We start from the raw sequence: 55,478 nt of genomic DNA on the forward strand, positions 1-55,478 counted from the left end.
CGCCGACCGCGATGCTGGCGGTGACGCTGCGCGAGGCCGTATCGATCAGCCGAACCGCGGCGACATACCAGTCCGCGACATAGACGGTCTTGCCGTCGGGCGCCACGGCAATGCCGAGCGGCCCGCCGCCGACCTCGACGCGGCCAGCGACCTGGCGCGCGGCGGCGTCCACCACCGTCACGGCCTTGGCATCGGGGCTCGTCACATAGGCAAAGCGTCCGTCCACGCTGACGGCGACGCCGGCCGGCTTGCCGCCGATCGGGATGGTCGCAACGCTGCGCGCGGTCGCAAGGTCTACGACCATCAGATCGTCGCTGAGCTGGTTGGTGACGAACGCCTCCTCGGCGACCGCGCCGCGGGAAGCGGCAAGCCAGAGGCTGGCGGCGAGCGCCGCCAGGACCGGGATACGCACGATCAGCTGCCGCTCTCGATCTTTTTCTTCAGCGCTTCGAGGCCGGTCTTGTAGAGCCCGCTCACCGCAGTCTTGGCGGCTTCGTCGCTCAGCTCCGGTGGCGGATCGTTGTTGGGATAGCCGCGATAGAATGCGCCGGCCCATTCCAGCTTGGACTTGCCATCGGGAGCCGGCGACACGCTGAGAGTCGAAGAATAATTGGTCACCGGCAGCACCTTCACGTCGACTTTGGTGATGCGGTACGAATAACTCATCATGTCGGGCTCGTACTTGTAGAGCTCCTCATCGACGGTTGCCCCGCCGGTCAGCGTCAGCTGGCGCGTTGCGCCGATCTCGTTGCCCCTCTCGCCCGTGGTCTTGGTCACAGGCGGCAGCCAGCTCATGTCCTGGAAGTTGCGGATTGCGGCCCAGACCTTGTCCTGCGGCGCGTTGATCTCGATGGATTCGCGCACCTTCTGCCGCGTCGGCCCATGGGCCCAGACCGGCTCAAAAGCTGCCGTCAGAGCCATCCCCGCCACCGCCAGCGCCGCCACCCCGGCGAGCGCCGTTCCGCTTCTCATCCTCATACCGTTTCCTCACTCCTGATCCTGCGCGACTTGGAACGCGCGCTGAGATCATCGTAACGCATTTTTGGACCGTGGGGAGACCAGTTCGTGGTGCGGCTGTGGCGGGGCTTCTCCGTTCACACCATCTGTTGCGGTGCCCGACGGGCAAAACACGCCAAAGCCGTAAAACCACTGCGCAGGGAAGGCCGGATGTTTGGCTTCACCTGTATGCCGCTGTGCAGCTTCTCGTAGCGCAGTTTTCGCACAGTGGACCGTGGGTGCCCGGCCGGCACCCGGCCTTCCCCATAGGCGTTAAGTTTGTTCTTGAGTGTTGGAATCACACGTGATTCCAAGGCGGGATGGCAGACGAATCGCTTCTGAACGAGGACTGGACGAGAGTGGTTACGCAGCTCGGCGGGGCTGCGCAGCTTGAAATAAGTGCGCGCCAGACGAAGGCTTTCGTGCGGCGGCGCCAAATTCCAGATGCGGTGGCGTTACTTCGGCTGATGCTGGCCTATTGTCTGGGTGAAAGAGGGTTGAGATCGACGGCCGCGTGGGCCGCTTCTGTTGGCCTTGCCGACCTCAGCAGCGTGGCGTTGTTCTATCGCCTGCGTCAATGTGGCGATTGGTTTGCAGTGCTGGTGGAGGGCTTGCTCGCTGCGGCAGCCCCGAAAGCGAGCCGAGGCCGCCTGATCCGCATTATCGATGCGACGACAGTGCCTCAGGCAGGACCGGCTGCGCGCAGGAACAGTGAGCTTTGGCGCGTTCATAGTGCATTCGATCTGCCATATGAGCGCTTTGGTCACTTCGAGCTGACAGATCAGCAAGAAGGCGAAACGTTTGACCGGATACCGGTGGTCAAGAACGAGATCCGCATTGCTGACCGCGCTTATCTACAACCTGACCGCATCGCCGCTGTGCGCGACGCCGGGGCAGACGTTTTGATCCGAGCGGGCTGGAAGAACGCACGTTGGCTTGATGCCAAAGGCCTTCCGTTCGATCTGATGGCCCAATTGCGTGCGGCGAAGGCGCACGGACTGATCGATCGGAGGATTTGGATCAAACGCAAGGACGGTGCGCCTCTGGCTATGCGTCTGGTCGCAGTCAAGAAGCCCGCCGGTGCAGTCGCGGCTTCGCGCCGTAAGGCCCGGCGCGACGCACAAGACGAAAACCGCGTCATCTCCAAAGAAACTCTGGAAGCCGCGGATTGGGTCATTCTGGTCACGTCGCTCGCGCGGGACGAGTTCTCCACCAAGGATGTACTCGCGCTCTATCGACTGCGATGGCGCATCGAACTTGGCTTCAAGCGACTGAAGAGTCTGATTGGTCTCAAGACGCCACCTGGAACCGATCCGCGCTCCGCCAAGCCCTACTTGCTGGCACACCTCTTGATCATCCTGCTGCTCGAGCCGCTTGCCCGCGACTTCGAGGACTCTCCCCGCTGGACGCAGGCCGCCTGACGGCACCTGGCGCTTGGCGTGTTTTGCAACAACTCGTTGCATCCTTGCTACAAGCGATCATTCCACAACCAACCATCCGTTGCTTTCGCCGCAGAAAGCGAGCGCTTGGGCGGCACCTGCGCGAGCCTCCTCGAAAACGTCCGTATCAATCGATGCTCGCGCTACCTTAACGCCTATGCGGCCTTCCCTGCGCCCTCGGCACTTTCGAGGGCGGCAGCTGAAGCAAAGCTCGGGCACGATGTGCCGCGAGAACGGGGAACCGCGTGTGCGATTTAGATTCGAGTATGAAGATGAATTGCACTCTCGTGGCCGGACGCAGCGCAGCGCATCCGCAGCGATGCGCTGCAGAGCCGGGACCCATCTCTTCGGCGTCGTACCGTGTCGCCATTTGGGTCCTGGCTCTGCGCCACAACGCTCGCGCGTTGCGGCTTGTCCGGGACACGACAGGTGAGCGCGGTGTGGCCCTCCACTCCGCCATTGCAAGCGTAGCGAAGCGATCCAGACTGCCGCCGTGGAAAAGATTCTGGATTGCTTCGCTTTGCTCGCAATGACGAGGAAGTGCCCTTGCCTACTCTCCCAGCGTCGCCTCCACGAACCCGCGCGGATCATCGCAGAACTCCCGCATCACCCGGTAATGATCCGTCTGCTCCAAAGTAACCGGCTCAAGGCCGTATTTCCCGAGCCGCAACAGTTGCGCGTTGGGATAGGCCATCAGCAGCGGAGCGTGGGTCGCCATGATCACCTGGCAATTGCCGGAGAGATCCATGCGATGCAGCAGCTTGAGGAAGTCCATCTGCCGTGCCGGCGACAGCGCGGATTCCGGCTCGTCGAAGATGTAAATGCCCTGCTTCTGGCAGCGCTCCTCGAAGAACACCAGAAAACCTTCGCCGTGGGAAAAGGAGAGATAGTCGGGCGCTTCCTGAACGCTCGCACCAAACACGCCTTCCATGGCGTGCGCAGCATCCACCGCCGAGCGGTCCAGATAGCGCGCGATGGAGAAGAACGTCTCGGCACGAAAGAACCAGCCGTCGGTCACCTTTGGCACCCAGGCAGCCCGCAACGCAGAGGACAGTTCATCGCCGCTGATCTCGATGCCGCCGCCGTCGACTTCCTGAAAACCCTTGCGGCCGCCGGTGCTGGCAAAGCCGGCCAGTCCCGCGATGCCCTCGAGAATGGTCGATTTGCCGCTCCCGTTCTCGCCGACGATGATCGTGACCGCGGCGTCGAAGCTCTGGTCGAACTCATCCCTGAACACAGGAAGACAGAACGGATAAGCCTCCCAGTCCTCGACGCGCGAGCGATCGAGCCAGACGCGCCTGAGATAAGGCGCACGCAACGTGGTCTGACGGCGTCGTGTCCGGCTCATGCTCCTGCCCCCTCTCTACTCAAAACCGTAATGGAACATAACAGGAACATCAATCGCACGGAAGCGGCATCTGCGGAAGACAGCAAGCTCCGGTCGAACCTTAACCCAAGGCCTCCAGCACAAGCTCCATCGTCATCAGCACGGGATTGTCGCCCCGGACGAGACGGCCCTCCGCGATACCGCCGGTGTAGTCGATCAGGGCAACATCGACTGCCGCCTCGACCGTGTGAGACGGAACGGACTCGATCGCGCCACACGTTATTGCCAGCTCCGTGGCGAATGGCTCCGTCACGCCACCGTGGGTAAACCGCGCGCCGATGGTCGAGCCGACGCCACCGTGGATCTTTGCGCGGGCAATGCCGTGCGCGTGACAGAACGCTTCGAGACAGCCGGCAAGATCCTGGTTCGGACGGAGCCGCAGCGCAAAGGCGCGGCTCGTCGTTCGCGCGCCGGTGCTTGCAGCCGCAACCGGCCCGAACAGCTTGAAGTTGGTCTCCGGATCCGGCTCGGCGACGAACATCGCACCATCGATGCCGAAAGCCTCGACCTCGAACGGCTCGGCGACGACAGTCTCATCCGGCATCATGTGGCCGCCCCTGGTCCTGCCGTCCGCCTCGGTCCACAGTCCATGGCAATGAAAGAACGGCGCGCCGTCGCGCGTGCCGAGCGTCATGCTGCCGAGCCTCAAGCGCGTCACGCCGTTGGGCCGGTAGGTGTCGCTGTAGAACGCCGCGTTCTCGCCGGTCTTCGACAGTGCCGGCATGACATAGGCGAACGGTCCGAGTGCGCCGCGGCGAAAATTCAGCACGCCGCCGGCAAAACCCTCCGCGGCAAAGCCGCGCCGCGCGGCTTCCAGCAGCGGCAGACCCGCCTGAAGCGTGAAGGAAAAGGCGCGCCCCCTCGTCTCCACCCACTGAATACGTTCGGGAGGCGGCGCTCCAGGCTGCTTGATCCTTCGCATCTCGTCTGCTCAGCCCGCCTGCTTCTTATCCAGATCGAGCAACCCGCGCGCCTCGAGCTCATCGCGCACCATCCGCTTCGGCACCTTGCCGTAGCCGGATTTCGGCAAGGCCTCCCAGAAGAAGAAGCGCTTCGGCATCTTGTAGCGCGGCACCTTCGGCGACAGGAACGCCGCCATCTCCGCCTCGCTCACCGGCTTTGCGCCTTCGCGCGCCACGCAAACGGCAACGCCGACCTCGCCCCAGGTCGCGTCCGGCACGCCGAGCACCGCAACCTCGCCGATCGCGGGGTGCGTCAATATCTTCTCCTCGATCTCGCGCGGATAGATGTTGGAGCCGCCGGAGATATACATGTCGGAGGCGCGCCCGGTGATGTAGACGAAGCCCTCCTCATCCATGTGGCCGAGATCGCCGGTACGGAACCAGCCGTTGCGGAACGCCTTCGCATTGGCTTCCGGATTGTCGTAATAGCCGGCGAACACGGCCGGCCCGATCACGCAGATCTCGCCGCTCTGATTGGCTTTGAGCTCGCGGCCCTCGTCGTCCTGGATCGAGACCTGCATACCGGTGCGCTCGAAACCGCAGGTGCCGATCTTCGTATGCGGGCCATCCTCGAGATCATGCAGCGCGGCCGGCAGCACGGTGATGTTGCCGGTGACCTCGCCAAGGCCGAAATACTGCACGATCACCTTGCCCAGCTTCTTCAGCGCCGCCTTCTGATCCTCCCGATACATCGGCGCGCCGGCATAGATGACATGGCGCAGCGAGGAGTGATCGTATTTGTCGGCGGCGGGATGCTCGACCATCATCTTCAGGATGGTCGGCACCGTGAAGAGATTGCTGACGCGATGCGCCTCGATCAGGCGGAACGCCTCGTTGATGTCGAATTTCTCGGTCGGCAGCAGCACGGTGCGCGCGCCCCGTGCGGTCTGCATCAGCTGATGCACGCCGGCACCATGCGACAAGGGCGCCACCACCAGCGAGGCATCCTGCTCGGTCGTACCGGGCGTCAGATCGGCGAGATGATTGGTGACGACGAAACCCATCTGGCCGTGGGTCAGCACCGCCGCCTTGGAGCGGCCGGTGGTGCCGGAGGTGAAGAAGAACCAGCAGGGATCGTCGTGCTCGACGGCGACATTCTCCACGGTCGCTCCGGTATGCGAGGCGATGGCGTCAGCCACCGAGCGCTCGCCGAACGCGGCCTTGCCGTCGATGCTCCAGGTGAATTCCAGCGCGCCGTCCTTCACCGCCGCAGCGTGCTCGGGGAAATCGACATGGCACAGGAACGCCTTGGCGCCGGAGGCCTGCGCGAGATAGCTGACCTCATCCGGCATCAGACGGAAATTGGTGGGGACCCAGACCGCACCGAGCCGGAACGCGGCGAACATGGAAACGAACATCTCCTCGCCATTCTTGGAATGGACGAGGATACGGTCGCCCTTCGCAATGCCGCGCGCGGCGAGCGCCGCGGCCAGCGCCGAGACCTGCGCATCGATCTGGCGCCAGGTCCAGGACCTGTCGCCCCAGACGAAGCCGGGGCGCGCTCCATGCCGCCGCGCATTCTGGGTCAGCATATAGGCGAGATTCATGACGCGGCGGGACATGCGCAGGGGCTGCATCGGGCTTCCTCTTCGACTGGCGGCACGCGAGCCGCCCGTTCATTGCAGCCCATTTATCGCCAACGCCAGCGCCCCTGCAAGGCCAGCTGCCGCGGACCAGCCCTATGGCTGCTCGAACGCAAAGGACGTCGCCGTGATGGCCTTCGTCTTCCAGCAGGCTTGCGGACCAAATCCGCCGCAGAAGCTGCCATGCAGATCGAAGCGGACGGTGCGCGCCGCGCCGCGCTTCACAGGCGGGACCATGATCTTGTAGCCGCGGACATAGCCGTCAAACACCTCGCGCACGCTGCCATCCGGCAGCATCACCAGGATCTTCATGACGCAGCCGCCGGTTCCGCAAAAGGTCGTTTGGCGATCGCCGCATTTGGTGTCCTGGAAATCCACGATGTAGTCCTCGCGTCCATCGCCGGTCAGATCGATCTTGCGCACGGTGTTTCGCGCGAAGGTTCGCAGCCGCAATCGCAACCGTTCAGGGAATTTTAAACATGATCGGCGCAACCTTCGTCCGTCTCCGCGTACAGAGTGCCGCATCATGGTCAAAGCGCCCGCCCTCCTCCTGTTGTCGCTGGCGCTCGCCGGGTGTGCTATGGCGCCACAGACTCATCTGGCTTCCGATCCTGCCTTCAAGCCTGCGCGCTATGCCTGGGATGGCGCCGGTGAGGATCCCAATCGGCCGCACGCTGCCTCGCAGCCAACGCGGGCCGCTGCCCGTTCGGAGCGCAGCAGATCGCAAGTCGGGCTTCAGTCCTCTTCCAAGGAGTGGTGGCAGGCGCAGGACGCCACAGAGGCCGAACAGGACGCCAGGGTCAACCGCTCCCTGGTCATCTGCCAGGGCTGCCTCCGCCCGCAGCCTCAGGCCGAAGATTCCAGGCTGGCCAGAGCGACCGATTGAACCGAACGGCTTCAGATCGGAAACCACCGACCGGACCGTGCGTTACGACTTCGTGCGCGAGGCTGGCAGCTATGCAGGGGCGACGATATGAGCGACGTCATCAACAACAAAGCCCATCACCGTTATGAGCTCGAGGTGGACGGTCATCTTGCGACCGAGCACTACAAGCTCAACGGCAATGTCATCACATTCGAACATACCGACGTGCCGAAGGAGCTCGGAGGCAAAGGTGTCGGTTCGAAGCTGGTGCAAGGCGCACTCGATCAGGTCCGCGCCGACGGATTGAAGCTGATCCCACAATGCCCGTTCGTGAAGGCGTGGATCGACAAGCACCCGGACTATGCGGATCTCGTGACGCGATGAATGCACAGGCCCGCCGTCAGTAGCCGGCGGGCCTGCCGATATCTACGGCCTATTGTCCATGCTTGAGCATATCCTGGTCGGTCAGATCCCAGTCCTGCCACAGCTGGAGTATGCCGAGCAGCACCACCACCGCACCGAGGCTCGTGTGATAGATGCGGAGAAAGCCCTCACCGGAATAGCCGAGCGCATAAGGCGAGGCGATGAGCCAAAGTCCGACCAGGATCGTCGTCACCTCTTGCCAGCGCTGCAACGCGACATATTCGAGCTGGCTGAGGCCAAACACGACCAGACCGACCGCGACCGCGTTCAGGATGACCATCTCATGTCCGGTCATCGGTTGATCCTGGATGGGAAACCATGGCGAAGCCACGATGACCGCCCCAAGCAGCATCCCGCACCAGTCTTCCCATGTTCGATGAGTATCAAAGAAACCAGAGTCCGACATCGTACCCTCCTACACAAGAGGCATACGTCTGCGGCTGGCGATCATGACACTCCGAATGTCTAGCGACCCTGCCGGCCGCATTCGGGCGTATGTCCTCCGCAGGACGTGGGAACCGAGGTCCGGCTTGCAAGAGCGGTACCGAGGATTATTTGCGCTCGCCGCACCATGCTCGCAAAGCGCGATATCCATACTGCACTGCGGTCGCGGCAGTGCGCGTTTGCATATACCTCCTCTGCGCCAATCTCCCTTGATCTCACTTGGCAAGGATGGCGTCGGCCTCCTAGATCAGGAGACAATCGGCATTTCGGAGGATCCCGCATGGCGGCTTCGGTACGCGACAACAAGGACAGGAGCCGCTTCGAGCTCGATGTCGGCAGCGACATCGCCTTCGCCAACTACCGGCTGACGCCGTCGGCCGTGATCATTACCCACACCGAGACGCCGCGCGCGCTGCGCGGCCGCGGCATCGGCTCCGAGCTGGTCAGGGGCGCGCTGGACCTGATCCGGCGCGACGGCAGGAAGGTGATCGCCGGCTGCGGCTTCGTCGTCGACTATCTCGACAGGCATCCGGAGGATGCGGATCTGATCGCCTGAAAGCGAAGGGGGTCCGCGAGATGGCAGCCCCTTTTTCGCGACCCAGGCGGATCAGTGCTTGATCTCCGGCGGCAGCTTGCCGCCATTGGCGGCGAGCTTGGACATTACCTGCTTGTGCAGCCAGACGTTCATGCTGGCCGAGTCGTTCATATCGCCGCTGTAGCCCAGCTCCTTGGCGAGATCCTTGCGCGCAGCGAGGCTGGAATCGATGTCGAGCGCCTTCATGAGGTCGACGATCGAGGTACGCCATTCCAGCTTCTCGCCCTTATGCGCGGCCGCTGCCTTGTCGACGATCGCCGCCACGTCGACCGCGGCCATGGGCGCTGTGGCCGGCGCCGAAGCGCCCGGCGTCCCTGCGGGCGCGCTGGGCGAAGCCGCGCCACCGGCGGGGGCGGCGGAGACCGGCTGGCTGCCGAAGATCGCGCTCATGATTTTCCCGAAAATGCTCATGTCTGCTCCCCGAAAAGGAATCCGTTGGAAGGGCCTTGAGTGGCACTTATAGACGAAGTTACTGCGTCGCGCCCGCGAAGCTCCGCGAACGACCAGCAGCATCAGCTTATCTGCGGCGAAATGACGACAGAATGACATCGTCGTGGTTGCGCCGCGGCATTGAATTTCACCCGAGCGCGAGGGACAGGACTCGGACTTGGGAGTATGGTTGTCGTTCAGCTCGCGATGTCATCCGGAGTTCGCATCTGGTCGGGATTGCGAGATTTCAGAGAATGGCGGCCGCTTGCGCCGTTTGCTGGCGCCGGGCTCGGCTGCCTGGCAAGGGAGCTAGCGACCATGGCCACACTCTACCAAGGCAATGTCCCCACGATGGCCCAGCGCTCGGATGCGGCTGGGCCAGTGATCCGAACCATCAAATTGTCCGATCTGCACGACGCGCTCAGGCGCGGTTGGGAAGACTTCAAGGCCGTTCCGAGCCACGCCATTATCCTCTGCGTGATCTACCCGGTGCTTGGCCTCGTGCTCGCCCGCGTGGTGATGGGCTATTCGGTGCTGCCGCTGTTGTTTCCGCTGGCTGCCGGCTTCGCGCTGATCGGGCCCTTCGCGGCGCTCGGACTCTACGAGCTCTCAAGCCGGCGCGAGCGCTATGAACCGGCCAGCGCCTGGGATGCCATGGAGGTACCGCGTTCGCCCTCGTTCGGTGCGATGCTCGGCCTCGGTACGGTGCTGCTCGCCCTGTTTGTCACTTGGGTTGCGACCGCGCAGGCGATCTATGTCGCGGCGTTCGGGTACGAGGGCGTCACCGGTTTCTCGGATTTCGCGACGCGCGTGCTGACGACGCAGCAAGGCTGGTGGCTGATCGTGGTCGGCTGCGGCACCGGCTTCCTGTTCGCGCTCGCCGCGCTTTGCATCAGCGTGGTGTCGTTTCCCTTGATGCTCGACCGTCATGCCGGCGCGTTCGAGTCGATGGTGACTTCGCTGCGCGTTGTCGGAAGAAACCCGGTACCGATGGCGGCCTGGGGCCTGGTCGTGGCGGTGCTGCTCGCGCTCGGCACGATACCGGCCTTCCTCGGCCTCGCCGTGGTGATCCCCCTGCTCGGGCACGCCACGTGGCACCTCTACCGCAAGGTGATCGTGTCGGAGCCTGGGGCACGTCCGGTGCCGCCCCCGCCGCATCGTCCGCGCAAGCCGGCCGCCGACTTCCCGGCCAACCTCTTCCCTTGGCGAAACCGGACCGACGCCTAACGACATCGTGACATGCGATCCTGCCTCGGCTCGGGCAGGATCGCGCCCTGTCGCGCGCCTTGCTTTGGCCGCGGTTCCGGCCGAGATTGCGCCCCGCCGGTCAGATCGCTCCACGGAATTCATTTACCCGAATGCCCCCGACGATTTCTCGTCTCGCTCTCGCAGCCTTCGCCCTCTCCGTTTCAATCCTGTCCGCCCAGCCAGCGCTCGCCGCGGTTGCCTGCGGCTCGGGCAATTTCGACGCCTGGCTTGCGGATTTCAAAACCGACGCTGCGGCGAAAGGCATCTCGCAGCAGGCCATCGCTACGGGGCTTGCCGGCGTGACGCTCGATCAGAGCGTGCTCAACCGCGACCGCTCGCAAAAGGTCTTCAGCCAGACCTTCGAGGAGTTTTCCGGCCGCATGGTGCCGCCACGCGTGCAGCGCGGCTCCAACATGATGAAGCAATACGGATCCGTGCTGTCGCGCATCGAGCAGGCCTACGGCGTGCCCGGCGAGGTCTTGGTTGCGATCTGGGGTCTGGAGACCGATTTCGGCGTCAACACCGGCAAGTTCGCAACGATCCGCTCGCTGGCAACGCTTGCCTATGACTGCCGTCGCTCGGAGCAGTTTCGCGCCGAGCTGATGGATGCGCTGCGCATCATCCAGCGCGGCGATCTTGCACCTGCCGACATGAAAGGCGCCTGGGCCGGCGAGCTCGGCCAAACCCAGTTCATGCCGTCGTCCTGGATGAAATACGCCGTCGATTTCGACGGCAATGGCAAGCGTGATCTCCTGCATAACGCGCCTGACGTGCTCGCCTCCACCGCCAATTATCTCGCAAGCTATGGCTGGCAGCGAGGCAAGGATTGGCAGCCAGGCAGTCCGAATTTTGCGGTGCTACAGCAGTGGAACAAGAGCGAGGTCTATTCCAAGACCGTCGCCTATTTCGCAACCCAGCTCGCTCACGCCCCCTGATGCCTCGGACAAGATGAGTAAGGCCGATCGCACGGCGACCGGCCTTCTCTCGGTGCCTTGGCTTCCGGACGTCCCTATTTGCCCGTGGTCGCCTGCATCGCCTTGTTCAGATGCGCGCCGCATGCGGCCATTTTGCCGTTGAGCAGCGCGTCCTGCGCCGCCGCGATTTCCTTCTGGGCGACGAACTTGCTGTCGCCGTCGGCCATGTTCTCGATCGCAGTCTCCGTCTTCTCCAGATTGGCCCCGCTGCAACCGCCCATGGCGTGCTTGGCGGCGTGGGACGGCGCGACCGCGAATGCGGCGGCAGCAATTGCGATAACCCCGAGTAACTTCTTCATGATGTTACTTTCCTTCTCTTGTTCTTGGGCCAGAACCAGCGACATTGCCGGAATCTGCAAGAATGACTTTCCTCTGCTTGCGGCAACTTGCCGCAATAAATTCCCCGCGAGAATTGCGTGATGTTGCGAGCCGCGCAGAGCCGCATGCGAAACTTCTGATTCTCATTACAACTTCGTAATCGGAGCACTCGCTTGACGTGTGCACCGCATCAAAGGGGCGGTCAGTCTCAGTCCGAAGAGGCCAGCGCATCCCCTTGGCTCGCAGTTCCAGGCTCGCCATTAATCTAGCCATTTCGGACTCCACCTCAGAAACAATAGAATCTTTGTTCATTTCATGAGTTCATGCGATTCGCGCATGAGAAACTTGGGCTTACAAGCTGACCCATCGTGTTGCAGATCAAGAGGGAGCAACTTATCTCAAGGTTTTTCGGAGCCGAGATGTCCGAAATAAGCAATTGATTTACATGCATTATATTGCAACGCACGACATGATCCGCCGAACTCATGAGCGACACTGCCGAGAGGTTAATCATTTCTTGCCGACGCTATGCACCTAGCGCCTAGCTGCATCGCAACATCGGAACTTTCGCAGTGCACCACACTCACCTATATTCATTTCAACGATGAGGCCTAAAGGCAAAGGCTGAATCGAACTACAGGAGACTACCAATGCTGCTCTCGCTCATCCGCATGATCCAGGCCTTCCGGGACTATCAGCGCAATGTTGCCGAGCTGTCCCAACTCAGCGATCGCGAACTGGCCGATATCGGCCTCGATCGCTCGGACATCCCGCGCGTTGCCGCCGGTCAGTATCAGGGCTGATACCGTTCAGCCCTCCACCGGACGGACCGATAGCGCCCGCCTTGTGCGGGCGTTGTCGTATCTGGTGGCAGAAAACTCGATCTCGGCGATTCCACTCTCCGCCGAAAAGCGCTACCTGTCCGCCCATGACAGGACCTCATTCCAGTAGTGTGCACGTGATCGGCGCGGGCCTTGCCGGCTCCGAATCCGCCTGGCAGGTCGCCAAAGCCGGTGTGCCCGTAGTGCTGCACGAGATGCGGCCGGACCGCATGACCGAGGCGCACCGCACCGACGGACTCGCCGAACTCGTCTGCTCCAATTCGTTCCGCTCGGACGATGCCGCCAACAACGCTGTCGGCTTGCTTCATGCGGAGATGCGCCGGCTCGACTCGTTGATCATGCGCGCGGCGGACGCCAACCAGGTGCCCGCCGGCGGCGCGCTTGCGGTCGATCGCGACGGCTTCTCGGCGGCCGTGACCGAGGCACTGAATGACCATCCCCTGATCGAGATCGCACGTGGCGAGGTCGCTGGCATGCCGCCGGCCGACTGGAGCAACGTGATCGTTGCAACCGGTCCCCTCACCTCCGCGCCGCTGGCTGACGCCATCCGCGAATTGACCGACGAGAATGCGTTGGCCTTCTTCGATGCGATCGCACCGATCGTTCATCGCGAGTCCATCGATATGTCAGTGGCCTGGTTCCAGTCGCGCTACGACAAGGTCGGCCCCGGCGGCAACGGCGCCGACTACATCAACTGCCCGATGACCAAGGAGCAGTATGACGGCTTCGTCGCCGCGCTGATCGCCGGCGAGAAGACCGAGTTCAAGGAATGGGAAACCAATACCCCCTATTTCGACGGCTGCCTGCCGATCGAGGTGATGGCGGAGCGCGGCCCCGAGACGCTGCGCCACGGTCCCATGAAGCCGGTCGGCCTCACCAATCCGCACGATCCCACGACGAAACCCTACGCGGTCGTGCAGCTGCGCCAGGACAACAAGCTCGGCACGCTCTACAACATCGTCGGCTTCCAGACGAAGCTGAAATACGGCGAGCAGCAGCGCATCTTCCGCACCATTCCCGGACTGGAGAAGGCGGAGTTCGCCCGTCTCGGCGGCCTGCATCGCAACACCTTCCTGAATTCGCCAAAGCTGCTCGATGGCCAGTTGCGCCTGCGCGCGCAGCCGCGGCTGCGCTTCGCCGGGCAGATGACGGGCTGCGAGGGCTATGTGGAGTCCGCCAGCGTCGGCTTGATCGCCGGTCTCTACGCAGCAGCGGACGCGCGCGGTGAGACGCTTGTCAGTCCGCCGGCTACGACGGCGCTCGGATCGCTGCTCGGCCACATCACCGGCGGCCATATCGAGACCATCGAGCCGGGCACGCGCTCGTTCCAGCCGATGAACATCAATTTCGGCCTGTTCCCGCCGCTCGCGACGGTGCCGGCGAAGAAGCCCGACGGCACGCGGCTGCGCGGCAGCGAGAAGACGGTGGCCAAGAAGCAGGCGCTGAGCGCACGAGCGCTCGCCGACCTCGATCGCTGGATCGCCGACCACCTGCGCATTGCCGCCGCCGCGTGAGCTTTCGATGAGCCTCCCCAAAGACGACGCCGCAGTGCTGTCGCCGCGCTGGACCGAAGGTGTGCTGCTCAAGCGCGACGTGTTCTCGACCGTCGAGCGCGGCCGCTTCCGCAGCGAAAGCGGCGAGATCGACGCGGTGCTGCGCCGGCTCGATGAGGTGCCATGGTGGTCGTTCCTGTTGGCACGCCATCTGTTCGCCCGCGAGAAGCATGCGCTGCTGCGCGCCAAAGGCCTCAACGCCGGTCCCGAGCTGCTGTGGGCCGGGCGCCGCGCTCTGGTGCGCGGCTTCGTCGACGGCGTCGCACTGCATCTGGCCAAGCCGCATGGCGATCTCGCCTATTTCCGCTCGGCCAAAGCCGTGCTGCGCCGGCTGCGCCGCGCCGGCATCTGCCACAACGATCTCGCCAAGGAGCAGAACTGGCTGGTCGGCCGCGACGGCAGGGCCTATGTGACCGACTTCCAGCTTGCAGCTTGCTTTAACCGCCGCGGCCGGCTCTATCGCATCCTCGCCTATGAAGACCTGCGGCATCTGCTCAAGCACAAGCGCTCCTACGCGCCGGAGGCGCTGACGCCGCGGGAGCGAAAGATACTGGCGAAGAAGTCGTTCGCCGCGAGCCTGTGGCTTGCCACCGGCAAGAAGGTCTATCGCGCCGTCACCCGCGGCCTGTTCAATTTCACCGACCGCGAGGGTGGCGGCCGCAGGCTCGTCAACGACGCGCCGGTCCTGGCCGAACTGATCCTGCGGAATCCTGCCGTGCGCGATGCCGCCATCGTCGCCTTTGCCGACCGGCGCTCCGGCGTCGGGCTCTATGCCTTCGTCGAAGCCGATCAGGCCGCGCTCGAAGGCCAGCTCCGCAGCGAGCTTGCCGCCGCCAACGGACCGAAGCCACCCGAGCACATCCAGGTCGTGCACGCCCTGCCACGCAACACCAGCGGCAAGCCGCGCACCGAGGTCCTGCAACTCGTCGCCATGAACCAGCTCGACCTGATCGAGCCGATGATGACGAACGAGCAGGACCGGGCCTTCCTCAAGGACATCCTGGAGCAGCGCAAGAACCTTCGCGACCGCTTCAATTTCGAGGCGAACCTGCCGACGAGCTAGCGCGGGGTCTGCGCCTTGAAGCGTCCACATTGGCGGTGGAGAAGCGTACGGACAAGGCTGGGTTGGGAAAGATCATGGGCGCTCGGGGAGCGATAATACATCGTGTGGTTGGCGGGATGATCGCTGGCCTTCTGTTGCTGGCAGGCACGCCCGCGATGGCCGACTCGCCGGCCGAGTTGATCTCGAGCTTCCGTCTCAAGCATGGCGAGATCCGCGTCGTCCGCGATGCCACGCTCGACCGCATTGCCATGGATCAGGCCCGCGCGATGGCGGTGAAGGATGACCTGAGCCACGACGCACTCGGTCCGTTCAACCGCCGTGTCGCACCGGCGGGCGCGGGGCGCGCCGCCGAGAACATCGCCTACGGGTATGACAGTTTCGAGAAGACGTTGGGTCAGTGGATCGACTCGTCCGGGCACCGCAAGAACCTGTTGCTGCACAACGCCTCTCGCGTCGGCCTTGCGAGCGCCAAGAATGCCAGCGGCAAGCGCACCTATTGGGCCATGGTAATCGCCGGCGATTACGAGCCGAAGGGCAAGGGTAAAGGCAAGAAGGACAAGGAGCCGCTGGTTGCCGTGAAGCGCGAGGCTGCTCCGGCAAGCAAGCCCAAATCCAGCAACTGCCACATCAAGCTGCTCAGCCTCTGCATCTGAAACGAGACCGGGCCGTCTTGCTCGCAGTCTTCGACGTGTCAAACTCATGCACGAACGTCCAGGAGGCGGAGGCGCAAGTGATCGACATCGAGCGGATACGTGCTGAGACACCGGCCGCCTCGCGGCTCGTATACCTGCATAATGCCGGTGCGGCCCTGATGCCGGCGCCCGTTGTCGCGGCGATGAAGCAGCATATCGATCTCGAAAGCGATTTCGGCGGTTATGCCGCTGCCGACCGTGAATCCGATCGGCTCGACGCGATCTACGGCTCGGTCGCGCGCCTGCTCAATGCCGCGCCCGATGAGATCGCACTTGTCGAGAACGCGACCGTTGCCTGGCAGATGGCGTTCTACGCGCTGCCGTTCCGCGAGGGCGACCGCATCCTGACCGCCGAGGCGGAATACGCCGCCAACTATGTCGCCTTTCTTCAGGCCGCGAAACGAACCGGCGTGACGATCGACGTCGTGCCGAGCGATTCCGGCGGCGAGCTCGACGTGCACGCGCTCGAACGCATGATCGACGAGCGCGTGAAGCTGATCGCCATCACCTGGGTGCCGACCAATGGCGGGCTGGTCAATCCCGCCGCGGCAATCGGCAAGATCGCACGGGCGCACGGCATTCCCTATCTGCTCGACGCATGCCAGGCGGTCGGACAGATGGCGGTCGACGTCGAAGCCATCGGCTGTGACATGCTGTCGGCGACGGGGCGCAAATTCCTGCGCGGCCCGCGCGGCACGGGCTTTCTCTACGTCCGCCGTGCGCTGCTGCAACGGCTCGAACCGCCGATGATCGACCATTTCGCAGCGCCCTGGGTCTCGCGCGATGAATATCGGCTCCGCGACGATGCGCGCCGTTTCGAGACCTGGGAGAACAATTATGCGGCCCGGCTCGGGCTCGGCGCTGCCATCGATTATGCGCTGGACATCGGCATGGATGCCATCGAGGAGCGCTGCCGGCTGCTCGCGGGCCGCCTGCGCCGCGGCCTTGCGGCCCTTCCCGGCATCACCATTCGCGACCTTGGGCGTTCGCCGGGTGCGATCGTCAGCTTCACGATGGCCGGGCACGGGGCGGACGACATTGTCGCAAGTTCCGCTGCAGCCGGCATCACGATCGGCGCTTCGGATCCATCGAGCACGCGCATCGATGCTGAGCTTCGCTCGCTGCCGCATCTCGTGCGGGCGTCACCGCATTATTACAACACGGAGGCCGAGGTCGATCGGCTGGTCGCGCATCTGGCGGACCTGACGTCACGATAGCAAAAGGAGCCGGCGCGACCGGCCGACGTGACGTCGGCCACGATCGCGCCGCCCTGACATCAAGCTCTTGTCGTCAATGCCGAGAGTTGGTCGGTATCAAAGCGGGCGCGCAAGGCGCTGATGGCTCGCGCATCCGGCGGCCCACTCGCCGTCAACTTGGCCAGTTCCTCGAAATAATGCTCGTGTCCCGGCGGGGAGACGGTCATGAGCACACGCGCGGGCTTCTCGCTCACGTTGGTGATGTTGTGAGCCACGCCCGAAGGAATGAAGAGAAAGGTCCCGGGGGTTGCCCGGACAACCTCATCCCCAACGTGCCATTCACACTCGCCTTCGAGCATGTAGAAGGTCTCTTCCTGAACACGATGCACGTGCCGGCCGGTGGCAAATCCGGCCGGAATCGTCCAGTCGAACATACTCGTGTGCCTGGTGTCCTCGCCGGTCACCAGGAAGCCCATGGGTTTGCCGCGCAGCACAACCCCTTCGGACTCGCCTGGCCTGCGGATCACGTGTTTCACGGTCATGTACCCCTCCATCGCTTGTTGCAGTCGCGATAGTGATCCAGGCCAGCCCGAAAGTGGTGAAGCCGATCGGAAAACGTTGCAAAAAACCTGCGAAATGTGCCCTTCTTCGGCGATGGCCGCGATCCTTGAATTTGGTCCCTTTCGGCTCGATGCCGAGGCGGGAATCCTGTTCCACGGGGCTGAGCCGACGGGACTCGGCCGGCGGGCCGTGCTGCTCCTCGCCCTCCTCGTCCGGCAGGCTGGCGCGCCAGTTTCGAAAGATGCCTTGATCGAGGCGGCCTGGCCCGGCCAGGCCATTGAGGACAGCAATCTGACGGTCCAGATCGCGGCGGTGCGGCGCACGCTGGCTGACATCTCCGGCGATGCACATTGGATCGAAACGTTGCCGCGCCGCGGCTATCGCTATGTCGGCCCCACCGTGACGACGTCCGATCCGGATCGCGCACAGGCAGCGCCGCAAGCGCCGCCGCTGACACTGCCCGACAGGCCGTCGATCGCGGTGCTGCCTTTCACGAACCTAAGCGGCGATGCGGAGCAGGATTATTTCGCCGACGGAATGGTCGACGACATCATCACCGGGTTGTCACGCATCAACTGGCTGTTCGTGATCGCGCGGAATTCCACATTCGCCTACAAGGGCCGTGCGGCGGACGTGAAGCAGGTCGGCCGCGAGCTTGGTGTACGCTACGTCCTGGAAGGCAGCGTCCGCAGGACAGGCACGCTGGTCCGCATCACCGGCCAGTTGATCGATGCGGCGAGCGGAATGCACGTATGGGCCGAGCGATTTGACCGCCGGTCCGAAGACGTCTTCGCCCTCCAGGATGACATTGCATTGTCGACCGTCGGTGCCATCGCGCCCAGCCTGCGGCGTGCCGAGATCAACAGGGTCAAGCGCAAGCGGCCGGACAGCCTGGATGCCTATGATCTCGTCCTGCGCGCCCAGCCGGACGTTGACTCCGGCATGCCCGCCCAGGTCAGCCAGGCGCTCGTGTTGCTTGAGCGTGCGATCGCGCTCGAGCCTGCGTATGCGCTCGCGCACGGCAATGCAGCAATGTGCCATCACTGCTTGTTTCTCCGGGCCGGTCTGCAGCAAGCCAATCGCGAGGCTTCGATCCGCCACGCGCGCTCGGCCATCGTCCACGGCCAGGACGACGCACTTGCGCTCACGCTCGCGGGCTTTTCGGTCGGCATGGACGGGCACGATCGCTCCGCGGCATTCACCGCGTTCGAGGCCGCGCTCGCCATCAGCCCATCATCGGCGCTGACCTACATTCTCGGAAGTGTCGTGCTCGGCTGGGGCGGAGATTCCGACCGCGCCATCGAATGGAGCGAGCAAGGCCTGCGGCTCAGCCCGTTCGATTCCTGGGCTTTCGCCGCATTCGACGCCCAGGCGCTCGGGCACTTCCACCGCGGCCGATATGAGGAGGCGTGCCGCGCCGCTTACCGCTCGGTTCAGGCCAATCCTCGCCACAGCATCACCTATGTGCAATTGGCCGCAGCGCTGGCAAAGCTGGGACGATTGCAGGAGGCGAAGGCAGCGGCCGCGCGGGTGCTGGAGCTACACCCGACCTTCCGCTACGGCCGTCAATTTCAGGGCGTCAACTGCGCGCCGGCGCTGGCCTCCTCGCTGGGCGACGCGCTCCGCGTTGCGGGCCTTCCCGAGTAGCGCTCGGCTCGGCCTCGCGTTGCGCTCAAGCGCACCGCGCGCTCAGTCCGGATGCGCTGAGCCGGGCCATCACCTCGTCGAGATGGGCGGCATCACGGGTCTCGATGACGAGCTGCAGCAGCGTCGCCTTGGCCGGCAGGTCGGAAAAGGTCCGCTGATGCGAGACCTCGATGATGTTCGCACCCGCCTCGGCCAGCAGGGCCGCTACCGCGGCAAGCTGTCCTGGTCTGTCGGGAATATCGAGCGACAATTGCGTCAACCGCCCCTCGCGCGCCAGCTCGCGGGTGAGGACGGAGGCGATCAGCCGCGTGTCGATATTGCCTCCGCTCAGCACCAGGCCGACCTTCTGGCCGACAAAGCGGGACGGATCGGACATCAGCGCGGCAAGGCCGGCGGCGCCGGCGCCCTCGACAACAGTCTTCTCGATCGAGATCAGGGTCGCGACCGCGCGCTCGAGCTCCGCTTCGCTAACGAGCGCAATGTCGTCGACGAGGCGGCGGACGATCTCGGTGGTGATCTTGCCCGGCGATTTCACCGCAATGCCCTCGGCGAGCGTATCGCCGCGCGCCGGCAGATTGCCGTCATGGATGGCGTTGTACATCGAGGGATAGAGCCAGGCCTCGACGCCCAATATCCGCAGCGACGGTTTGATCGATTTCGCGGCAATGGCAATGCCGCTGATCAACCCGCCGCCGCCGATCGGGACGACCAGCGTATCGAGCTCCGGGACCGCCTTGAGCATTTCCAGCCCGATCGTGCCCTGCCCCGCGATCACGAGCGGATCGTCATAGGGATGGACGAAGATCATGCCGTGCGCTTCACCATGGCTGCGCGCAAAGGCGGCCGCCTCTTCCAGCGTCGCGCCCGTGACCACCACCTCGGCGCCGTGATGCCTGGTGTTCTCGATCTTCACCATCGGCGTGCCGATAGGCATGACGATGGTGGCGGGAATGCCGAGCCGCTTGGCGTGGTAGGCGACGCCCTGCGCGTGATTGCCCGCGGACATTGCGATCACGCCCCGCGCGCGCTCTTCCGGCGTCAGCGCGGTCAGCCGGTTGAGCGCGCCGCGCTCCTTGAACGAGGAGGTGAACTGGAGGTTCTCGAATTTGAGCCAGATGTCGCAGCCGCAGATGCTGCTCAGCGTGCGGCTGTAGTTGCAGGGCGTCTCGACGACGGAGCCCTGGATGGTCTCGGCGGCAGCGCGAATGTCTTCCGGTGCGACCGAAAGGCCGCTGACTTCGGAGGACGTGGTTTGGGACAAGTCAGCCATGGGACAGCATAGAGCATTTCGCCGGCCCAGGCGATAAGCCAGCCTCTATTTGGTAAATTCACGTGATCGCGAGGCGCGCCACAGTGTCCAGAGCGTGCGCAGCCGCGACGACGGCTGCAGCGTAAACGGGTTTCGTCCCGGACGCGAGAGGCGCTTGAGATCGGCCTGCGCCTGGCTCAGCGGTAGAAACGCCGGCCGCACGGACGGCGCCACCTGCGCCAGCAGCGACGACGACGCCGTCATATGCTGCCGGGCTTCAGCCGCAAGCTGCTCCAGCACCGCGTGGAGACTGGGTGTCTCCTTGCCGGCGAAGACATCCTGCATGCTGCAATTGTGCCTCTCGAGCACCTGTTGCGGCAAGAACAGCTGCCGGTGCGCGGCATCGCGCGGCAAATTGGCTATGACCTGCACGAGGCCCTGCGCCAGTCCGGCATGACGAGCGAGATGCTCGACCGCCTCCGATCGTGGTCCCATGATCCGGGCAGCGAGATCGAACAGCGCCGATGACGTCGCCGCCAGATACCCCTCCAGCGCGGCCATGGTCGGCATCGGGTCATTGTAGAGATCGAACTGGTGCTCGTCGGCAAGCAACGACAGCGGCTCGACGGGCAGGTCGAAATCGCGGATCGCGCGCAGCAGCTCGGCCGCCACGGGATTGCCCTCAGCGCTGCCATGGACATGGCCCGACAGCATGTCGGTCCACCATTGCAGGCGGATTTCGCCGGGCAATGGCTGGCTCACCTGGTCGCGGACGCGCACGATCTCGACATTGAAGGCATAGAGCGCCAACAACGCGCGGCGCTCGGCGGCAGGCGCGAACAGGGTCGCGGCATAGCGCGGAAAGTCATGGCTACGCACGAGATCGGCGCAGAAGGCAACGGAGTCGGGCGGCGGCGCAGCGCGGCTCATGGCACGGCGATCAGCGCGGCTGCGACGCGCCGCCGTTCGCCGATCATGATGTTGTAGGTGCGCACGGCCGGGCCGGTCTGCATCGCGTCCAACACCACCCTCACCGCCTTGAGCGCCTGGCGGAGCTCCGGCGGGGGCAGCCAGAGCCCGGTTCCGGTGCCCACGAGCAGCGTGTCGATGCTGTTGGCGGCTGCGAACACCCGATCCAGCGAGTAGCGATCGATCTTCTGGGGGTCCGTCACATCCCAGGCCCAGATCGCGTCGGGCAGGCACAGCAGCGATCCTCGATGCGACATGCCGGCAAAGGCGAAGCCGCCCTTGCCATAGGCATCGATCGGCGCCGAGCGCGGGAAGTGCGGAGCGTTGGGATCGCCGGCCATGAGCTTCGTCCGAATGGGCTTACTGCCCCCGCAAACTCCTGCGAGGGCATGAGGTTCGGATCATGCCTTGCTTTTCTTCGCCGGCGTAGCGGAATCGGGCGCATCCTCGCGATGCTCGCCGACGCCGAGATAGATCAGGATCGGCGCCGCAATGAAGATCGAGGTGTAGGTGCCGACCAGCACCACGCCGAACATCATCACCGCGGTGAAGCTGTGGATCGCGTGGCCGCCGAACAGCAGCAGAGCGAGCAGCGCCAGCGTCACTGTGAAGTGAGTGATGATCGAGCGCGACAGCGTCGAGTTGATGGACTCGTTGAGCAGCTGCGGCATCGGCATCTTCTTGTAGCGCCGCAGCATTTCGCGGATACGGTCATAGATGACGACGGTGTCGTTGAGCGAATAGCCGAGGATCGTCAGGAGCGCGGCGATGCTGGTCAGGTCGAAATCGACCTGGCTGATCGACATGAAGCCGATCGTCAGCACGATGTCGTGCACGTTGGCGATCATCGCGCCAAGCGCGAACTGCCATTCGAAGCGGAACCAGAGATAGATCAGGATGCCAACGATGGCGAGCATCAGGCCGAGCATGCCGTAGGCCAGGAGCTCACCAGCGACACGCGGACCGAGCACCTCGGTGCGCTGAATGTCGACGCTGTCGCCGAGCGCGCCTCGAAGCTTCTGCAGGGCCGCCTGCTGTGCGGCGTCGCCACCCGGCTGTTCCGCAACGCGGATCAGCACGTTGTCGGGGCCGCCGAACTGCTGCAACTGAATTTCGCCGAGACCCAGGGCATCGAGCTTGGTGCGCATCGCCGCGATGTCGGCGGTGCCTGACCTCGCCTTCACCTCCAACAGCGTGCCGCCCTTGAAGTCGATACCGAGGTTCAGGCCATGGGTGAAGAACAGCGTGATCGCGACGATCGACAGCGCCGCCGAGATCGGGAAGCTGATGCGGCGGAAGCGCGTGAAGTCGAAATGCGTATCATCGGGGACGATGCGCAGCGACGGTAGGACGCCAAGCGCGGCGACCACGGTGAGGACGGCAATCAAGATGCCAAGCCCGATGAGAATGTAGTGATTCACGGTCTTGGCTCCTAGATCGGCACGCTCTGCGGCCGCCGCCACCGCACCCACCATGCCACGATCAGCCGGGTCAGCGTGAACGCGGTGAACACCGTGGTGATGATGCCGATGCCGAGCGTCACGGCGAAGCCGCGCACCGGGCCGGTGCCGATGTAGAACAGCACCGCGGCGGCAATGAAGGTGGTGATGTTGGAATCGAGGATGGTCGCGAGCGCGCGCTTGAAGCCGGCATCGATCGCCGAGATCGCGTTGCGTCCGCCGCGCAGCTCCTCGCGGATGCGCTCATAGATCAGCACGTTGGAGTCGACCGCGATGCCGACGGTGAGCACGATACCGGCGATGCCGGGCAGCGTCAGCGTGGCGTTGAGCAGCGACAACAGGCCGAAGATCATGGCGACGTTGATGGCCACCGCGATGTTCGCGAACACCCCGAACAGCCGATAGGTTACGAGCATGAACACGATGACGAGGATCGAACCGACATAGGCGGCGAGCTCGCCCTTCTCGATCGAGTCCTGGCCGAGGCCCGGACCGACGGTGCGTTCCTCGACCACCGTGAGCGGCGCCGGCAGCGCGCCGGCGCGCAGGAGAATTGCGAGATCGTTGGCCGATTGCACGGTGAAGTTACCGGAGATCTGGCCTTGGCCGCCGGTGATCGGCTCGCGGATCACGGGCGCCGAGATCACCTTGTTGTCGAGCACGATGGCGAAGGGCAGTCCGACGTTCTCAGTCGTGGCCTGCGAGAACTTGCGGGCGCCCGAGGTGTTGAACTTGAAACTGACGACCGGTTCGCCCGTGCGCTGGTCGAAGCTCGCCTGGGCGTCGGTCAGGTCACCGCCAGCGACCAGCACCTGCTTCTTGACCACGTAGGGCGTCGGCGGCGGCGATGCGCTCATCAGCAGCTCGGATTCCGGCGGCAACCTGCCCGCTTGCGCCTGATCAGGCGGCACGGAGGTGTCGACCATGCGGAATTCCATCTTCGCGGTCTTGCCCAGCAGCTCCTTCAGGCGCGTCGGGTCCTGGAGACCGGGGACCTGCACCAGGATGCGGTCGTTGCCCTGGCGCTGGATCACGGGCTCGACGGTGCCGAGCTCGTTGACGCGGCGTTCGACGATCTGGATCGACTGCTCGATGGTCTTGCGCATGCGGTCGAGCATCGCAGCCTGCGGGATGGACAGGCGGATCACGCCGCTTCCGGCATCAGCCACCTCCAGGTCGCGCTGACCGCTGGATCCCATCAGGCCGCCCAGCGGCTGGGACAGCTCGCGCAGCTTGGCGAGTGCGGCCTGCGCATCGGCTTCCTTGGTGATGCGAACCTCGACTGCGTCGTTGCGCACGGTGACGCCGCCGGTGAAGCCGATCTTGGCATCGCGCAACGTCCGGCGAACGTCGTCGCGGATTTGGTCGAGCCGCTCCTTCTTCACGTAGCTGGAATCGACCTCCAGCAGCAGATAGGAGCCGCCCTGGAGGTCGAGGCCGAGGACGAGCCGACGCTGCGCCCAGGCGGGCCAGGTCTTGACCTGTGCCTCGGGGAAGAAGTTGGGGACCGCGCAGAGGCACACGATCAGCGCCGTCAGGATAATCCCCAGCGCCTTCCACCGCGTGAAATACAACATCGACTGGACCTGTCAGATCAGGAAACTTGAGACTCGCGGTGAAGCGCTCACTTCGCCGCGGTGTCGTCCTTGGCGCTTTCCTTCGAGCTTTCTTTGGCCGGCTCGCCCTTGGCACGCACGCCCGAGATCATCTGGCGCATCTGCCGCACGCGGACGCCGTCCGAAATCTCGAACTCGATCTGGTCGTCATCGACGACCTTGGTGACCTTGCCGACGAGGCCGCCCGAGGTCACGACGGTGTCGCCGCGTCGAATGTTCTTCACGAGTTCGGCGTGATCGCGGACCTTCTTCTGCTGCGGACGCAGAATCAGGAAGTACATGATCACGAAGATCAGGGCGAACGGCAGCAGCGACATCAACATGCTGTTGGTGTCGCCGGCACCCGCGGCCTGGGCATACGCAGGGGTAATCAGCATTCGGACGATCCTCGTGAGAACGGGGGAAGGCCGGTCAGGCCCTCAAGGCGACCGGTTCGGTCAAATTCGCGCGGACTATAGCGGCCATTGCCCCAATTGCAACGCTGCCAGACCGCCCTTTTGGGCCACCTTGCGGCGCGCCATGAGGCCCGATAAGGCTGCGTTCTCAGGAACTTCGGACATGCCCAAAAAACCAAGCAAAAGCCCGGCCGGCAAAGGCCCCCGCACCCCTGCCAGGAAGCCCGCCCGCGTCGCGGCAAAACGCCCCACGGCAGCCCCCAAGGCTATCACCAAGACAGCCCCAGACGTCTCTCAGGAACGCATCGTCCGCGCGCTGGAGACCATTGCGGCGCACCTCTCCGCCCAAGGCAGGCCGGCAGTCGAGGCCGAGTCGTTCAAGCGGGCGGATGCCTACGTCTGGCACCCGGACGGGCGCCTTGCGGCCGTACCGCGGGTCAGCCGTGTGGAGCTGTTCCTCCTGAAGGGCGTCGACCGGATGCGTGACATCCTGATGGAGAATACCGAGCGTTTCGCCAACGGCCTGCCGGCCAATAACGCCCTACTCTGGGGCGCCCGCGGCATGGGCAAGTCGTCGCTGGTGAAGGCAGCGCATGCCAGCATCAACGCGGAGCGCAAACCCGCCGACAAGCTCAAGCTGATCGAGATCCACCGCGAGGACATCGAAAGCCTGCCGGCGCTGATGGAGCAGCTGCGCGCCTCCTCCTTCCGCTTCATCGTGTTCTGCGACGACCTGTCCTTCGACGGCAACGATGCCTCCTACAAGTCGCTCAAGGCCGTGCTCGAAGGCGGCATCGAAGGCCGGCCCGAGAACGTCATCCTCTACGCCACTTCCAATCGCCGCCATCTGCTGGCGCGCGAGATGATCGAGAACGAGCGGTCGACCGCGATCAATCCCGGCGAAGCGGTCGAGGAGAAGGTCTCACTGTCGGATCGTTTCGGCCTCTGGCTCGGCTTTCACCGCTGCAGCCAGGACGAATACCTCGCCATGGTGCGCGGTTATTGCAGCCATTTCGACATCAAGATCGACGACGAGGCGCTGGAACGCGAGGCGCTGGAATGGTCCACGACACGCGGCTCGCGCTCGGGCCGCGTCGCGTGGCAGTTCGTGCAGGAGCTTGCGGGTCGGCTGGGCGTGAAGCTGACGGCGCGGTAACGGGAGCTCTTGCCCCGCCCATAACGGTCATTCCCCGCGAAAGCGGGGAATTCAGTACGCCGCGGCCTATCGGCCAACAGTAAATCTCTGGAATACTGGGTCGCCCGGTCAGGCCGGGCGACGACACCGTTCGTGTGGGGCGGTGCGTAAGCTTCACGCCCCATTCAGGAATTGAAGCGGGTCAACCGGGTTCGATCCCTTGCGGATCTCGAAGTGGAGCTGCGGCGACGCCACCTCCCCGGATTGACCCGACTTGGCAATGACCTGGCCGCGCTTGATGGTATCGCCGCGCTTCACCAACAGCTCACTCGCATGGGCATATGCGGTGACGTAGCCGTTGGAGTGCCGAACCAGGACCAGATTGCCGTAACCTTTCAGCTCGTTGCCGGAATAGGCGACGACGCCGTCTTCAGCCGCCTTGACCGGCGTCCCCTCGGGCACCGCGACATTAATGCCGTCATTGGACTTGCCATTCGTCTTGGCACCGTAGCTCGTGACCACCTTGCCACGGACCGGCCAACGGAAGGTCGGCAGCGCGCCGGTGGCCTCCGCAGCCTTCCCCGGCGTCTCGGCGGGCTTCTCATCGACATTGGCCGTGGCTTGAGCCAGGCGTGCGCTCTGCACGGGCGCGGCGGCAGTGGCCATCTTGGTGGCGGGCGCCGGAGCAGCCGCAACGGGCTGGAGCGTTCCGGCCACTGGAGCAGCCCCGACCGGAGCCGCGGCAGCCGGCGCCGCGACGGCCGCGGTCTTGGCGCCCGGTACGGTCAGCTTGGTGCCGAGCTTGAGTTTTGCAGACGGGTCGAGGCCGTTGGCACGGGCGAGTTCAGCCGCCGAGATGTGGTTCTTGCGGGCGATGCTGGCGAGCGTGTCGCCGGCATTGACGAAGTGGGTGCTCGACGGTGGCGCAACCGCAGCAACCGGCTTCGCCGCGGGCGCCGCCGCGATGGGCGCCGACGCGGGGGCTGCGGCCGTCGCCGGATGGGGGATGATCAGTTGCTGGCCGGGCGAGAGCGCCCGCGGGCCCTTGTAGCCATTGGCGGCAAGGATCGCCTGCGGCGTGACGTGATAGCGCTTGGCGAGCACGTCGAGCGTATCGCTGGTGCCGACGATGATCTTGGTCCCACCGGCCGGCTGGGCGGCCGCAACCGAGCGCGGCGGCACCGTGGCAGTGGTTTCGAGATGCGGCTGTGCCGGAGGCGCATAGGAGCTGACGCCGCGCCCGCCACCGGATACGCCGCCGCCTCCCGCAACCGGATAGGATTGCGGCGCGGACACCGCCGGCGGCGGCAAGGGCTGCGACTGGTAGTAACCGGGCTGTGTCTGCGGCCGCGCATATTGCGGCAGCTCACGCTGCGGCGGCGGCGCCTGCTGCACCGACCCCGTCTGTTCGGAAGCGAAGGGATTGGAGAAATTTGTCTGGGACAGTCGCGACGACATGTCGGCGCTGCACCCTGCAAAGCTGAAGGAGATCAGCGCCAGCACCGCGACCTGCGGCACGCGGCGCGAGTAAAGCAACTCGGCGACAGCGGACATGGTTACTCACTCGTACGCAACAGAACTGGTGTTTTAAGTAAACACGCGTCGAGTAAATAACGGCTTAACCCTCACAATAAGATGTTGGCGGCGCTGCCGATCCGGGATTCTACAGCTCCCGCGCCACGCCGGGCAGTGCCGGCACGAAGCGGACCTCGACGAGTTCCTTGCGCTCGATCCCGGCTTCGGTCCGGATCAGGCGGGTCAACGTCTGCACGCCCTGATGCGGGCCGACGGGGGCGATCAGGATGCCCCCGACCTCCAGCCGCCCGATCAGGTTCTCCGGAATCTGCTCCATTGCGGCGGTGACGATGATGCGGTCGAACGGACCGATGTTGGGGGGCAGATTGAGACCGTCGCCAAGCATCACCTCGACATTGTGACAATCGAGCTTTTCGAGCCGGGCGCGTGCCGTGTCGGCGAGCTTGCGATAGCGCTCGACGGTCAGCACCTGGCCGGCGAGCCGCGACAGCACGGCAGCCTGGTAGCCGGAGCCAGTGCCGATTTCGAGCACCCGGTGCTGCTTCTGAAGCTGGAGCTGCTCGGTCATGTAGGCGACGACGAAAGGCTGGCTGATGGTCTGCCCGCACGCGATCGGCAGCGCGCTGTCGCGATAGGCACCGTCGCGATCGGCCTCGTCGACGAAAAGCTCGCGCGGCACTTCCTCCATTGTCCGCAGCACGGCCTGATCGCTGATGCCCCGACGCCTCAGCGTCAGCTGAAACATCATCTTTTCCGGCGGGTGCTGATGCGAGGTCATTGCTGCTGCTTCGTTGATCTCGTCTGGCGGATTGCCGTACTGCACCGCAAGAATCCGAGGCGCGAATCTTGTTCCGGCTCAGGAACTCATGATAGCCTTTCGGCGCAGCATCTGACCACAACCGGGCTATCAACGCGCTAGGCTATTTGCAGGTTTGGGTTCGCCGAAACGCGCATTGCGTCGCTTATCGTTATCTGCGAACGTTCGCGAGAATGGGCAAGGACTCACCAATGACTGCGACAGGGCTTTCGGGCCGCTCTGTTTTCCTCGTCGAGGACGAGGTCATGATCAGAATGATGGTCGCGGACATGCTGGAGGAGCTCGGCTACAAGGTTGCCGCCGAGGCGGGCGACATCAGCGAGGCCATGCGACTTGCTCAATCCACCGAGTTCGACCTCGCCATTCTGGATGTCAATGTCAACGGCAAGGTCATCTCGCCAGTGGCCGATGTCATCATGGCGAAGGGTTGCCCGTTCATCTTCGCCACTGGCTACGGCTCCTCCGGCTTGCCCGAACAGTACCGCGACCGGCCGGCGCTCCAAAAGCCGTTTCAACTCGAGGCGCTCGGCAAGACCATCGAAGCCGCGCTTCGCGGCGGATAGTTCTATTTCAGCATCGCGCTCAGCTCTTCCGAAAACGCTTCGTCGGTGCGGTCGAGCCTGAGCGGAGTGACTGAGACGTAGCGCTCGCGCAGCGCTGCGAGATCGGTGCCGTCGGCGGGCGTGTCGAGCATCGCGGTGCGTTCGAATCCGATCCAGAAATAAGGGTTGCCGCGGCCGTCCTTGCGCTCGTCGATCCTGAGGAAGCCCAGATTGCGCTTGCCTTGCCGCGTGACGCGGATGCCCAGCACATCCTCCGGCGCGCAGGACGGGAAGTTGATGTTGATGACGGTGTCCTTCGGAACGCCGGCGGCGATTACCTTGCGCAGGATATCGGGCCCGAATTTGCGCGCGGTGTCCCACGGCGGCCGTTCGCGGGTTTCGACACTGAACTCCTGCGACAGTGCGAATGATGGGAGCCCTAAGATGGTGCCCTCCAACGCGCCAGCAATGGTGCCGGAATAGACGACGTCTTCGGCGACGTTGCGACCTTTGTTGACGCCGGACAGCACGACATCGGGCAGCTTGGCACCCAGGATGTGGCGGGCCCCCATGATGACGCAGTCCGTCGGTGTGCCGCGCACGGCAAAGTGCCGCGGGCCGACCTCGCGCAGGCGCAGTGGATCGTTCAGCGACAGCGAATGCGACACGCCGGACTGGTCGAGCTCGGGCGCCACCACCCAGACGTCGTCGGACAAGGCGCGCGCGATCTCCTCCACGACCTTGAGGCCGGGAGCGTGGATGCCGTCGTCATTGGTGCAGAGGATGCGCATGCGGGAGCTACGATTCCTGAAAGCGGTTCTGAGCCGTCTTATCCGGCTAGGGCCGATCAGGCAAACCGGACGATTGCGGTCCGCCGTCAGGTTCCCGATCTGGTCGTGTCAGCGACGGATACGCCATTGCGGCAGGAAGCGCGCCAGGCGGCCTTCCGCACGCAGCCGCATCGCCGGCACGACCGGACTCTCGACGGGAGTTTCGATCACGCCGAGCTCCTTGAGCTGAGCGACGAACGGGTCAGAGTCCGGTGCCTGCGGAAAGCGTTCGCGCGCCACCGTCAACGCCTTGTCGAAGTCAGCAGTATTGACGCCGGGCTTGGAGCGCCGGCTCTGCACGAGATCGTCGTCCCAGAGCCGCGCGATCTCGATGTCGAGGACGCCGCGGAGGCGCTGATCGATGGCCTGAATCCCCGCACCCGTCACGGCCCATTGTCGGCCGATCCAGAAGATATCGCGGTGCAAGGCCATGAGCGGTGAGTTCGCGTTGACGGGCGCCGGCAGGATAGCCGGCCGCCCGATCTACGCAACCCTACTCGCGCGCGATCACCTTCAGCCCGCCCATATAGGGCTGGAGCACGCTGGGGACCGCGATCGAGCCGTCCTCCTGCTGATAGGTCTCCATCACCGCGATCAACGCGCGGCCGACCGCTGTGCCGGAGCCGTTCAGCGTGTGCACGAAGCGCGGCTTGCCGTCGGGCCCGCGCGAGCGCGCATCCATGCGTCGCGCCTGGAAATCGCCGCAGACCGAGCAGCTCGAGATCTCGCGGAACATGCCGCCATCGCCCTGCCCGGGCATCCAGACCTCGATGTCATAGGTTTTCTGCGACGAAAATCCCATATCACCTGCGCAGAGCGTCATCACCCGATAATGCAGGTCGAGCTTCTGCAACACCTGCTCCGCACAGGACAGCATCCGCTCCAGCTCGTCCTTGCTTGTCTCGGGCGTCGTGATCGAGACCAGCTCGACCTTGGTGAACTGGTGCTGGCGGATCATACCTCGGGTGTCACGCCCTGCGGCACCCGCCTCCGCACGGAAGCACGGCGTCAGCGCAGTCAGCCGCATCGGCAGTTGCTTCTCGTCGAGGATGGATTCGCGCACGAGGTTAGTAAGCGACACCTCAGCGGTTGGGATTAGGCCGAGGCGTTCGGTCCTCAAACGCTCATGATCGGGCGAGGCGAGCAGCTCGCCCTTGATCGCCCAGAATTGATCGTCCTCGAATTTCGGCAATTGCCCGGTGCCGAACATCACCTCGTTGCGCACCAGCAGAGGTGGATTGATCTCGGTGTAGCCATGCTCGGTGGTGTGAAGATCGAGCATGAACTGGCCGATCGCGCGTTCGAGCCGCGCCAGCCCCTTCTTCAGCACCACGAAGCGCGCGCCGGACAGCTTTGCCGCCGCCTCGAAATCCATATAGCCGAGCGCGGTGCCGAGATCGTCATGCAGCTTGGGCGCGAAGCCGTAATTGCGCCTGTTGCCGAACACGTGGTGCTGCACGTTGCCGTGCTCGTCGACGCCATCGGGCACTTCGTCGAACGGAATGTTCGGGATCGCCGACAGCTCTTTCGTCAGCTCCTCGTCGGCGGCTTTCGCGGCCGCTTCGAGCTCGGGCATCGTGGTCTTGAGCTCTGCGACCTCAGCCATCAGCTTCGCCGCGCGCGCTTCGTCCTTCGCTTTCTTGGCGTCGCCGATTTCCTTGGAGGCAGCATTGCGCCGCGCCTGCGCCTGCTCCGAGGCCAGAATCGCCGCGCGCCGCCGCTCGTCGATCGCCAGCAGCGAGGCCGACATCGGGTTCAATCCGCGCCGTGCGATGCCGGCGTCGAAGGCTTGCGGATTGTCGCGGATCGATTTGATGTCGTGCATGGCCGTGGTCCTGGGCTTGTTGCAGGCCTGCAAATCATCGATTTGCAGGCCCGCAAATGGCTGGCTTCCCTAGCACTCTGTCATCGCCCGCGAAAGCGGGCGATCCAGTATTCCAGAGACCGGGGTGATTCTCCGAGGGGCTGCCGCGTGCTGGATACCCCGCTTTCGCGGGGAATGACGGCGGAGGGGTTGCGGGGCCCTACTCCGCCGGGTTGGCCGGCGTCGATACGTCGGTGCCGGTGGCTTGCGCCGAGGCTGCAGCCTTCTTCTCCACCATCGCCACCGCGATGATCGAGCCCTCGTACAGCGCCAGCAAGGGGATCGCCAGCGAGCACTGGCTGAGCACGTCGGGCGGCGTCAGCACGGCTGCGATCACGAAGGCGATCACGATGAAATAGCGGCGCTTCTCGCGCAGCATTTTCGAGGTGATGATGCCGATGCGGCCGAGCAGCGTCAGGATCACCGGGAGCTGGAAGGCGATCCCGAAGGCGAAGATCAGCGACATCATCAGCGACAGATATTCGCCGACCTTGGGCAAGAGCTGGATTTGCGCAGTCTCATCGCTGCCGGCCTGCTGCATGCCGAGCGAGAATCGGATCAGCATCGGCAGCACGACGAAATAGACCAGCATCGCGCCCAGCACGAAGAAGAACGGCGTCGCGACCAGATACGGCAGGAAGGCCTGCTTCTCGTGCTTGTAGAGCCCGGGCGCAACGAATTTGTAGATCTGCGTCGCGACGATCGGGAACGAGATGAAGCCGGCGCCGAACAGCGCCAGCTTCAGCTGCGTGATGAAATATTCCAGCAGCGCCGTGTAGATGAACTTGGAGTTCTCGGGCCCCGCGACCCACACGAACGGCCAGACCAGCACGTTGTAGATCTGCTTGGCGAAGAAGAAGCAGAAGATGAAGGCCACGCCAAAGCCGAGCAGCGCCTTGATCAGCCGCGAGCGCAGCTCGATCAGGTGGTCCATCAGCGGGGCTTTGCTGGCCTCGATATCGGCGTCGGTCATGACGCTTTGGCGTCCTTGATCGCCTCGGGTGGCGCGGTGTCCTGCGCGACCGGTGCCTGTTCGATCTCGCGGGTGACCGCGAGCGGCTCGTTCGCATCCGCATGTGCCTCGGCCTCCACAAAAGTCGCGGGCGTCGGCGCTTCCGGAGTAGTCGGGCTAACAGGGGGCTCGACAGCTGTGGTGGCAGGCGTCTCTGCCGGCTTGTCCAGCGCATCGACGCGCAGCGCGTCGCTGACGTCCTTCTGGAGCGAGGTCAACGGATTTAATCCCGTGGCAGCCTCCTTGACCTCGTCAAAGCTCTTCTTGAGGTCGGCCATCTCGGCCTCGCGCATCGCCTCCTGGAACTGACCCTGGAATTCGGCGGCCATCCTGCGCGCCTTGCCCATCCACTGCCCGACCATGCGCAGCACGCCCGGCAGCTCTTTCGGGCCGATGGCGATCAGGGCCACGACCCCGATGAGGACCAGTTCACTCCACCCGATGTCGAACATGAGGTCTTCCGTTCACGCGAAGCCGCAGCCGGCCCAATCCCTTGCGCGCAGGATCGGGGCCGCTACCCGGGTCTCGCGTGCTCTCTGGCTCAGACGGCCTTGCTGCCGACGTCGGATCGTGCCGCGGTCGGCGCAGCATTGTGCTCGATCGACTTGGCCGGCTCGGGCTTCTCGGCGGGCTTGTCGTCGTCCTGCATGCCCTTCTTGAACGCCTTGATGCCCTGCGCCACGTCGCCCATCAGATCCGAAATCTTGCCGCGGCCGAACAGCAGCAGGACCACTGCGATCACCAAGATCCAGTGCCAAATGCTGAGTGAACCCATCCTGCAACCCTCCAAACGCGCATGGCCGGGGACCCGGCCGATCTTCACCGAAACCTAGGCTTGGCAGGGCTCAAAAACAAGGACCAAGGCAGCGCCAATTCGCTGTCGGCGCTACGCAATTTTGCTAGTGTTAACCGGTCGCAGGGCCCCGTCGTCGAACGGGCATCACTCCTCGCTGCCGCTTTCGCTGCCACCCTCGCCGCCGCCATCATTGCCGCCTTCAGGCGTCTCGGGCTCGATCGCAGGCGCCAGCGCAAGATCGAGATCCTCGCCTGGTTCCAGCGGATCCTCGTCCTCGCGCAGAGCAGGGTCATCGGACGGCGTAGGCACGCTAAATCCGGTGGGCAGGCGCGAATCCAGAAGACCCGTGCCCTTCAGCTCTTCCAGGCCCGGCAGGTCGCCGAGCTGTTCCAGCGTGAACTGCGACAGGAACTCCTCGGTGGTTCCGAAGGTGAGCGGACGGCCCGGCGTCTTGCGACGGCCGCGCGGCTTGATCCAGCCGGTCTCCAGCAGCACGTCGAGCGTGCCCTTTGAGGTGACAACACCGCGGATCTCCTCGATCTCGGCCCGCGTCACCGGCTGGTGATAGGCGATGATCGCCAGCACCTCGATCGCGGCGCGCGACAGGCGGCGGGTCTCGGTGCTCTCCCGTGTCATCAGCCAGGCCAGATCGCCGGCGGTGCGGAACGTCCATTTGTTGGCGACGCGGACGAGGTTCACGCCACGTGAGGCATAATCGGCCCGCAATTGCTCGAGCGCGGCCTTGACGTCGACGCCCTCGGGCATGCGCTTGGCCAGCGTGGCGGTATCCAGCGGTTCACTCGAGGCGAACAGCAGCGCCTCCAGCAGCCGCAATTCTTCGGGACGTGCCTGGGATTCGTTCTCCATCGGCTCGGCCTCTTCTACCCGCACTTCAGCCAGGCTTGCCATGGCAGATTCTCCTTCTTGCACTTAAGCGACCGGCGCATCAGGCGCAGGAGCTGCGTCCGGGACCGGTTTTGGGCGCCCTTTCCGGAAATAGATCGGCGCAAATGCCTCTTTCTGGTTCAGCTCGAGCTGACCTTCGCGCACCAATTCGAGCGCGGCGGCAAAGCTCGAGGCAAACACCGTCGCGCGCTGCGTCGGATCGGCGACATGCCGGATCAGGAAGTCGTCGAGCACGCCCCAGTCATCCTGTTCGTTGAGGCTGCCGACCAGCCGCTCCAACGTGGCCCGCGCTTCGGCAAGCGACCACACCGTGCGCTTGGCCAGATGCACGCTCGCCAGCACCCGCGACTGGCGCTGCGCGGCATAGGCAGTGAGCAGGTCGTACAGCGTCGCCGTGTATTTCGGGTGCTTGATCTCGGCGATTTGCTCGGGCTCGCCGCGCGGGAAGATGTCGCGCTGCAATTGCGGCCTGTTCATGAGCCGGTTGGCGGCTTCGCGAATGGCTTCCAGCCGGCGCAGGCGATTGGCGAGCGCCGTCGCCATCTGCTCCGCGCTCGGACCTTCCGCACTCGGCGGCTCCGGCAGCAGCAGGCGCGACTTCAGGAAGGCAAGCCAGGCCGCCATGACCAGGTAGTCGGCGGCAAGCTCGAGCCGGATCTTTCGCGCGGCCTCGATGAAATGGAGATATTGGTCGGCCAGCGCCAGAATCGAGATCTTGGCGAGGTCGACCTTCTGCTGTCGCGCCAGCGCGAGCAAGAGATCGAGCGGACCCTCATAGCCCTCGACGTCCACCACCAACGCCGGCTCACCCTCGGCGAGCTCTGCGGGCCGCCCGGTTTCAAACGATAGGATTTCTGCGGTCATGCCGATGCCGTGTTTGCCCGTGCGATCAATGCGTCCAGTTCGGCGCGCGCGGCCACGCGGTCGAATGGCTGCGGCGGCTTGCGTGCGGCGAGCGCGGCATTCGCCCGCTCCAATGCTCTGCCGGACAGTTCCGGTGTCTGGCCGGCGACGTCGCGCATCTCCTCGATGTTGCCGTTGCAATGCAGGGCCACATCGCAGCCGGCCGCGAAGATGGCGCGGGTCCGTTCGGCGATATTCCCCGACAGCGCGTTCATCGACACGTCATCACTCATTAACAAACCCTGGAACCCGATTGCGCCGCGAATCACGTCAGCAATCATTGTCGCAGATGTCGTCGCCGGATGGACGGGGTCGACTACGCTAAACACAACATGTGCAGTCATGGCCATCGGCAGGTCCGATAGCGGCCTGAACGCCGCGAAATCGGTGCGTTCCAGTTCGTCCCGGGGCGTATCGACGGTCGGCAGCTTGAAATGGGTGTCGGCGGTTGCCCGGCCATGACCGGGAATGTGCTTGAGAACCGGCAGCACACCGCCCTGCTCCAGTCCCTCGGTGACCGCACGGGCAATCGCCGCGACCTTTCGCGGCTCGGTCCCGTAGGCCCGGTTGCCGATGACCGCGTCAGCGCCCGGCACCGGCACGTCAGCTAGCGGCAGGCAATCCACGGTGATGCCGAGTTCGGCAAGATCGGCCGCGATCAGGCGGGCACTGAGGCGTGCGGCAGAAAGGCCGAGCGCCGAATCAGTGTCGTACAAACTCGCGAATACAGCCCCCGGCGGATAGACCGGCCAGTGCGGCGGGCCGAGGCGCTGCACCCGTCCGCCCTCCTGATCAATCAGGACCGGAGCATCGGGCGCATTGGCCACCGCCCGCAATTCCGCAACCAATGCAGCAACTTGCGCTGGCGTCGCGATGTTGCGTTTGAAGAGAATGAAGCCCCATGGGCGTTCGGCACGGATAAACTCCCGCTCGGCGGCGGTCAGTTCCGTTCCGGATACGCCGGTAATGAAGGCCCGCGTGCTCATGACGGCCGATTAACCCTGCCCCGCGAAGGGGTCAAGGAAACGGCCGTTAATTCCTCTGGACGAAGCAGGCAGACAGGCCTGCGGACTTGAGGCTGTTGCAAGCCTGCGTCGCCTCCTCGGCCGAAGCGTAGGGACCCGCGAAGGCGCGGTAGACGATCCCCTTGCCCTTGTCGGTCAGATCGACCCGCTTGATCACCGGCGAACGGGAGCCGAGCACGCTGCCGTACTTGCTCTGGAGCACTCGGTAGGACGCGGCGGCGCTGTCCTCACTTTGCTGCGAGGAGACCTGCACGATGTAGCCGCCGCTGCTGCTGCTGCTGGGCGCGATTTGCGTCGGGTTGGTGGCAGCCATCCGCTGCGGAGGCTCGGCCGTCGCTCCCGATTGCGGCGCGAGCGACAGGGGCTGGTTGACGCTGGCATTGGCCGAGGTCGGCGGATTGCGCGGCGCCGCCGGTGCAGCGGGCGCGGCAATAGGCTTCGGCGCCGTAGCCGTCGGCTTGGCGGCGGCCGATTGCGGCACGGTGCTGTCAGTCTGATCGCCCTTCACGGCCACAGTCCTGATCGGACGCGGCGAATTGTTCGGCAGCGTGCCATTGCTCGGAGTCGGCCCTGCGCTCGGCGGCGGCACGGTAGAGGGCGACACGCTCGCCACCGACGGCGGGTTCGCATTCTGGTTCAGCGGCGGGAACACCACGCGGGGCCCGCCTGCCCTGGCGTTGACGTCGACGGGCGCCTCCTCGCGCGGCACGATCTTTTCCGTGCCGTCACCGCTGACCATGCGATCCGGTACCTTGGCCGCGGAGTCCGTCGGAGCCGGCACGATCTTGGTCGGCGTGTTGTCAGCCTTGATGATCGGCGGCTCGCCGCTGCGAGGCGAGCCGATATAGGTCTTGTAGGCGAACGCCGCACTGGTGCCGACGACGGCAAGTGCGAGAATCGCCGCGACCGTCATCATGCCACCGCGCTGCTTCTTCGGCTCCTCGACTTCGGCCTCGGGATAGTCGCTTTGGTACGCGTAAGGGTCGTCTGGATAAGCCGGCTCGCGTTGATAATCCTGTTCGCCTGTCTCCAGGCGACCGTAGAGCGCATCGTCGTAGCGCGATGGATCAGGCTGCGCATACGGCTCCTGATAAGCCTGCTCCTGGTAAGCTTGGCTATGCTGCTGGTAGGCCTGATCCTGATAACCTTGATCCTGATAGGCCCGCGGCTGCTGAACATCAGGCTCGGGCGCGGCAGCCTTGGCTGAATAGCGATGCAACGGATGAACCGGGCTGACGGAGACGGAATAGTCAGGCTCCGGTGCCGGCTGCGGCTGCACGTTCGCGCGCCGCATCCATGAGGGCGGCCCGGGCGGCGGCGGCGCCTGCTCGGCGTAGTCCTGCTGACCATCTTCCTGGCGGTAATCGTCTTGATGATAGCTCTGGGCGGGCGCTGCCGGCGGGCGGGCAGTCGACTTCCCCTGCGCTGCGAACGGATCAGTCTGTCCGATCAGACGGGCAAGCTCGGCCAAGGGATCATTTTCCGCCTTCCCATAGTGATCGCCGCCGCGACCATAGTCATCGGAAGGAAACGGTCTGTCCTGATATCGTTCGGCCATCGTGATGATGCGTCCCTTCGGGAAAGCCGCGCGCCCCTCGACCAAGGCACGGCCTTCGACCCACAAGGCTTTCAACCAAGTCTAAGCGATCCGGCTTCTGCCGGTTACCCCCGAATTCCTCTTAAGTAGTTCGCCCCAAACTACCGCATCTCGTCCGGAGCATGGACGCCGAGGATGGCGAGGCCCGATGCCAGAACAGAGACGACGCCCTGAACCATCGCCAGCCGCGCCTTTGTAAGATCTGCATCATTATTGATAATGAAGCGTAAATAGGGCAAATCGCGCCCTTTCGTCCAAAGAGCATGAAATTCGCTGGCTAAATCATAGAGATAAAAGGCAATTCGGTGCGGCTCGTGGGCCGCGGCGGCCGCTTCCAGCATGCGCGGATAAATTGCGAGACGCTTGAGAAGATCGAGTTCCACGGAATCCGACAGCCGCTCGACCGCCGACTCAGCGAGCCAGGCAATGCGCTCGCCGGCATCTTCGGGCAGTTCCGGGAACACCTCGGCCCGCGCGTTGCGGAAGATCGAGTGGCCGCGGGCATGGCCATACTGGACGTAGAACACCGGATTGTCGCGCGACTGCTCCATGACCTTGGCGAGGTCGAAGTCGAGCACCGCATCGTTCTTCCGGTAGAGCATCATGAAGCGGACGGCGTCCTGGCCGACCTCATCCACCACCTCACGCAAGGTGACGAAGTCCCCGCTCCGCTTGGACATTTTGACCGGCTCGCCATTGCGCAGCAACTTCACGAGCTGGACGATCTTGACGTCGAGCGATCCCTTGCCCGAGGTCGTCGCCTTCACCGCCGCCTGCATCCGCTTGATGTAGCCGCCATGGTCGGCGCCCCACACGTCGATCATCTCGGCGAAGCCGCGGTCGAACTTGTTCTTGTGATAGGCGATGTCGGAGGCGAAGTAGGTGTAGGAATTGTCCGACTTGATCAGCGGCCGATCGACGTCGTCGCCATAGGCGGTTGCCTTGAACAGCAGCTGCTCGCGGTCTTCCCAATCCTCGACCGGCGCGCCCTTCGGTGGCGGCAGGCGGCCTTCGTAGATGTCGCCCTTGGCCTTCAGGAAGTCGATGGTCCCGGCAACCTTGTCGTTGCCGCCTTCGATCAGCGAGCGCTCGGAGAAAAACACGTCGTGGCGGATATTGAGCGCGGCGAGATCGTCCTTGATCTCATCCATCATCATCGCGATCGCCTTGGCGCGCACGGTCGGCAGCCACTCGGCCTCGGTCATCGCGAGGAGCCTGTCGCCGTGCTCTTTCGCCAGCGCCTGCCCCACAGGCTTGAGGTAGTCGCCCGGATAGAGGCCTTCGGGAATGGCACCGATGTCCTCGCCGAGCGCCTCGCGATACCTTAGGAACGCCGAACGTGCGAGCACGTCAACCTGGGCACCTGCATCGTTGATGTAATATTCGCGCGTGACGTCGTGACCGGCGAACTGGAGCAGGCTGGCCAGCGCGTCGCCGAACACCGCGCCGCGGCAATGGCCGACATGCATCGGCCCCGTCGGATTGGCCGAGACGTATTCGACATTGACCTTGGCGCCGCTGCGGATGCGGCCGTAATCGCCGGCCTCGCGCAGCACTGTCCGCAACGCCTCAGCCCACGCGGCAGGCTTCAGCGTCAAATTGATGAAGCCGGGACCGGCGACGTCGACCCTGGCGATCAGCGCGTCGGTGCGCAGCCGCTCGGCGATCTGCTCGGCGAGATCGCGCGGCTTTGCCTTGGCCTCTTTCGCAAGCACCATCGCAGCATTGGTCGCCATGTCGCCGTGGGAGGCATCGCGCGGCGGCTCGACCACCACGCGGGAGAAATCGATGCCCTCCGGCCAACTGGCGTCCGCCGCAAGCGCGCGGCAGGCGGCGTGCACGCGTGCGAGCACATCGGCGAACAGATGCAGGGATGAGGATGTCTGGGGCATGGGCGCCGCCTAACGCAAATCCGGGGTCGAGTCAAAAAGCCGCTGGTGCTCGGTCAGGGCGAAACGGTCGGTCATTCCGGCAATGAAATTGCCGATCCGGCGGGCCCGGTCGCCCTCATTGTCCGCCTCTGCCCCCAACAGCCATTCCGGCGGCAGCTCGGCAGGGGATTTCAGGTATTTTGCGAACAGGTCGAACAGGATCTGCTCCGCCTCTCCCATCACCCGCATCACCCGCTCGTGGCGGTACATGTGCTGGTACAGGAAGGTCTTGATGGCAGCCTCTTCCTCCGCGACCTCGGCGGGAAACGCGATCAGCGCCCGGCTCTGCTGGCGGACGTCCTGGGCCGATTGCGGCTTGACGGCGGCGAGGTTCTTCTGCGCCTCCGCAAACACCGCCCCGATCAGGTGCGAGATCAGCTCGCGCACCAGCTCGGCGCCGCGCCGGACGTCTTCCAGATCGGGATAATGCGCCGCAGTCTCGGCGATGATCTCCGCAGTCAGCGGCATCACCTTGAGATCGTCGACGTGGAACAGGCCGGCGCGCAGGCCATCATCGATGTCGTGAGCGTCATAGGCGATGTCGTCGGCGATCGCGGCGACCTGCGCTTCCAGCGAGGCAAAGCTCCACAATTCGAGGTCATAGGTCTTGACGTAGTCGGCAATCCCCACGGGAACGCCGTGCTCGCGGTAGCGCCCGATCGGGCCGCCGCTGCGGTCGGTCAGCGGGCCGTTATGCTTGACGATGCCCTCCAGCGATTCCCAGGTCAGGTTGAGTCCGTCGAACTCGGGATAGCGGTGCTCGAGCGAAGTCACGACGCGGAGCGCCTGGGCATTGTGGTCGAAGCCGCCGAACTCCTTCAGGCAGGCGTCCAACGCCCGCTCGCCAGCATGGCCGAACGGTGGGTGGCCGAGATCGTGGGCGAGCGCGAGCGTCTCGGTCAGGTCCTCGTCGAGGCCGAGTTGGCGGGCCAGCGCGCGGGCGATTTGCGCCACCTCCAGCGAATGGGTCAGGCGGGTGCGGTAGTGGTCGCCCTCGTGGAACACGAACACCTGGGTCTTGTACTTCAGGCGGCGGAACGCGGTCGAATGGATCACCCGGTCGCAATCCCGCCGGAACGGGCTGCGGGTCCGGCTCGGGGGCTCGGCGACCAGCCGGCCGCGGCTACGATCGGGGTCGCAGGCATAGGGCGCGCGGGGGGCTGCCATTCCGACGGACACGGCGAATTTAGTCCCTATCCATTTGATTCTGCGTATGGTGGCACTTAACTATGTCAGGCGCGGGATACCAAATGAATTGGGTATGACTGCGGGACTATCGGAGACGAGTGATGACGACTGCCGTGACCATCAGCGACCGGGCCGCACGCCGGATTGGGGAGATCCTCAAAGGCGAAGGTTCTGGCGCGATGCTGCGCATCTCGGTCGAGGGCGGCGGCTGCTCCGGTTTCCAGTACAAGTTCGACATCGACCGCGCGCGGACCGACGACGATCTCGTGATCGAGCAGGACAATGCGGTGGTGCTGGTCGATTCCGCCTCGCAGCCGTTCCTGGCGGGATCGCAGGTCGATTTCGTCGATGACCTGATCGGCGCCTCGTTCCGCGTCAACAATCCCAATGCCACAGCGTCCTGCGGCTGCGGGACGAGCTTCTCGGTCTGAGTGCTTACGCGCCCGTTATCTGCCTTTCCTCGTCCGTCCACTCCACGTCGCCCGGCATCGGCTCCGGCTGAAGCGGCGCGTCCTCGAACGCGAGATGGCCGTCCAGCGCGCGCAGGAGTGCCGCGATCAGCGCGGGCTTGCGCAGCGGCTTGGCAAGGAAGTCCGACATGCCCGCTTCGCGGCAGATCTTGATGTCCTCAGGGAAGGCGTTGGCGGTCAGGGCGATGATCGGCAAGATTTCGAGCCGCCCGCCTTGTGCCCGGATCGCCCGGGTGGCGGCCAGTCCGTCCATATCGGGCATGCGCACGTCCATCAGCACGACATCGTAATTGTCCTGGGATGCCGCTGCGACGGCCTCGGCGCCGCCGGCGACGACGCTCAATTCGACGTCGAAGGAGCCCAGCATCTTGCTGACGACCATGCGGTTCACGGCATCGTCCTCCGCGACCAGCACCTTCAGCGGCCGGTCGAGGCCGGCGATCCGGGCTTTGAGATCGTCGGCTTCGTCGCGCCTGCCCGCCTGATCGGATGCCTGCGCATGGCTCCAGGGCAGCACCAGCGTGAAGCGGAAGGTCGAGCCCTCGCCCAGCGTCGAGGTGACGCCGATGGTGCCGCCCATCTGCTCGATGATGCGCCTGCTGATCGCAAGGCCGAGGCCGGTGCCGCCGAAGCGGCGGCTGATCGAGGCATCGGCCTGGGCGAAGTCGCTGAACAACAGGCCGAGCTTTTCCGGGGCGATGCCGATGCCGCTGTCGGTCACGGTCCATTCGACGGTCGCCAGCAGGTCGCGGCGCGCCCGGCAGATGACTGATATCGTCACCTCGCCCTCGTCGGTGAACTTCACTGCGTTGGACGCGAGGTTGAGCAACACCTGGCGGATGCGCGCGACGTCGCCGCGCAGCGTCGGCGGCAGGGTCGGATCGAGCTCGACCTTGACGGATAGCCCCTTGCCCTTGGCGCTCGCGCGCACCACGGTCGCAACCGTCTCGACCAGCGCCTGCGGGGCGAAGTCGATCACCTCGAACTGGAAGCGGCCGGCCTCGAGCTTGGACAGGTCGAGGATGTCGTTGAGGATGCGCTGGAGATTGTCGCCGGACTCGCGGATCGTGGTGACGGCCTCGCGCTGCTCCGGATCGAGTTTTGTCTCCAGCAGCATGCTGGCAAGTCCGAGCACGCCGTTCATGGGCGTGCGGATCTCGTGGCTCATCACCGCCAGGAAGTCGGACTTGGCGCGGCTCTCGGCCTCGGCCTTTTCCGCGCGCCAACGCTCGGTGACGTCGCGCCCGAAGCCGCGATAGCCGAGGAACTGGCCCTCGCGATCATAGGCCGGCTTTGCCGTGAGCGACCACAGCCGCGCCTCGCCGCCGGCCACGACCTTGAGGTTCATCTCGTGCAGCGGCTCGGCATGCTCCATCAGGCCGATGATGTTGTAGGCTGCGCTCTTGTCCCCGGGGCACAGCATCTCGAGCACGTCGGCGAAATGCGAGCCCCTGAGCAGCGGTAGCGGCAGCTGCGCGACATCCGCGAAGCGTTGGGGCACGTCGATCAGATGCCCGTCGGCATCGGTCTGCCACAGCCAGTCGCTGGCATTCTCCTGAAAATCCTTCAGCAGCAGCGAGATGATCTCGGTTTGGCGCTCGAGTTCGAGCTGGGCCTTGAGGTTGCCAAGGAACAGATTGCCTTGCGAGACGATGTTGCGCGCCATGAAAAACGCGAACAGCAGCAGGAATACCGCGGTCACGAGATACGGACCGGTGCCGCAGAGCAGCAGCGCGCCGGCGCAGGCGACGGTCATGGTGGCGAGGTAGACGAGGCCCGCCCGCGGGAAGGTCGAGAGCGTGAAGGCGCCGCCCGACATCATGCCGACCATCAGGCAGGCCAGGATCAATTGACTGGTCGGCTCGGCGCGGCCGAACAGGACCAGCGGCAGCGTGCTCCAGATCGCGGCGACGAAAAATGCCTGCCGCAGCATTTGCCGCGCCACGCGCGGCGAGGCTTCCTGGGGTGGGCTCTGATGCGACTTGTGCCACGCGCGCACCGCGAGCGAGGCGGTTGCCGCGAGCGTCATGCCCCAGATGGCGAGGAAGTCGTTCCAGCCCCTGGCCCAGAGCAGGATCAGCACGATGGCGGCGTTCAGCATCGTCACCGCCATCGTCACCGGGATCAGCCGCGTCACGGCGTCGATCTGCCTGGCGCGGATGCGCCGCATCTGCCGTTCGCTGAGATCGGCGGTCAGGCCGTCCTCGATCTCGAAGCCGCCGGGCCAATACAGGAACGCGCCGATCACGCCGTCACGCGGCTGAGTTCGTATCATCGACTTGTCCGGCCATCCCATCCAACCTGTTGACGATCAATGGCCCACCGCCTGCTTAGACCGGGTTAATTTTGTGGGAGATTTTGCCGCGTCCTTGACGGGCGCGTTTGCAGTTTGTTCTAACCATGGCCCCTTGTCCGGAGCCTTGCCGACATGCCCATCAGAGTAGCCACCTGGAACGTGAACTCGGTCCGGCAGCGGATCGATCTGCTCCTGACCTGGCTGAGAGAGAGCCAGCCCGACATCGTCTGCCTGCAGGAGATCAAATGCGTCGACGAGGCCTTTCCGCGGCTGGAGATCGAGGCGCTCGGCTACAATGTCGTCACGCATGGGCAGAAGACGTTCAACGGCGTTGCGCTGCTCTCCAAGCTCAGGTTCGACGAGACCAAGTCGGGCCTCGCCGGCGACGACGAGGACGCCCATGCGCGCTTCCTCGAGGGCGTGGTGACGCTAAAGTCTGGCGTGCTGCGCATCGCCTGCCTCTACCTGCCCAATGGCAACCCGGTCGGGACCGACAAATATCCCTACAAGCTCAAATGGATGTCGCGGCTTCTTGATTATTCGAAAGAGCGCCTCAAGGCTGAGGAGCCGCTGATCCTCGCAGGCGACTTCAACGTCATCCCGCATGCCCGCGACGTGCACAATCCGGCCGCCTGGACGGAGGACGCCCTGTTCAAGACGGAGACGCGGGAGAGCTTTCAGTCCCTGCTCGGCCTCGGCCTGACCGATGCCCTGCGGGCCGTGACCGACGAGCCCGGGCTCTACACCTTCTGGGACTATCAGGCGGGGGCCTGGCAGAAGAACCAGGGCCTTCGGATCGACCATCTCTTGCTGTCGCCGCAGGCCACAGACCGGCTCGCCAATGTCGGCATCGACAGTTATGTGCGCGGCTGGGAGAAGCCGTCGGACCACGTGCCGGTGTGGGCGGATCTGGATCTTGAGGCGGCGTGAAGCCGCCTCATCGTGGAGCTATTCCCGGCGGCCCTGCACCCACTGTTCCAGCATTTGCAGGCACATGGCGCGGTCGTCGTCGGAGGCCTTGGCGAAGGCGCGGTTGTAGCTTTCCTTGATCCAGGTCTCCTCGGCGCCTGCGCTGTCGCGCGCCAGGGTCAGCCACATCAGGCCGCGCGCGGCCTGCCGCGGCAGGCGGTCGCCGTTGAACAGCATCTGACCGAGCAGTGCCTGGGCCTGGTGCTGGCCCTTCTGCGCGGCGAGGCCAAGCCAGCGTGCACCGTAACGGAAGTCCTCGCGCGAGGCGTCCGGGGTCTTCAGGTACAGGCGGGCGAGGTCGTACTGCGCGTCCGCGTTGCCGAAATAGGATGCGGCATACGAGAACATCTCCCGCGCGCGGTCAGGATCGGCCTTGATCTTCGAATTCGGAATGCCGGCCAGATAGTAGCGGCCGAGCGCGACGAAGGCATTGGCCACGATCTGCGCCTGCGGCGCCGACGGGCTGTCCTCGGCATGCGCATTGGCGATCCGGCTGAAATATTCGAAGGCACGCAAATCGTCCTGGGCGACGCCGTCGCCGTTGGCGTACATGCGGCCGAGCTTCCACTGTGCGATGGGGTGGCCACCCTCGGCAGCATATTGCAGTGCGCTCAGCGAGGTTTCCTGGGCTGCGACCGCCGGCGGAACCTTGGCGCGCACCGCACCCGCAGCGCCCGGCAGGGTGGTCACGACCGGGATGGTCGCGTCCTTCGGATTGACCGGCGCGCCGTCGAAGGCGAACGCCGGCGCGGCCAGCGCAGCCGCCCCCAACATAAACGCAACTATGGCACGCCTAGATGTCCGCATAGCACTGTTTCTCGTGCGCGCCGCCCGGATGGGTCACTGCCCCTCCGACCGCTGGTCCAACCTGCTGAGCATATTTCCAGAGAGCACCCGACGTGTGGTTAGTCGCGCGAGCGCTCCATTTGGTCTTGCGCTGAGCGAGTTCGGCGTCGCTCAATTTTACGTTAAGGGTACCGGCGACCGCGTCGATCTCGATGATGTCGCCGTCCTCGAGCAGCCCGATCGGGCCGCCGACCGCCGCCTCCGGCCCGACATGGCCGATGCAGAAGCCGCGGGTGGCGCCGGAGAAGCGGCCGTCGGTGATGAGCGCGATCTTGCCGCCCATGCCCTGGCCGGTCAGCGCCGCAGTGGTCTGGAGCATTTCCCGCATGCCGGGACCGCCCTTCGGCCCCTCGTAGCGGATCACGATGACTTCGCCTTCGCGGTAGGTGCGGTTCTGGACCGCCTCGAACGCATCCTCCTCCCGGTCGAAGCACCTGGCCGGACCGGTGAACTGGAGGTTGGACATTCCCGCGACTTTCACGATCGCACCTTCTGGCGCCAAATTGCCCTTCAGACCGACCACACCGCCCGTCACGGTGATGGGTTTGTCTGCCGGGTGCACCACGTCCTGGTGCGGATTCCACTTCACGCTCTTGAGGTTTTCGGCGATCGTGCGGCCCGTGACGGTAAGGCAATCACCGTGCAGGAAGCCGTTGTCGAGCAGCGTCTTCATCAGAAGCGGTATGCCACCTACTTCAAACATGTCTTTGGCGACATAACGGCCGCCCGGCTTCAAATCCGCGACATATGGTGTCTTTTTGAAGATTTCGGCGACGTCGAACAGGTCGAACTTGATGCCGGCCTCGTGAGCGATCGCCGGTAGGTGCAGCGCAGCATTGGTCGAGCCGCCGGAAGCCGCGACCACGGCAGCCGCGTTTTCCAAAGCTTTGCGAGTGACGATGTCGCGCGGCCGGATATTTTGCGCGATCAGGTCCATCACCTTCTCGCCCGCGGTCATGCAGAACGCATCACGGATTTCGTAAGGCGCCGGGGCACCGGCCGAGTACGGCAGCGCGAGTCCGATCGCCTCGGAGACGGTCGCCATGGTGTTGGCGGTGAACTGCGCGCCGCAGGCGCCCGCCGACGGGCAGGCCACGCGCTCGATCTCGTCGAGGTCCTCGTCCGACATGGCGCCGACCGAGTGCTTGCCGACCGCCTCGAACATGTCCTGCACGGTGACCTGCTGCCCGCGGAAGTTGCCGGGCAGGATCGAGCCGCCATAGATGAAGATCGAGGGCACGTTGAGGCGGACCATCGCCATCATCATGCCCGGCAGCGACTTGTCGCAGCCGGCAAGGCCGACCAGCGCGTCATAGGCGTGGCCGCGCACGGTCAGTTCGACCGAATCGGCGATGCATTCGCGTGACGGCAGCGACGAGCGCATGCCGTCATGGCCCATGGCGATGCCGTCGGTGACGGTGATGGTGCAGAATTCGCGCGGGGTGCCGCCGGCCGATGCCACGCCCTTCTTCACCGCCTGGGCCTGGCGCATCAAAGCGATGTTGCAGGGAGCGGCTTCATTCCAGCACGAGGCGACGCCGACGAAGGGCTGGTGGATCTGCTCGGTCGTCAGACCCATGGCGTAGAAATAGGACCGATGCGGCGCGCGCGCAGGACCTTCCGTCACGTGACGGCTCGGCAGCCTCTGCTTATCGGTCTTGGCGTTCATCGCAACCAGTCTTCCCCGGCCAACCCTTTCAGACCCGAAAAATCAGAGCCAAGATTTGAATCGACCTTGGGATTTTCTCGTCGCCTTCGAAGACCGCCGCCGCTACCCTTTAAAACATTAGAGTGATCTTATTCATGTTCGGGTGTGGCCAAAAAGCGGCGGCCATGCGAACCGCCGGCGGTGAGGGTTAAATCCGGGATGGGTGTTGCTCAAGAGGAACAATCGTTACCGGGAAGACACGGAGCTCGCTACCTAAATACCGCAATAGCAATGGCAATCCACAACTCAGGATCTTTCGGAAGGAATAGCACACCAGGCTTGGCCAAGGAGGCGCGCACCAACCGGCAATCGCCTCATAAACTTCAGCACTTTCGAATCGCAGACATGCCTTCGCGTCCTCGCGGCTCAATTCGCCCGAGCTTTGCGTCATCTCTCGCCGCTCTTGTCCAAGAGCAACTGTGGCGAAGTAGCCCGGCGATCGGCCGGCCTCAAGGCTGGCGCTGGCGCGCCCCCGCCTGCGGCGGCTGACGGCCTTGACCCCGTCCGCTCACCGGTCTGTTGGCTTTGCATGCGCTCGGCCGAGGTCCGAGCGCGAGATAGGCGCGCTCGTCAGGCCACCCTGTATTTCTTCGGATCCCACGTCTCGCCGCGCGCGATCATGGTGTTGAGGATGATGATCAGCTTGCGCATGCAGGCGACGATCGCGACCTTTGGCGGCTTGCCCTTGGCAATCAGCCGTTCGTAGAAGGCCTTGAACACCGGATTGTTCAGCGTTGCGGCACCGACACAGGGCATGTAGAGGGCATTTCGCACCCAGCGGCGGCCACCCTTGATGCAGCGTTCACCTCGACGTTTGCCGCTATCATCGTCATAAGGAGCAACGCCCATCAACGCGGCGGCAACTTCGTCGCTCACCTGCCCCAGCTCCGGTAGTCCTCCAAGCAGCGCCATTGCGGTCCCCTCAGCAAAGCCTGGTACGCTCTGGATGATCTCGGCGCGTTTGGCAAAGTCCGGCGTTGTCTTGATCGTCGCCGCGATCGCGGTCTCGAGCGCGGCGATTTCGTCAGCCAGCTTCTTAAGAAGACGCGCGCGAGCCTTCTGAACAAGGGCCGGCGCCTCATGCTCCTTCTGCATTTCCAGGCGAGCCCTGACGTCAAGCAGGCCTTGGCGTCCCTTCACCAGTGCCTTCATCTCCTCGTGAGCGGGATTGTCGACTTGGCTGGGAGCCTCGCCGAATGTCTCGGCGAACCAGGAGATCATCTCCGCGTCGATCTTGTCATTTTTCGCAAGGCGTCCCGCCGATTCCGCAAAGTGGCGAACCCGTTTGGGATCGACGATCCGTACTTCCAGCCCTGCTTGGCGCAACGCCTTGGCCCATACCCGCTCGTAGCCGCCGCTTGCCTCCATCACTGCCTTGCCGACCTGATGCTTGCGAAGCCATGCAATCAAGCTCCGTCGCCCCGCCGCGGTTGTTGGGCAAGTCTTCCGCTCCGTTACGGTCCGAATGCACGCATCAATCTTGTCTTTAGCGACATCGATGCCGACGACAACCAGATCGTCTTGTGTCATCATCCACTCCCTTCCTTGCCTGGTACGGGCTCGCAGCCCTTGCAACTGTTCGGGTTCAGGAAGACACCGGAGCTGTCCCTTGCTCTTTAGCAGGCTCTGTCGCCTTTGGGCGCAACGGGCTCAGTTCCGGCAACGGGCGGTTCTGATCCAACCGCCCGTTGCCACATTCTGGCAGATTTCGGGGACACAAGGGCGCAGGGAAGACCGCATAGGCGTTAAGGTAGCGCGAGCATCGATTGATACGGACGTTTTCGAGGAGGCTCGCGCAGGTGCCGCCCAAGCGCTCGCTTTCTGCGGCGAAAGCAACGAATGGTTGGTTGTGGAATGATCGCTTGTAGCAAGGATGCAACGAGTTGTTGCAAAACACGCCAAGCGCCAGGTGCCGTCAGGCGGCCTGCGTCCAGCGGGGAGAGTCCTCGAAGTCGCGGGCAAGCGGCTCGAGCAGCAGGATGATCAAGAGGTGTGCCAGCAAGTAGGGCTTGGCGGAGCGCGGATCGGTTCCAGGTGGCGTCTTGAGACCAATCAGACTCTTCAGTCGCTTGAAGCCAAGTTCGATGCGCCATCGCAGTCGATAGAGCGCGAGTACATCCTTGGTGGAGAACTCGTCCCGCGCGAGCGACGTGACCAGAATGACCCAATCCGCGGCTTCCAGAGTTTCTTTGGAGATGACGCGGTTTTCGTCTTGTGCGTCGCGCCGGGCTTTACGGCGCGAAGCCGCGACTGCACCGGCGGGCTTCTTGACTGCGACCAGACGCATAGCCAGAGGCGCACCGTCCTTGCGTTTGATCCAAATCCTCCGATCGATCAGTCCGTGCGCCTTCGCCGCACGCAATTGGGCCATCAGATCGAACGGAAGGCCTTTGGCATCAAGCCAACGTGCGTTCTTCCAGCCCGCTCGGATCAAAACGTCTGCCCCGGCGTCGCGCACAGCGGCGATGCGGTCAGGTTGTAGATAAGCGCGGTCAGCAATGCGGATCTCGTTCTTGACCACCGGTATCCGGTCAAACGTTTCGCCTTCTTGCTGATCTGTCAGCTCGAAGTGACCAAAGCGCTCATATGGCAGATCGAATGCACTATGAACGCGCCAAAGCTCACTGTTCCTGCGCGCAGCCGGTCCTGCCTGAGACACTGTCGTCGCATCGATAATGCGGATCAGGCGGCCTCGGCTCGCTTTCGGGGCTGCCGCAGCGAGCAAGCCCTCCACCAGCACTGCAAACCAATCGCCACATTGACGCAGGCGATAGAACAACGCCACGCTGCTGAGGTCGGCAAGGCCAACAGAAGCGGCCCACGCGGCTGTCGATCTCAACCCTCTTTCACCCACAATAGGCCAGCATCAGCCGAAGTAACGCCACCGCATCTGGAATTTGGCGCCGCCGCACGAAAGCCTTCGTCTGGCGCGCACTTATTTCAAGCTGCGCAGCCCCGCCGAGCTGCGTAACCACTCTCGTCCAGTCCTCGTTCAGAAGCGATTCGTCTGCCATCCCGCCTTGGAATCACGTGTGATTCCAACACTCAAGAACAAACTTAACGCCTATGGGGAAGACCGGGTGCTGACTCGCACCCGCGGTCTGCTGCGCGAAAAGCACGCGCAAAGGAGACCGCACAGCAGCATACAGGTGGTGCCAATCACTCGGCCTTCCCTGCGCGATGGTCGGACGGCTTATGCCGCGCTCTCCCGGGAGCCGAATTCCTTCTGGCCTCCCTCACGCTCGCGGAATTCACCGGCAGCCGCGCCGGTTGACGCGACTGCCGCATCCGCAAGCGCTTGACCGTAGCAACGACGGCCAGGACCACACGGTTTTGCCGTACGCACGGCTCGTTGGCGCCACAGGGTTCGACGGCGTTGTGCACGTTGCCACCGAAATGCTGACGCGACGAACCTGACAGCGCCGCTCGTCCGCACGAAGCCTCGGGCTCACGGAGAGCAATCCGCCCTGCCCTTGACATCTCGTACACGACGCTGCTGCGTCCACCGCAAGCCCGGCTCGCGACAATGACGACCTCCATGATCGCCCCTCGAGAATGAGCCGGGATGGGCGATACATACGCCAATTCCGAATTTCGGGAAGTGGAATATTTTCGCGCCCGTGGGTTGACAGAGAAGCGACACAGGCAACGATGGCGTAGAAAGCGCTGAAGCCGATCGTCTGGTTCACGAGCCAGGCACCGGTGACGACGAGCAGCGACCACTGAGCTTGAGGTCGATCGTGCCATCCGCAGGGATTGGCTTCTGCGTTCCCGCCTGATCGTTGTCCATGCGGCGCTCGCACCAAAAGCGGGCGATGGCGTCGAATACAAGGTAATTCTGCCAGATGTTCCAGGTGACGCCTGCACTTGCGGTGTAGCGCGACACCAGCGGCAAGTCGTTGCCTGCCCAGCTGCCTTCGCGGAAGACAGCTCGCATATAGGCCACGCCGGAACGCACCAGCACTGCATCGTTGATGCGATAGGAGACACTGGTCTCCGAGCCATAACGGCGGGTCGGATCGAGATTGGTGTTGTAGAACAGGATCGGATTGACAGTGCAGTCCGCCCGCTCTGATCCACAGCCCGCCCCCGACGTCCCGAGGCGCCGCCGGCCGCTCAGGTCCGCCCGCGCAAACGCTGGGCCCGGGCCCAGGCGACAGCGACATCGTGTGGCGGGACATCGACGCGTTTGACAGGCGTCAATTCGCCGGACGCGGAGACGATCGCGGTCTCCTCGCGGCGGCAGCGCGTGCAGACAAAGCGGACCTCGTGCGGGGACGCAGACCAGCTCGTCCGCTTCACATTGGCCGCCATCGGCCAGGCATCGCAATGCGAGCACGACACCAGAAATCGACCTGGATCGAGCATACCCATTCCATCGGACTCCGCGCCTGCCCGCCCCATTCAATGATTAATTCATGTGAATCGTTCCGGTGTCCAAGCACCGCCAGCCTTTGACCTCGGGTCGCTATCGGTTCCCGCATCCGCAAGCGTCAAGTCTCGTGGGCGAGTGGCGCTGCGACTTCAGCAACCTCTTCGCGCGGTTGCGATCCCTGCAAAGCAGGTGGTTCCGCTCAGCGAGCTCCCTTGAGGGTGCAGGAGGTCGTGCAGGTGACCGTCGTGCCTCGGTCGCACGCCTTGCAGGCGCTGACGCACTGGTTCATGTCGCGTGGATTGTAACTGTAGTTCCGCATCGGACAGGTCGAATTCGTCGTGCCGGTGATGTCCTGCTCCTGATCGCAGGCCGCCGTCATGAGCGCAAATATGACCACTGCAACGAGGCGCATGGGATTGCCCTATCAGGCATGGCAACGACACTCGCGAGGCACGCTGCATTGCAACGAGCCCCGGCCTTCCCACCACGAGCCGTCGCCGATTCAGCGACGCCCGCATGCTTCAAGGATGCGCGCCAAACGTTAAGAACGGATTGCAGACGGCTTAGGCCGCAGCCCTGGTCGCGATCGCTTGCCGCATATCTCCCGCCAGCTGGCGGTACTGCTCCGCGAGCCTCAAATAGAACTCGCGCTTGGTGCTGTCGGTGGCGAGCTTGGCAATCAGCTCGCATTCGGCGGTGAGCGTCTCGAACCGTTCGAGCCTGTCCTCGAGATGTGTCATCGGCGTGTCCCCATAAGACGCCTGAGGGACGTCAAACCTAAGCCCGGGAAATAGGTCACGGCGAACATCGTTATGAACTAGCATCTTTTTTTCCGGCCCGGCATGCCGGACCGGAGGCGTGGCTATTTCTGCTCCAGCCGCCAGGCGCCATCCCAATTGGCATCCGGCGGATTGGCCGCAAACCGGGTGATGCGGCCGAGCATCGCGCGCGACGGGCCATCACCAGGCACCGCCTCGAGTGCCGCGTTGAAGGCGGCACGGGCTTCGTCGAAGCGCCGGGCACGATAGGCGGCGAGACCTTTGGCATAGTGCCTGCGCAGGCTCACTTGCGCATCGGTAAGCGCGCCCGGTTTCGCCATCACCTCGAAGATCGCCTGCGGCGCGCTTTGACCCGCGACCGCCAGACGATCGATCTCGCGCAATTCGAGCCGCGATCCAATCGCATCCGCAGTCGGCTGCGAGATCAGGATGCGGGTGCCGTAGACCTTGTTGACTGCCTCGAGCCGCGCGGCGAGATTCACGGCGTCGCCCATCACGGTGAAGCTCATCATCAGCTCGGAGCCGATGCTGCCGGTCAGGACCTCGCCGGTAGCGATGCCGATGCGCAGATCGCACGGCGCCGGCATGGCGCGGATGCCGAGCAGATCCGGCAGCTGCTTCTGCAGCGCGGGCACCTGGTCGGCCATCTCGACGGCGGCAAGGCCGGCGAGCAGCGCCTGCTCGTCCTCCTCGATGAAGGGCGGGCCCCAATAGGACATGATGGCGTCGCCGATATATTTGTCGATGACGCCGCGATTGCTCCTGATGGGAGCGGACATCACGGTGAAATAGTGGTTCATCACCTTGACGAGGCCGCGCGGGGTCATGCCCTCGCTCATCGAGGTGAAGCCGCTCATGTCGCAGAACATGATGGTCATCACCCGGCGCTCACCGTCGATGGCGACCTCCGGCCGGTCGATCAGACCCTGCACCACCTTCGGGTCGATGTAGCGACCGAAGGTCTCGCGGATACGCTCGTTGCGGCGCAGCTGCTCGATCATGCGGTTGAAGGCCGCGGCGAGCTCGCCGATCTCGTCCTGCGTCGAGACGGTGATGGGCTTGTCGAACCGGCCCGCCTCGACCTCGCGGGTGCCGGCCAGCAGCAGCCGTACCGGGCGCGTGATGCCGCTGCTCACCAGCAGCGCAAAGACAAATCCGACGATCGCCGCGAGCAAGGTCACGATGCCCGAGACGATGATCGCCTGATGCTGGCGGCTGATCACCTGCGATGTCGAGAAGAAGACCTGCGTCAGCATGTCGGAGCGGATCGCATCGATCTTCCGGTTGAACTGGTCGCGCAGCACGTCGATGTGCTCCAGCGTGCCGCGGGCCTCGGTCATCTGCCTCGCGTCGACCTGCTTGAGGAGCTTCGCATGGTCCTCACTCAGGTCGCGGCGCAACTCAGCGACGGCGGTTTCGATGCGGATATCGATACGCCCCAGCGCAGCATTGTCGGAATACGTCCTGGGGTCGTCGATGATCGCGTTGATCAGCTTGCGCGCGGCCTCCGCCTCCTCCTCGATCTTGCGGTCCGAGACCTCGAAATCGCGAACGCGCGCCGCGTAGGCCTCCTCGTCCGACGGTGCCTCCATCCTGGTCATGATCATCCGCCGCAACGCCAGCCCCCGCTCGAGCGAGCGAATATTGGCACGCGCCAGATGGCTGTAGGCCGGGATGTAACGGTTGGTGAGCTCGGCCAGGAGGACGCCGACCTGGCTCGACATCACCATCGACAGGACCGAGGTGACCAGCATCAGGACGATCAATCCGAGGGCGATGCCGACGATCTTGCGCCGGATCGACTGGTTGAAAATCGGCATAGGCGCGGAGGCCAAAAGGACGAGCGAGGGAACTCATACACGGATTTAGCTGTGGGAACACGCGCAATCTGCGCCGTCCTGACGTCCCGCCCAATCGTTAACGAAGATTAAAGACACAACCCCTCTTCCGCCATTTCGGAAGTTCCCCAGTTCCAATCCGTATTTTGCCGCATTGTTGCGACAGCTTGAGGATGCGACACGACGCTGATGCATCGTTGATTCGCAAGCCGCATGTCGTCGCGGACCTTGGTTTGTAGTGGTTTCGCAGGGGGACCATCGAATGAACCAGTGCCTACGCTCGCTCGCGTGTGTCGTTGCCGTGGCCGCGATGGCCTTCCTTCCTACTCAACTGGCGGCGAAGAGCAGTCAAAAATCCTCCGCGCCGAAGAAGGCGCATGAGGCGAAAGCCGGCAAGCACCGCCATGCCTCCGACGGCAAAGCGCGACGCGGCAAGCACGCCGAGGCCAAGCGCAAGCCGAAAAAGACGGTCGACGAGCCCGCGGACAAGCCGGCAGCGCCGCCGCTGACCGGCGATCTCGCCGCGCTGAAGGATGCCATCGATCTCGCGCGCAAGGGCAAGACGGATGACGCGAGCGCAGCGCGCGACCGCATCGCCGACCCCGCCGGACAGAAGCTCGCCGACTGGTTCATGCTGCGCCATTCCGAGAGCACCGCGAATTTCAAGCGTTACGCCGCCTTCCTCGCCGCCAATCCGGACTGGCCAAGCAGCGCGCTCTTGCGCCGGCGCGCGGAGGCGCGGCTGTGGCAGGAGAAGCTTGACGCCGCCACCGTGCACAAGTTCACGATGGACCGGCCGACCAGCGCCAAGGGCAAGTTCGCACTCGCTCGCGTGCTGCTCACCGAAGGCGAGACCGACAGGGCTGCACGGCTCGTGCGCGACGCCTGGCGCATGGACGAATTATCGGAGCGTAGCGAGGAGGACGCCTACGAGGCGTTCCGCGATCTCCTCACGGCGGACGATCATCGGGCCCGCATGGACAAGCGTCTCGGCGCCAAGGACTATGCCGGCGCCAGGCGCGCGGCCAAACGGCTCGGTGAGGATGCGCTCGCGATCGTCAAGGCCTGCGCGGCGGTCACCGGCAAGGCGAGCAAGACCAAGGACTTTCTCGATGACGTCTCCGCCGACGCGCGCCGCGATCTCGGCTACGTGCTGTGCCGCGCTCAATGGCACCTCCAGAAGGACCGCATCGACGACGCTGCCGAGGT

General features: G+C 64.3%; 57 protein-coding genes and 1 pseudogene (2 of these 58 only partly in view). 17 read left to right on the forward strand and 41 right to left on the reverse strand.

Features of this window, described 5'->3' with window-relative positions:
• Positions 1 to 412 carry the start of a cytochrome D1 domain-containing protein gene (locus P6U28_RS14080; protein WP_407122488.1) on the reverse strand. It extends 542 nt beyond the left edge of the window, so the window shows 412 of its 954 coding nt (coding positions 1–412); it begins with the start codon at positions 410 to 412; the stop codon falls past the left edge of the window.
• 2 nt (positions 413 to 414) lie between these two features.
• Positions 415 to 978, reverse strand: coding sequence for an SRPBCC family protein (locus P6U28_RS14085; protein WP_122403151.1), 564 nt, complete (start codon positions 976 to 978; stop codon positions 415 to 417).
• Positions 979 to 1,316: 338 nt separating this feature from the next.
• Between P6U28_RS14085 and P6U28_RS14090 the strand changes: the two genes are divergently transcribed.
• A complete protein-coding gene (locus P6U28_RS14090) occupies positions 1,317 to 2,417 on the forward strand; it encodes an IS4 family transposase (RefSeq protein ID WP_122402213.1) in 1,101 nt (366 codons plus the stop codon).
• A gap of 568 nt (positions 2,418 to 2,985) precedes the next feature.
• Here the strand turns inward: P6U28_RS14090 and P6U28_RS14095 are convergent.
• From P6U28_RS14095 to P6U28_RS14110, 4 genes are all read right to left on the reverse strand, one after another.
• Positions 2,986 to 3,783: an AAA family ATPase gene (locus tag P6U28_RS14095; RefSeq protein ID WP_122403150.1), complete on the reverse strand. Its 798-nt coding sequence runs from the start codon at positions 3,781 to 3,783 to the stop codon at positions 2,986 to 2,988.
• 100 nt (positions 3,784 to 3,883) lie between these two features.
• Complete coding sequence (locus P6U28_RS14100; protein WP_407122490.1) at positions 3,884 to 4,744, reverse strand: PCC domain-containing protein; 861 nt, start codon at positions 4,742 to 4,744, stop codon at positions 3,884 to 3,886.
• Between the two features lie 9 nt (positions 4,745 to 4,753).
• On the reverse strand, positions 4,754 to 6,361 hold the full coding sequence (locus P6U28_RS14105) for an acyl-CoA synthetase (RefSeq protein ID WP_122403148.1): 1,608 nt from the start codon (positions 6,359 to 6,361) through the stop codon (positions 4,754 to 4,756).
• A 102-nt stretch (positions 6,362 to 6,463) separates the two neighbouring features.
• Complete coding sequence (locus P6U28_RS14110) at positions 6,464 to 6,790, reverse strand: hypothetical protein (protein WP_245163263.1); 327 nt, start codon at positions 6,788 to 6,790, stop codon at positions 6,464 to 6,466.
• 103 nt (positions 6,791 to 6,893) lie between these two features.
• Between P6U28_RS14110 and P6U28_RS14115 the strand changes: the two genes are divergently transcribed.
• Entirely contained in the window at positions 6,894 to 7,253 is a 360-nt protein-coding gene (locus tag P6U28_RS14115; protein WP_122403146.1) for a hypothetical protein, read from the forward strand.
• Positions 7,254 to 7,340: 87 nt separating this feature from the next.
• Entirely contained in the window at positions 7,341 to 7,616 is a 276-nt protein-coding gene (locus P6U28_RS14120) for a GNAT family N-acetyltransferase (RefSeq protein WP_122403145.1), read from the forward strand.
• Between the two features lie 49 nt (positions 7,617 to 7,665).
• Here the strand turns inward: P6U28_RS14120 and P6U28_RS14125 are convergent, their stop codons facing one another.
• Positions 7,666 to 7,950, reverse strand: coding sequence for an SPW repeat protein (locus P6U28_RS14125; protein WP_312016221.1), 285 nt, complete (start codon positions 7,948 to 7,950; stop codon positions 7,666 to 7,668).
• A gap of 429 nt (positions 7,951 to 8,379) precedes the next feature.
• Here P6U28_RS14125 and P6U28_RS14130 point away from each other — a divergent pair, with 429 nt between their 5' ends.
• Complete coding sequence (locus tag P6U28_RS14130; RefSeq protein WP_122403143.1) at positions 8,380 to 8,655, forward strand: GNAT family N-acetyltransferase; 276 nt, start codon at positions 8,380 to 8,382, stop codon at positions 8,653 to 8,655.
• A gap of 51 nt (positions 8,656 to 8,706) precedes the next feature.
• On the opposite strand, the gene P6U28_RS14135 is transcribed toward P6U28_RS14130, so the two are convergent.
• The gene (locus P6U28_RS14135) at positions 8,707 to 9,105 is read right to left on the reverse strand and encodes a DUF3597 domain-containing protein (protein ID WP_122403142.1); all 399 of its coding nucleotides are present in this window, start codon (positions 9,103 to 9,105) and stop codon (positions 8,707 to 8,709) included.
• Positions 9,106 to 9,441: 336 nt separating this feature from the next.
• On the opposite strand from P6U28_RS14135, the gene P6U28_RS14140 reads away from it, so the two are divergent.
• Both P6U28_RS14140 and P6U28_RS14145 read left to right on the forward strand, forming a co-directional pair.
• Positions 9,442 to 10,350, forward strand: a complete 909-nt coding sequence (locus P6U28_RS14140; RefSeq protein WP_162500268.1) for a DUF2189 domain-containing protein — start codon at positions 9,442 to 9,444, stop codon at positions 10,348 to 10,350.
• Between the two features lie 131 nt (positions 10,351 to 10,481).
• Entirely contained in the window at positions 10,482 to 11,306 is an 825-nt protein-coding gene (locus P6U28_RS14145; protein WP_407122492.1) for a lytic murein transglycosylase, read from the forward strand.
• Positions 11,307 to 11,380: 74 nt separating this feature from the next.
• On the opposite strand, the gene P6U28_RS14150 is transcribed toward P6U28_RS14145, so the two are convergent.
• Positions 11,381 to 11,644, reverse strand: coding sequence for a hypothetical protein (locus tag P6U28_RS14150; protein ID WP_244608021.1), 264 nt, complete (start codon positions 11,642 to 11,644; stop codon positions 11,381 to 11,383).
• A 669-nt stretch (positions 11,645 to 12,313) separates the two neighbouring features.
• Between P6U28_RS14150 and P6U28_RS14155 the strand changes: the two genes are divergently transcribed.
• The 5 genes from P6U28_RS14155 (at position 12,314) to P6U28_RS14175 (ending at position 17,030) form a co-directional block, all read left to right on the forward strand.
• Positions 12,314 to 12,466 carry a DUF1127 domain-containing protein gene (locus P6U28_RS14155; RefSeq protein WP_007590701.1) on the forward strand — a complete coding sequence of 51 codons (153 nt, stop codon included), beginning with the start codon at positions 12,314 to 12,316 and terminating at the stop codon, positions 12,464 to 12,466.
• Positions 12,467 to 12,591: 125 nt separating this feature from the next.
• Positions 12,592 to 14,019: a methylenetetrahydrofolate--tRNA-(uracil(54)-C(5))-methyltransferase (FADH(2)-oxidizing) TrmFO gene (trmFO, locus tag P6U28_RS14160; protein ID WP_407122493.1), complete on the forward strand. Its 1,428-nt coding sequence runs from the start codon at positions 12,592 to 12,594 to the stop codon at positions 14,017 to 14,019.
• Between the two features lie 7 nt (positions 14,020 to 14,026).
• Complete coding sequence (locus tag P6U28_RS14165) at positions 14,027 to 15,121, forward strand: AMP-binding enzyme (protein ID WP_407122494.1); 1,095 nt, start codon at positions 14,027 to 14,029, stop codon at positions 15,119 to 15,121.
• A 74-nt stretch (positions 15,122 to 15,195) separates the two neighbouring features.
• A complete protein-coding gene (locus tag P6U28_RS14170) occupies positions 15,196 to 15,774 on the forward strand; it encodes a CAP domain-containing protein (RefSeq protein WP_407123066.1) in 579 nt (192 codons plus the stop codon).
• Positions 15,775 to 15,851: 77 nt separating this feature from the next.
• A complete protein-coding gene (locus P6U28_RS14175; protein ID WP_407122495.1) occupies positions 15,852 to 17,030 on the forward strand; it encodes an aminotransferase class V-fold PLP-dependent enzyme in 1,179 nt (392 codons plus the stop codon).
• Between the two features lie 59 nt (positions 17,031 to 17,089).
• Here P6U28_RS14175 and P6U28_RS14180 read toward each other — a convergent pair whose 3' ends face one another.
• Complete coding sequence (locus tag P6U28_RS14180) at positions 17,090 to 17,551, reverse strand: cupin domain-containing protein (RefSeq protein WP_122406657.1); 462 nt, start codon at positions 17,549 to 17,551, stop codon at positions 17,090 to 17,092.
• Between the two features lie 112 nt (positions 17,552 to 17,663).
• Here P6U28_RS14180 and P6U28_RS14185 point away from each other — a divergent pair, with 112 nt between their 5' ends.
• Positions 17,664 to 19,217, forward strand: a complete 1,554-nt coding sequence (locus P6U28_RS14185; protein ID WP_407122497.1) for a winged helix-turn-helix domain-containing tetratricopeptide repeat protein — start codon at positions 17,664 to 17,666, stop codon at positions 19,215 to 19,217.
• Positions 19,218 to 19,242: 25 nt separating this feature from the next.
• On the opposite strand, the gene P6U28_RS14190 is transcribed toward P6U28_RS14185, so the two are convergent.
• Genes P6U28_RS14190 through yajC form a run of 6 tightly spaced genes read right to left on the reverse strand, consistent with a single transcriptional unit; the run spans position 19,243 to position 24,888 of the window.
• A complete protein-coding gene (locus P6U28_RS14190) occupies positions 19,243 to 20,487 on the reverse strand; it encodes a threonine ammonia-lyase (RefSeq protein WP_407122498.1) in 1,245 nt (414 codons plus the stop codon).
• A 45-nt stretch (positions 20,488 to 20,532) separates the two neighbouring features.
• A complete protein-coding gene (locus tag P6U28_RS14195) occupies positions 20,533 to 21,396 on the reverse strand; it encodes a phytoene/squalene synthase family protein (protein WP_122403135.1) in 864 nt (287 codons plus the stop codon).
• Entirely contained in the window at positions 21,393 to 21,776 is a 384-nt protein-coding gene (locus tag P6U28_RS14200) for an Mth938-like domain-containing protein (RefSeq protein WP_407122499.1), read from the reverse strand. The genes P6U28_RS14195 and P6U28_RS14200 overlap by 4 nt, the downstream gene beginning before the upstream one ends.
• A 60-nt stretch (positions 21,777 to 21,836) precedes the next feature.
• A complete protein-coding gene (gene secF / locus P6U28_RS14205) occupies positions 21,837 to 22,856 on the reverse strand; it encodes a protein translocase subunit SecF (RefSeq protein ID WP_122406656.1) in 1,020 nt (339 codons plus the stop codon).
• An 11-nt stretch (positions 22,857 to 22,867) separates the two neighbouring features.
• Positions 22,868 to 24,472 carry a protein translocase subunit SecD gene (secD, locus tag P6U28_RS14210; RefSeq protein ID WP_407122501.1) on the reverse strand — a complete coding sequence of 535 codons (1,605 nt, stop codon included), beginning with the start codon at positions 24,470 to 24,472 and terminating at the stop codon, positions 22,868 to 22,870.
• A 47-nt stretch (positions 24,473 to 24,519) separates the two neighbouring features.
• On the reverse strand, positions 24,520 to 24,888 hold the full coding sequence (gene yajC, locus P6U28_RS14215) for a preprotein translocase subunit YajC (protein ID WP_027576227.1): 369 nt from the start codon (positions 24,886 to 24,888) through the stop codon (positions 24,520 to 24,522).
• A 181-nt stretch (positions 24,889 to 25,069) separates the two neighbouring features.
• On the opposite strand from yajC, the gene P6U28_RS14220 reads away from it, so the two are divergent.
• A complete protein-coding gene (locus tag P6U28_RS14220; protein WP_122403133.1) occupies positions 25,070 to 26,062 on the forward strand; it encodes an ATP-binding protein in 993 nt (330 codons plus the stop codon).
• Between the two features lie 153 nt (positions 26,063 to 26,215).
• Here the strand turns inward: P6U28_RS14220 and P6U28_RS14225 are convergent, their stop codons facing one another.
• Entirely contained in the window at positions 26,216 to 27,595 is a 1,380-nt protein-coding gene (locus P6U28_RS14225) for a peptidoglycan DD-metalloendopeptidase family protein (RefSeq protein ID WP_407122502.1), read from the reverse strand.
• A gap of 109 nt (positions 27,596 to 27,704) precedes the next feature.
• The gene (locus P6U28_RS14230) at positions 27,705 to 28,355 is read right to left on the reverse strand and encodes a protein-L-isoaspartate(D-aspartate) O-methyltransferase (protein WP_122406655.1); all 651 of its coding nucleotides are present in this window, start codon (positions 28,353 to 28,355) and stop codon (positions 27,705 to 27,707) included.
• A gap of 230 nt (positions 28,356 to 28,585) precedes the next feature.
• Here P6U28_RS14230 and P6U28_RS14235 point away from each other — a divergent pair, with 230 nt between their 5' ends.
• Positions 28,586 to 28,957 (forward strand): response regulator, encoded by a 372-nt coding sequence (locus P6U28_RS14235; RefSeq protein WP_122403131.1) that lies wholly within the window; start codon positions 28,586 to 28,588, stop codon positions 28,955 to 28,957.
• A 2-nt stretch (positions 28,958 to 28,959) separates the two neighbouring features.
• Here the strand turns inward: P6U28_RS14235 and surE are convergent, their stop codons facing one another.
• The 12 genes from surE to P6U28_RS14295 form a co-directional block, all read right to left on the reverse strand.
• Positions 28,960 to 29,727 carry a 5'/3'-nucleotidase SurE gene (gene surE / locus P6U28_RS14240; RefSeq protein WP_162500267.1) on the reverse strand — a complete coding sequence of 256 codons (768 nt, stop codon included), beginning with the start codon at positions 29,725 to 29,727 and terminating at the stop codon, positions 28,960 to 28,962.
• Positions 29,728 to 29,835: 108 nt separating this feature from the next.
• Positions 29,836 to 30,198, reverse strand: coding sequence for a hypothetical protein (locus P6U28_RS14245; RefSeq protein WP_122403129.1), 363 nt, complete (start codon positions 30,196 to 30,198; stop codon positions 29,836 to 29,838).
• Between the two features lie 61 nt (positions 30,199 to 30,259).
• Positions 30,260 to 31,591, reverse strand: coding sequence for a serine--tRNA ligase (gene serS / locus P6U28_RS14250; protein WP_122406654.1), 1,332 nt, complete (start codon positions 31,589 to 31,591; stop codon positions 30,260 to 30,262).
• Between the two features lie 199 nt (positions 31,592 to 31,790).
• Positions 31,791 to 32,603 (reverse strand): twin-arginine translocase subunit TatC, encoded by an 813-nt coding sequence (tatC, locus tag P6U28_RS14255; RefSeq protein ID WP_122403128.1) that lies wholly within the window; start codon positions 32,601 to 32,603, stop codon positions 31,791 to 31,793.
• A complete protein-coding gene (tatB, locus tag P6U28_RS14260) occupies positions 32,600 to 33,094 on the reverse strand; it encodes a Sec-independent protein translocase protein TatB (protein WP_122403127.1) in 495 nt (164 codons plus the stop codon). The genes tatC and tatB overlap by 4 nt, the downstream gene beginning before the upstream one ends.
• A gap of 89 nt (positions 33,095 to 33,183) precedes the next feature.
• Positions 33,184 to 33,417, reverse strand: coding sequence for a twin-arginine translocase TatA/TatE family subunit (locus P6U28_RS14265; protein WP_018642198.1), 234 nt, complete (start codon positions 33,415 to 33,417; stop codon positions 33,184 to 33,186).
• Positions 33,418 to 33,582: 165 nt separating this feature from the next.
• Positions 33,583 to 34,347: an SMC-Scp complex subunit ScpB gene (gene scpB, locus P6U28_RS14270; protein WP_162500266.1), complete on the reverse strand. Its 765-nt coding sequence runs from the start codon at positions 34,345 to 34,347 to the stop codon at positions 33,583 to 33,585.
• A 21-nt stretch (positions 34,348 to 34,368) separates the two neighbouring features.
• Positions 34,369 to 35,208 (reverse strand): ScpA family protein, encoded by an 840-nt coding sequence (locus P6U28_RS14275; RefSeq protein WP_028179491.1) that lies wholly within the window; start codon positions 35,206 to 35,208, stop codon positions 34,369 to 34,371.
• The gene (gene nagZ / locus P6U28_RS14280; protein ID WP_129145816.1) at positions 35,205 to 36,233 is read right to left on the reverse strand and encodes a beta-N-acetylhexosaminidase; all 1,029 of its coding nucleotides are present in this window, start codon (positions 36,231 to 36,233) and stop codon (positions 35,205 to 35,207) included. The genes P6U28_RS14275 and nagZ overlap by 4 nt, the downstream gene beginning before the upstream one ends.
• A gap of 46 nt (positions 36,234 to 36,279) precedes the next feature.
• On the reverse strand, positions 36,280 to 37,830 hold the full coding sequence (locus P6U28_RS14285) for an SPOR domain-containing protein (protein WP_407123067.1): 1,551 nt from the start codon (positions 37,828 to 37,830) through the stop codon (positions 36,280 to 36,282).
• Between the two features lie 140 nt (positions 37,831 to 37,970).
• Positions 37,971 to 39,761, reverse strand: coding sequence for an arginine--tRNA ligase (gene argS / locus P6U28_RS14290; RefSeq protein WP_407122504.1), 1,791 nt, complete (start codon positions 39,759 to 39,761; stop codon positions 37,971 to 37,973).
• 9 nt (positions 39,762 to 39,770) lie between these two features.
• Positions 39,771 to 40,979: a deoxyguanosinetriphosphate triphosphohydrolase gene (locus tag P6U28_RS14295; protein WP_407122505.1), complete on the reverse strand. Its 1,209-nt coding sequence runs from the start codon at positions 40,977 to 40,979 to the stop codon at positions 39,771 to 39,773.
• Between the two features lie 110 nt (positions 40,980 to 41,089).
• Here P6U28_RS14295 and erpA point away from each other — a divergent pair, with 110 nt between their 5' ends.
• The gene (gene erpA / locus P6U28_RS14300; RefSeq protein ID WP_024342679.1) at positions 41,090 to 41,419 is read left to right on the forward strand and encodes an iron-sulfur cluster insertion protein ErpA; all 330 of its coding nucleotides are present in this window, start codon (positions 41,090 to 41,092) and stop codon (positions 41,417 to 41,419) included.
• A gap of 4 nt (positions 41,420 to 41,423) precedes the next feature.
• Here erpA and P6U28_RS14305 read toward each other — a convergent pair whose 3' ends face one another.
• Positions 41,424 to 43,754, reverse strand: coding sequence for an ATP-binding protein (locus P6U28_RS14305; RefSeq protein ID WP_407122506.1), 2,331 nt, complete (start codon positions 43,752 to 43,754; stop codon positions 41,424 to 41,426).
• Between the two features lie 132 nt (positions 43,755 to 43,886).
• Between P6U28_RS14305 and xth the strand changes: the two genes are divergently transcribed.
• On the forward strand, positions 43,887 to 44,684 hold the full coding sequence (gene xth, locus P6U28_RS14310; protein WP_122406652.1) for an exodeoxyribonuclease III: 798 nt from the start codon (positions 43,887 to 43,889) through the stop codon (positions 44,682 to 44,684).
• Positions 44,685 to 44,702: 18 nt separating this feature from the next.
• Here xth and P6U28_RS14315 read toward each other — a convergent pair whose 3' ends face one another.
• The 10 genes and pseudogenes from P6U28_RS14315 to P6U28_RS14360 form a co-directional block, all read right to left on the reverse strand.
• The gene (locus P6U28_RS14315; protein WP_122403121.1) at positions 44,703 to 45,530 is read right to left on the reverse strand and encodes a tetratricopeptide repeat protein; all 828 of its coding nucleotides are present in this window, start codon (positions 45,528 to 45,530) and stop codon (positions 44,703 to 44,705) included.
• Entirely contained in the window at positions 45,517 to 47,238 is a 1,722-nt protein-coding gene (gene ilvD / locus P6U28_RS14320; protein WP_122403120.1) for a dihydroxy-acid dehydratase, read from the reverse strand. The genes P6U28_RS14315 and ilvD overlap by 14 nt, the downstream gene beginning before the upstream one ends.
• Before the next feature lie 609 nt (positions 47,239 to 47,847).
• On the reverse strand, positions 47,848 to 48,810 hold the full coding sequence (locus P6U28_RS14325) for an IS110 family transposase (protein ID WP_244607735.1): 963 nt from the start codon (positions 48,808 to 48,810) through the stop codon (positions 47,848 to 47,850).
• Between the two features lie 382 nt (positions 48,811 to 49,192).
• Positions 49,193 to 50,116, reverse strand: coding sequence for a transposase (locus P6U28_RS14330; RefSeq protein WP_407122507.1), 924 nt, complete (start codon positions 50,114 to 50,116; stop codon positions 49,193 to 49,195).
• 7 nt (positions 50,117 to 50,123) lie between these two features.
• Positions 50,124 to 50,291: a hypothetical protein gene (locus tag P6U28_RS14335; protein ID WP_407122508.1), complete on the reverse strand. Its 168-nt coding sequence runs from the start codon at positions 50,289 to 50,291 to the stop codon at positions 50,124 to 50,126.
• 704 nt (positions 50,292 to 50,995) lie between these two features.
• Positions 50,996 to 51,328, reverse strand: a pseudogene (locus tag P6U28_RS14340) (TonB-dependent receptor domain-containing protein); the annotation flags it as partial.
• A 65-nt stretch (positions 51,329 to 51,393) separates the two neighbouring features.
• The gene (locus P6U28_RS14345) at positions 51,394 to 51,651 is read right to left on the reverse strand and encodes a hypothetical protein (protein ID WP_122406651.1); all 258 of its coding nucleotides are present in this window, start codon (positions 51,649 to 51,651) and stop codon (positions 51,394 to 51,396) included.
• A gap of 200 nt (positions 51,652 to 51,851) precedes the next feature.
• On the reverse strand, positions 51,852 to 52,064 hold the full coding sequence (locus tag P6U28_RS14350; RefSeq protein WP_122403118.1) for a hypothetical protein: 213 nt from the start codon (positions 52,062 to 52,064) through the stop codon (positions 51,852 to 51,854).
• A gap of 151 nt (positions 52,065 to 52,215) precedes the next feature.
• Complete coding sequence (locus tag P6U28_RS14355; protein WP_164937104.1) at positions 52,216 to 52,392, reverse strand: hypothetical protein; 177 nt, start codon at positions 52,390 to 52,392, stop codon at positions 52,216 to 52,218.
• Positions 52,393 to 52,514: 122 nt separating this feature from the next.
• Entirely contained in the window at positions 52,515 to 54,251 is a 1,737-nt protein-coding gene (locus P6U28_RS14360; protein ID WP_122403117.1) for an adenylate/guanylate cyclase domain-containing protein, read from the reverse strand.
• Positions 54,252 to 54,531: 280 nt separating this feature from the next.
• Here P6U28_RS14360 and P6U28_RS14365 point away from each other — a divergent pair, with 280 nt between their 5' ends.
• On the forward strand, positions 54,532 to 55,478 hold the 5' end (the start) of the coding sequence (locus P6U28_RS14365) for a lytic transglycosylase domain-containing protein (RefSeq protein WP_122403116.1). 1,243 nt of this gene lie beyond the right edge of the window; the window shows 947 of its 2,190 coding nt (coding positions 1–947); the start codon lies at positions 54,532 to 54,534; its stop codon lies beyond the right edge, outside the window.

This window comes from Bradyrhizobium sp. STM 3561 (assembly GCF_045571455.1).
GTDB classification, from domain to species: domain Bacteria; phylum Pseudomonadota; class Alphaproteobacteria; order Rhizobiales; family Xanthobacteraceae; genus Bradyrhizobium; species Bradyrhizobium vignae.

Coding starts and splice junctions, on each gene's coding strand:
- P6U28_RS14085 (WP_122403151.1), bottom strand. CDS start 978: ATGAGGATGAGAAGCGGAACGGCGCTCGCCGGGGTGGCGGCGCTGGCG.
- P6U28_RS14090 (WP_122402213.1), top strand. CDS start 1,317: ATGGCAGACGAATCGCTTCTGAACGAGGACTGGACGAGAGTGGTTACG.
- P6U28_RS14095 (WP_122403150.1), bottom strand. CDS start 3,783: ATGAGCCGGACACGACGCCGTCAGACCACGTTGCGTGCGCCTTATCTC.
- P6U28_RS14100 (WP_407122490.1), bottom strand. CDS start 4,744: ATGCGAAGGATCAAGCAGCCTGGAGCGCCGCCTCCCGAACGTATTCAG.
- P6U28_RS14105 (WP_122403148.1), bottom strand. CDS start 6,361: ATGCAGCCCCTGCGCATGTCCCGCCGCGTCATGAATCTCGCCTATATG.
- P6U28_RS14115 (WP_122403146.1), top strand. CDS start 6,894: ATGGTCAAAGCGCCCGCCCTCCTCCTGTTGTCGCTGGCGCTCGCCGGG.
- P6U28_RS14120 (WP_122403145.1), top strand. CDS start 7,341: ATGAGCGACGTCATCAACAACAAAGCCCATCACCGTTATGAGCTCGAG.
- P6U28_RS14125 (WP_312016221.1), bottom strand. CDS start 7,950: ATGACCGGACATGAGATGGTCATCCTGAACGCGGTCGCGGTCGGTCTG.
- P6U28_RS14130 (WP_122403143.1), top strand. CDS start 8,380: ATGGCGGCTTCGGTACGCGACAACAAGGACAGGAGCCGCTTCGAGCTC.
- P6U28_RS14135 (WP_122403142.1), bottom strand. CDS start 9,105: ATGAGCATTTTCGGGAAAATCATGAGCGCGATCTTCGGCAGCCAGCCG.
- P6U28_RS14140 (WP_162500268.1), top strand. CDS start 9,442: ATGGCCACACTCTACCAAGGCAATGTCCCCACGATGGCCCAGCGCTCG.
- P6U28_RS14145 (WP_407122492.1), top strand. CDS start 10,482: ATGCCCCCGACGATTTCTCGTCTCGCTCTCGCAGCCTTCGCCCTCTCC.
- P6U28_RS14150 (WP_244608021.1), bottom strand. CDS start 11,644: ATGAAGAAGTTACTCGGGGTTATCGCAATTGCTGCCGCCGCATTCGCG.
- P6U28_RS14155 (WP_007590701.1), top strand. CDS start 12,314: ATGCTGCTCTCGCTCATCCGCATGATCCAGGCCTTCCGGGACTATCAG.
- trmFO (WP_407122493.1), top strand. CDS start 12,592: ATGACAGGACCTCATTCCAGTAGTGTGCACGTGATCGGCGCGGGCCTT.
- P6U28_RS14165 (WP_407122494.1), top strand. CDS start 14,027: ATGAGCCTCCCCAAAGACGACGCCGCAGTGCTGTCGCCGCGCTGGACC.
- P6U28_RS14170 (WP_407123066.1), top strand. CDS start 15,196: ATGGGCGCTCGGGGAGCGATAATACATCGTGTGGTTGGCGGGATGATC.
- P6U28_RS14180 (WP_122406657.1), bottom strand. CDS start 17,551: ATGACCGTGAAACACGTGATCCGCAGGCCAGGCGAGTCCGAAGGGGTT.
- P6U28_RS14185 (WP_407122497.1), top strand. CDS start 17,664: ATGGCCGCGATCCTTGAATTTGGTCCCTTTCGGCTCGATGCCGAGGCG.
- P6U28_RS14190 (WP_407122498.1), bottom strand. CDS start 20,487: ATGGCTGACTTGTCCCAAACCACGTCCTCCGAAGTCAGCGGCCTTTCG.
- P6U28_RS14195 (WP_122403135.1), bottom strand. CDS start 21,396: ATGAGCCGCGCTGCGCCGCCGCCCGACTCCGTTGCCTTCTGCGCCGAT.
- P6U28_RS14200 (WP_407122499.1), bottom strand. CDS start 21,776: ATGGCCGGCGATCCCAACGCTCCGCACTTCCCGCGCTCGGCGCCGATC.
- secD (WP_407122501.1), bottom strand. CDS start 24,472: ATGTTGTATTTCACGCGGTGGAAGGCGCTGGGGATTATCCTGACGGCG.
- yajC (WP_027576227.1), bottom strand. CDS start 24,888: ATGCTGATTACCCCTGCGTATGCCCAGGCCGCGGGTGCCGGCGACACC.
- P6U28_RS14220 (WP_122403133.1), top strand. CDS start 25,070: ATGCCCAAAAAACCAAGCAAAAGCCCGGCCGGCAAAGGCCCCCGCACC.
- P6U28_RS14225 (WP_407122502.1), bottom strand. CDS start 27,595: ATGTCCGCTGTCGCCGAGTTGCTTTACTCGCGCCGCGTGCCGCAGGTC.
- P6U28_RS14230 (WP_122406655.1), bottom strand. CDS start 28,355: ATGACCTCGCATCAGCACCCGCCGGAAAAGATGATGTTTCAGCTGACG.
- P6U28_RS14235 (WP_122403131.1), top strand. CDS start 28,586: ATGACTGCGACAGGGCTTTCGGGCCGCTCTGTTTTCCTCGTCGAGGAC.
- surE (WP_162500267.1), bottom strand. CDS start 29,727: ATGCGCATCCTCTGCACCAATGACGACGGCATCCACGCTCCCGGCCTC.
- P6U28_RS14245 (WP_122403129.1), bottom strand. CDS start 30,198: ATGGCCTTGCACCGCGATATCTTCTGGATCGGCCGACAATGGGCCGTG.
- serS (WP_122406654.1), bottom strand. CDS start 31,591: ATGCACGACATCAAATCGATCCGCGACAATCCGCAAGCCTTCGACGCC.
- tatC (WP_122403128.1), bottom strand. CDS start 32,603: ATGACCGACGCCGATATCGAGGCCAGCAAAGCCCCGCTGATGGACCAC.
- tatB (WP_122403127.1), bottom strand. CDS start 33,094: ATGTTCGACATCGGGTGGAGTGAACTGGTCCTCATCGGGGTCGTGGCC.
- P6U28_RS14265 (WP_018642198.1), bottom strand. CDS start 33,417: ATGGGTTCACTCAGCATTTGGCACTGGATCTTGGTGATCGCAGTGGTC.
- scpB (WP_162500266.1), bottom strand. CDS start 34,347: ATGGCAAGCCTGGCTGAAGTGCGGGTAGAAGAGGCCGAGCCGATGGAG.
- P6U28_RS14275 (WP_028179491.1), bottom strand. CDS start 35,208: ATGACCGCAGAAATCCTATCGTTTGAAACCGGGCGGCCCGCAGAGCTC.
- nagZ (WP_129145816.1), bottom strand. CDS start 36,233: ATGAGCACGCGGGCCTTCATTACCGGCGTATCCGGAACGGAACTGACC.
- P6U28_RS14285 (WP_407123067.1), bottom strand. CDS start 37,830: ATGGCCGAACGATATCAGGACAGACCGTTTCCTTCCGATGACTATGGT.
- argS (WP_407122504.1), bottom strand. CDS start 39,761: ATGCCCCAGACATCCTCATCCCTGCATCTGTTCGCCGATGTGCTCGCA.
- erpA (WP_024342679.1), top strand. CDS start 41,090: ATGACGACTGCCGTGACCATCAGCGACCGGGCCGCACGCCGGATTGGG.
- P6U28_RS14305 (WP_407122506.1), bottom strand. CDS start 43,754: ATGGGATGGCCGGACAAGTCGATGATACGAACTCAGCCGCGTGACGGC.
- xth (WP_122406652.1), top strand. CDS start 43,887: ATGCCCATCAGAGTAGCCACCTGGAACGTGAACTCGGTCCGGCAGCGG.
- P6U28_RS14315 (WP_122403121.1), bottom strand. CDS start 45,530: ATGCGGACATCTAGGCGTGCCATAGTTGCGTTTATGTTGGGGGCGGCT.
- ilvD (WP_122403120.1), bottom strand. CDS start 47,238: ATGAACGCCAAGACCGATAAGCAGAGGCTGCCGAGCCGTCACGTGACG.
- P6U28_RS14325 (WP_244607735.1), bottom strand. CDS start 48,810: ATGATGACACAAGACGATCTGGTTGTCGTCGGCATCGATGTCGCTAAA.
- P6U28_RS14335 (WP_407122508.1), bottom strand. CDS start 50,291: ATGGCAGACGAATCGCTTCTGAACGAGGACTGGACGAGAGTGGTTACG.
- P6U28_RS14345 (WP_122406651.1), bottom strand. CDS start 51,651: ATGGGTATGCTCGATCCAGGTCGATTTCTGGTGTCGTGCTCGCATTGC.
- P6U28_RS14350 (WP_122403118.1), bottom strand. CDS start 52,064: ATGCGCCTCGTTGCAGTGGTCATATTTGCGCTCATGACGGCGGCCTGC.
- P6U28_RS14355 (WP_164937104.1), bottom strand. CDS start 52,392: ATGACACATCTCGAGGACAGGCTCGAACGGTTCGAGACGCTCACCGCC.
- P6U28_RS14360 (WP_122403117.1), bottom strand. CDS start 54,251: ATGCCGATTTTCAACCAGTCGATCCGGCGCAAGATCGTCGGCATCGCC.